At 65.1% G+C, this 56,792-nt stretch carries 53 protein-coding genes, 1 tRNA gene and 1 pseudogene (2 of these 55 running past the window's edge); 17 read left to right on the plus strand and 38 right to left on the minus strand.

Going from position 1 to position 56,792, the window contains the following annotated elements:
* The 8 genes and pseudogenes from D619_RS0113725 to dusB all read right to left on the minus strand — a co-directional run.
* On the minus strand, positions 1 to 260 hold the 5' end (the start) of the coding sequence (locus D619_RS0113725; protein WP_033373698.1) for a D-alanyl-D-alanine carboxypeptidase family protein. Its footprint begins 892 nt before the window's first position; only the first 260 of its 1,152 coding nucleotides appear in the window; the start codon lies at positions 258 to 260; the stop codon falls past the left edge of the window.
* Positions 261 to 283: 23 nt separating this feature from the next.
* Positions 284 to 1,156, minus strand: a complete 873-nt coding sequence (locus D619_RS18450) for a septal ring lytic transglycosylase RlpA family protein (protein ID WP_017669177.1) — start codon at positions 1,154 to 1,156, stop codon at positions 284 to 286.
* Complete coding sequence (locus D619_RS16770; RefSeq protein ID WP_017669178.1) at positions 1,153 to 2,247, minus strand: lytic murein transglycosylase; 1,095 nt, start codon at positions 2,245 to 2,247, stop codon at positions 1,153 to 1,155. The genes D619_RS18450 and D619_RS16770 overlap by 4 nt, the downstream gene beginning before the upstream one ends.
* Before the next feature lie 45 nt (positions 2,248 to 2,292).
* A complete protein-coding gene (gene hflX / locus D619_RS0113740; protein ID WP_243442654.1) occupies positions 2,293 to 3,555 on the minus strand; it encodes a GTPase HflX in 1,263 nt (420 codons plus the stop codon).
* Between the two features lie 109 nt (positions 3,556 to 3,664).
* Positions 3,665 to 3,889 (minus strand): annotated as a pseudogene (hfq, locus tag D619_RS0113745) (RNA chaperone Hfq); the annotation flags it as partial.
* A 98-nt stretch (positions 3,890 to 3,987) separates the two neighbouring features.
* Positions 3,988 to 5,403 carry a sigma-54 dependent transcriptional regulator gene (locus tag D619_RS0113750; protein WP_017669181.1) on the minus strand — a complete coding sequence of 472 codons (1,416 nt, stop codon included), beginning with the start codon at positions 5,401 to 5,403 and terminating at the stop codon, positions 3,988 to 3,990.
* 15 nt (positions 5,404 to 5,418) lie between these two features.
* Positions 5,419 to 7,644 (minus strand): HAMP domain-containing histidine kinase, encoded by a 2,226-nt coding sequence (locus D619_RS16775; protein ID WP_017669182.1) that lies wholly within the window; start codon positions 7,642 to 7,644, stop codon positions 5,419 to 5,421.
* Between the two features lie 189 nt (positions 7,645 to 7,833).
* Entirely contained in the window at positions 7,834 to 8,850 is a 1,017-nt protein-coding gene (dusB, locus tag D619_RS0113760) for a tRNA dihydrouridine synthase DusB (protein ID WP_017669183.1), read from the minus strand.
* Between the two features lie 65 nt (positions 8,851 to 8,915).
* Here dusB and D619_RS0113765 point away from each other — a divergent pair, with 65 nt between their 5' ends.
* Positions 8,916 to 10,070 carry a bifunctional 2-C-methyl-D-erythritol 4-phosphate cytidylyltransferase/2-C-methyl-D-erythritol 2,4-cyclodiphosphate synthase gene (locus D619_RS0113765; protein ID WP_017669184.1) on the plus strand — a complete coding sequence of 385 codons (1,155 nt, stop codon included), beginning with the start codon at positions 8,916 to 8,918 and terminating at the stop codon, positions 10,068 to 10,070.
* A complete protein-coding gene (locus D619_RS0113770; RefSeq protein WP_017669185.1) occupies positions 10,067 to 10,555 on the plus strand; it encodes a CinA family protein in 489 nt (162 codons plus the stop codon). The genes D619_RS0113765 and D619_RS0113770 overlap by 4 nt, the downstream gene beginning before the upstream one ends.
* Here D619_RS0113770 and D619_RS0113775 read toward each other — a convergent pair.
* The 3 genes from D619_RS0113775 to D619_RS0113785 are packed head-to-tail and all read right to left on the minus strand — an operon-like array spanning position 10,552 to position 12,522.
* The gene (locus tag D619_RS0113775; protein ID WP_017669186.1) at positions 10,552 to 10,989 is read right to left on the minus strand and encodes a type II toxin-antitoxin system RatA family toxin; all 438 of its coding nucleotides are present in this window, start codon (positions 10,987 to 10,989) and stop codon (positions 10,552 to 10,554) included. The two genes, D619_RS0113770 and D619_RS0113775, sit on opposite strands and share 4 nt — an antisense overlap.
* A complete protein-coding gene (gene lipA / locus D619_RS0113780) occupies positions 10,989 to 11,915 on the minus strand; it encodes a lipoyl synthase (RefSeq protein WP_017669187.1) in 927 nt (308 codons plus the stop codon). Before lipA ends, D619_RS0113775 begins: the two co-directional genes overlap by 1 nt.
* A gap of 52 nt (positions 11,916 to 11,967) precedes the next feature.
* Positions 11,968 to 12,522 carry a hypothetical protein gene (locus tag D619_RS0113785; RefSeq protein WP_017669188.1) on the minus strand — a complete coding sequence of 185 codons (555 nt, stop codon included), beginning with the start codon at positions 12,520 to 12,522 and terminating at the stop codon, positions 11,968 to 11,970.
* Between the two features lie 116 nt (positions 12,523 to 12,638).
* Between D619_RS0113785 and D619_RS0113790 the strand changes: the two genes are divergently transcribed.
* The gene (locus tag D619_RS0113790; protein WP_017669189.1) at positions 12,639 to 13,331 is read left to right on the plus strand and encodes a carbonic anhydrase; all 693 of its coding nucleotides are present in this window, start codon (positions 12,639 to 12,641) and stop codon (positions 13,329 to 13,331) included.
* Positions 13,332 to 13,516: 185 nt separating this feature from the next.
* Here D619_RS0113790 and D619_RS0113795 read toward each other — a convergent pair whose 3' ends face one another.
* From D619_RS0113795 to D619_RS0113825, 8 genes are all read right to left on the minus strand, one after another.
* Positions 13,517 to 13,888, minus strand: a complete 372-nt coding sequence (locus D619_RS0113795; protein ID WP_017669190.1) for a hypothetical protein — start codon at positions 13,886 to 13,888, stop codon at positions 13,517 to 13,519.
* Positions 13,888 to 15,282, minus strand: a complete 1,395-nt coding sequence (gene lpdA, locus D619_RS0113800) for a dihydrolipoyl dehydrogenase (protein WP_017669191.1) — start codon at positions 15,280 to 15,282, stop codon at positions 13,888 to 13,890. Before lpdA ends, D619_RS0113795 begins: the two co-directional genes overlap by 1 nt.
* Positions 15,279 to 15,740: a DUF559 domain-containing protein gene (locus D619_RS17700; RefSeq protein WP_017669192.1), complete on the minus strand. Its 462-nt coding sequence runs from the start codon at positions 15,738 to 15,740 to the stop codon at positions 15,279 to 15,281. Before D619_RS17700 ends, lpdA begins: the two co-directional genes overlap by 4 nt.
* Positions 15,737 to 17,023, minus strand: a complete 1,287-nt coding sequence (locus D619_RS0113805) for a pyruvate dehydrogenase complex dihydrolipoamide acetyltransferase (RefSeq protein ID WP_026091060.1) — start codon at positions 17,021 to 17,023, stop codon at positions 15,737 to 15,739. Before D619_RS0113805 ends, D619_RS17700 begins: the two co-directional genes overlap by 4 nt.
* 2 nt (positions 17,024 to 17,025) lie before the next feature.
* Positions 17,026 to 17,679, minus strand: a complete 654-nt coding sequence (locus tag D619_RS16780; RefSeq protein WP_017669194.1) for an NYN domain-containing protein — start codon at positions 17,677 to 17,679, stop codon at positions 17,026 to 17,028.
* A gap of 5 nt (positions 17,680 to 17,684) precedes the next feature.
* On the minus strand, positions 17,685 to 19,067 hold the full coding sequence (locus tag D619_RS0113815; RefSeq protein WP_152417469.1) for a pyruvate dehydrogenase complex E1 component subunit beta: 1,383 nt from the start codon (positions 19,065 to 19,067) through the stop codon (positions 17,685 to 17,687).
* Positions 19,064 to 20,125, minus strand: a complete 1,062-nt coding sequence (pdhA, locus tag D619_RS0113820) for a pyruvate dehydrogenase (acetyl-transferring) E1 component subunit alpha (protein WP_026091061.1) — start codon at positions 20,123 to 20,125, stop codon at positions 19,064 to 19,066. Before pdhA ends, D619_RS0113815 begins: the two co-directional genes overlap by 4 nt.
* Before the next feature lie 114 nt (positions 20,126 to 20,239).
* Positions 20,240 to 20,539 (minus strand): septum formation initiator family protein, encoded by a 300-nt coding sequence (locus D619_RS0113825; protein ID WP_193743315.1) that lies wholly within the window; start codon positions 20,537 to 20,539, stop codon positions 20,240 to 20,242.
* A 134-nt stretch (positions 20,540 to 20,673) separates the two neighbouring features.
* Between D619_RS0113825 and D619_RS16785 the strand changes: the two genes are divergently transcribed.
* The 4 genes from D619_RS16785 to msrA all read left to right on the plus strand — a co-directional run bounded on the left by D619_RS16785 (position 20,674) and on the right by msrA (position 25,097).
* A complete protein-coding gene (locus tag D619_RS16785; RefSeq protein WP_017669198.1) occupies positions 20,674 to 22,713 on the plus strand; it encodes a 3-hydroxyacyl-CoA dehydrogenase NAD-binding domain-containing protein in 2,040 nt (679 codons plus the stop codon).
* Between the two features lie 63 nt (positions 22,714 to 22,776).
* Entirely contained in the window at positions 22,777 to 23,928 is a 1,152-nt protein-coding gene (locus tag D619_RS16790) for a DUF3089 domain-containing protein (RefSeq protein WP_017669199.1), read from the plus strand.
* A 36-nt stretch (positions 23,929 to 23,964) separates the two neighbouring features.
* Positions 23,965 to 24,444 (plus strand): peptide-methionine (R)-S-oxide reductase MsrB, encoded by a 480-nt coding sequence (msrB, locus tag D619_RS0113840; RefSeq protein ID WP_017669200.1) that lies wholly within the window; start codon positions 23,965 to 23,967, stop codon positions 24,442 to 24,444.
* On the plus strand, positions 24,441 to 25,097 hold the full coding sequence (msrA, locus tag D619_RS0113845; protein ID WP_017669201.1) for a peptide-methionine (S)-S-oxide reductase MsrA: 657 nt from the start codon (positions 24,441 to 24,443) through the stop codon (positions 25,095 to 25,097). The genes msrB and msrA overlap by 4 nt, the downstream gene beginning before the upstream one ends.
* Positions 25,098 to 25,414: 317 nt before the next feature.
* Here the strand turns inward: msrA and D619_RS0113850 are convergent, their stop codons facing one another.
* The 11 genes from D619_RS0113850 to glmM all read right to left on the minus strand — a co-directional run bounded on the left by D619_RS0113850 (position 25,415) and on the right by glmM (position 36,379).
* Entirely contained in the window at positions 25,415 to 26,860 is a 1,446-nt protein-coding gene (locus D619_RS0113850; RefSeq protein WP_017669202.1) for an NAD(P)(+) transhydrogenase (Re/Si-specific) subunit beta, read from the minus strand.
* Between the two features lie 18 nt (positions 26,861 to 26,878).
* Positions 26,879 to 27,190 carry an NAD(P) transhydrogenase subunit alpha gene (locus D619_RS0113855; protein WP_017669203.1) on the minus strand — a complete coding sequence of 104 codons (312 nt, stop codon included), beginning with the start codon at positions 27,188 to 27,190 and terminating at the stop codon, positions 26,879 to 26,881.
* 11 nt (positions 27,191 to 27,201) lie between these two features.
* Positions 27,202 to 28,329 (minus strand): NAD(P) transhydrogenase subunit alpha, encoded by a 1,128-nt coding sequence (locus D619_RS0113860; RefSeq protein ID WP_017669204.1) that lies wholly within the window; start codon positions 28,327 to 28,329, stop codon positions 27,202 to 27,204.
* A gap of 26 nt (positions 28,330 to 28,355) precedes the next feature.
* Positions 28,356 to 28,481 (minus strand): aa3-type cytochrome c oxidase subunit IV, encoded by a 126-nt coding sequence (locus D619_RS17705; RefSeq protein ID WP_017669205.1) that lies wholly within the window; start codon positions 28,479 to 28,481, stop codon positions 28,356 to 28,358.
* Positions 28,482 to 28,587: 106 nt separating this feature from the next.
* A complete protein-coding gene (gene folP, locus D619_RS0113870) occupies positions 28,588 to 29,490 on the minus strand; it encodes a dihydropteroate synthase (protein WP_243442649.1) in 903 nt (300 codons plus the stop codon).
* A gap of 92 nt (positions 29,491 to 29,582) precedes the next feature.
* Entirely contained in the window at positions 29,583 to 31,613 is a 2,031-nt protein-coding gene (locus D619_RS0113875; protein WP_020480497.1) for a M13 family metallopeptidase, read from the minus strand.
* Between the two features lie 106 nt (positions 31,614 to 31,719).
* A complete protein-coding gene (locus tag D619_RS0113880; RefSeq protein WP_017669208.1) occupies positions 31,720 to 32,883 on the minus strand; it encodes a site-specific DNA-methyltransferase in 1,164 nt (387 codons plus the stop codon).
* 180 nt (positions 32,884 to 33,063) lie between these two features.
* Entirely contained in the window at positions 33,064 to 33,633 is a 570-nt protein-coding gene (locus tag D619_RS0113885) for a ribonuclease HII (RefSeq protein ID WP_017669209.1), read from the minus strand.
* 7 nt (positions 33,634 to 33,640) lie between these two features.
* Positions 33,641 to 34,810 carry a bifunctional hydroxymethylpyrimidine kinase/phosphomethylpyrimidine kinase gene (thiD, locus tag D619_RS0113890; protein ID WP_017669210.1) on the minus strand — a complete coding sequence of 390 codons (1,170 nt, stop codon included), beginning with the start codon at positions 34,808 to 34,810 and terminating at the stop codon, positions 33,641 to 33,643.
* The gene (locus D619_RS0113895) at positions 34,800 to 35,027 is read right to left on the minus strand and encodes a DUF1272 domain-containing protein (protein WP_017669211.1); all 228 of its coding nucleotides are present in this window, start codon (positions 35,025 to 35,027) and stop codon (positions 34,800 to 34,802) included. Before D619_RS0113895 ends, thiD begins: the two co-directional genes overlap by 11 nt.
* Positions 35,027 to 36,379, minus strand: coding sequence for a phosphoglucosamine mutase (glmM, locus tag D619_RS0113900; RefSeq protein ID WP_017669212.1), 1,353 nt, complete (start codon positions 36,377 to 36,379; stop codon positions 35,027 to 35,029). The genes D619_RS0113895 and glmM overlap by 1 nt, the downstream gene beginning before the upstream one ends.
* A 46-nt stretch (positions 36,380 to 36,425) precedes the next feature.
* Between glmM and D619_RS0113905 the strand changes: the two genes are divergently transcribed.
* From D619_RS0113905 to D619_RS0113915, 3 genes are all read left to right on the plus strand, one after another.
* Positions 36,426 to 37,418 carry an aldo/keto reductase gene (locus D619_RS0113905; RefSeq protein ID WP_026091063.1) on the plus strand — a complete coding sequence of 331 codons (993 nt, stop codon included), beginning with the start codon at positions 36,426 to 36,428 and terminating at the stop codon, positions 37,416 to 37,418.
* Between the two features lie 123 nt (positions 37,419 to 37,541).
* On the plus strand, positions 37,542 to 38,147 hold the full coding sequence (locus D619_RS0113910) for an Ada metal-binding domain-containing protein (protein WP_017669214.1): 606 nt from the start codon (positions 37,542 to 37,544) through the stop codon (positions 38,145 to 38,147).
* Between the two features lie 33 nt (positions 38,148 to 38,180).
* Positions 38,181 to 38,270 (plus strand) — tRNA-Ser (locus tag D619_RS0113915).
* A 109-nt stretch (positions 38,271 to 38,379) separates the two neighbouring features.
* Here the strand turns inward: D619_RS0113915 and D619_RS0113920 are convergent.
* Entirely contained in the window at positions 38,380 to 41,400 is a 3,021-nt protein-coding gene (locus tag D619_RS0113920) for a hypothetical protein (RefSeq protein ID WP_206536368.1), read from the minus strand.
* Positions 41,401 to 41,663: 263 nt separating this feature from the next.
* Between D619_RS0113920 and D619_RS0113925 the strand changes: the two genes are divergently transcribed.
* Genes D619_RS0113925 through D619_RS16795 form a run of 3 tightly spaced genes read left to right on the plus strand, consistent with a single transcriptional unit; the run spans position 41,664 to position 47,303 of the window.
* Positions 41,664 to 44,600, plus strand: a complete 2,937-nt coding sequence (locus D619_RS0113925; RefSeq protein WP_017669216.1) for a TonB-dependent receptor — start codon at positions 41,664 to 41,666, stop codon at positions 44,598 to 44,600.
* A gap of 35 nt (positions 44,601 to 44,635) precedes the next feature.
* Positions 44,636 to 46,051 carry a CapA family protein gene (locus D619_RS0113930; protein WP_017669217.1) on the plus strand — a complete coding sequence of 472 codons (1,416 nt, stop codon included), beginning with the start codon at positions 44,636 to 44,638 and terminating at the stop codon, positions 46,049 to 46,051.
* 10 nt (positions 46,052 to 46,061) lie between these two features.
* Positions 46,062 to 47,303 carry a M20/M25/M40 family metallo-hydrolase gene (locus D619_RS16795; RefSeq protein WP_017669218.1) on the plus strand — a complete coding sequence of 414 codons (1,242 nt, stop codon included), beginning with the start codon at positions 46,062 to 46,064 and terminating at the stop codon, positions 47,301 to 47,303.
* A 3-nt stretch (positions 47,304 to 47,306) separates the two neighbouring features.
* Here D619_RS16795 and D619_RS16800 read toward each other — a convergent pair whose 3' ends face one another.
* Positions 47,307 to 48,125, minus strand: a complete 819-nt coding sequence (locus D619_RS16800) for a L,D-transpeptidase family protein (protein ID WP_017669219.1) — start codon at positions 48,123 to 48,125, stop codon at positions 47,307 to 47,309.
* An 81-nt stretch (positions 48,126 to 48,206) separates the two neighbouring features.
* On the opposite strand from D619_RS16800, the gene D619_RS0113945 reads away from it, so the two are divergent.
* Positions 48,207 to 48,824 carry a murein L,D-transpeptidase catalytic domain family protein gene (locus D619_RS0113945; protein ID WP_017669220.1) on the plus strand — a complete coding sequence of 206 codons (618 nt, stop codon included), beginning with the start codon at positions 48,207 to 48,209 and terminating at the stop codon, positions 48,822 to 48,824.
* A gap of 285 nt (positions 48,825 to 49,109) precedes the next feature.
* On the opposite strand, the gene katG is transcribed toward D619_RS0113945, so the two are convergent.
* Both katG and efp read right to left on the minus strand, forming a co-directional pair.
* Complete coding sequence (gene katG, locus D619_RS0113950) at positions 49,110 to 51,323, minus strand: catalase/peroxidase HPI (RefSeq protein ID WP_017669221.1); 2,214 nt, start codon at positions 51,321 to 51,323, stop codon at positions 49,110 to 49,112.
* 187 nt (positions 51,324 to 51,510) lie between these two features.
* Positions 51,511 to 52,083, minus strand: coding sequence for an elongation factor P (gene efp, locus D619_RS0113955; protein ID WP_017669222.1), 573 nt, complete (start codon positions 52,081 to 52,083; stop codon positions 51,511 to 51,513).
* Between the two features lie 93 nt (positions 52,084 to 52,176).
* Here efp and epmA point away from each other — a divergent pair, with 93 nt between their 5' ends.
* Entirely contained in the window at positions 52,177 to 53,193 is a 1,017-nt protein-coding gene (gene epmA / locus D619_RS0113960; RefSeq protein WP_206536369.1) for an EF-P lysine aminoacylase EpmA, read from the plus strand.
* A gap of 134 nt (positions 53,194 to 53,327) precedes the next feature.
* On the opposite strand, the gene D619_RS0113965 is transcribed toward epmA, so the two are convergent.
* Positions 53,328 to 53,759: a hypothetical protein gene (locus D619_RS0113965; protein WP_152417470.1), complete on the minus strand. Its 432-nt coding sequence runs from the start codon at positions 53,757 to 53,759 to the stop codon at positions 53,328 to 53,330.
* Positions 53,760 to 53,835: 76 nt separating this feature from the next.
* Positions 53,836 to 54,789 (minus strand): alpha/beta hydrolase, encoded by a 954-nt coding sequence (locus tag D619_RS0113970; RefSeq protein ID WP_017669225.1) that lies wholly within the window; start codon positions 54,787 to 54,789, stop codon positions 53,836 to 53,838.
* Positions 54,790 to 54,963: 174 nt separating this feature from the next.
* On the opposite strand from D619_RS0113970, the gene D619_RS0113975 reads away from it, so the two are divergent.
* Positions 54,964 to 55,461, plus strand: a complete 498-nt coding sequence (locus tag D619_RS0113975; RefSeq protein WP_017669226.1) for a hypothetical protein — start codon at positions 54,964 to 54,966, stop codon at positions 55,459 to 55,461.
* Between the two features lie 30 nt (positions 55,462 to 55,491).
* On the opposite strand, the gene D619_RS18235 is transcribed toward D619_RS0113975, so the two are convergent.
* The gene (locus tag D619_RS18235) at positions 55,492 to 56,088 is read right to left on the minus strand and encodes a hypothetical protein (protein WP_243442656.1); all 597 of its coding nucleotides are present in this window, start codon (positions 56,086 to 56,088) and stop codon (positions 55,492 to 55,494) included.
* Between the two features lie 5 nt (positions 56,089 to 56,093).
* Entirely contained in the window at positions 56,094 to 56,579 is a 486-nt protein-coding gene (locus D619_RS18240) for a hypothetical protein (protein ID WP_206536371.1), read from the minus strand.
* A gap of 154 nt (positions 56,580 to 56,733) precedes the next feature.
* Between D619_RS18240 and D619_RS0113985 the strand changes: the two genes are divergently transcribed.
* Positions 56,734 to 56,792, plus strand: partial view of a helix-turn-helix transcriptional regulator gene (locus tag D619_RS0113985; RefSeq protein WP_017669227.1) — the beginning only. Its footprint extends 733 nt past the window's final position; 59 of the gene's 792 nt are visible here — the first part of the coding sequence; its start codon is at positions 56,734 to 56,736; its stop codon lies off the right edge, out of view.

Here is a 56,792-nt window from a genome sequence, read left to right on the forward strand (position 1 = left end):
TTCCAGGTTTCCTCGCGCACCAGGATCGGCTGGTCCAGATTGGCTTCACCGGCCTTGATCAGCTTGAAGGCAACATAGACGCTCATCATCTTGCCCATCGAAGCGGGCGGGATGCGCTTGTCGGCATCCTTGGCCAGCAGGATGCGGCCGGTCTGCAGGTCCTTCATGAAGGCGATGGGGGCCGCGGTGGTGTAGGCCGGGGCCTGGGCCAGGGCGGGCGTGGCGGCAAGAAACAGGGCAATCGGGGCAATCAGGCGCATCAGAATCATCGTCCTCGGGTCAATCAGCGTGAAGTGGTGGGGGGAATCAGGCGTGCGTCGGCATAGCCCGCAGCGCGCACCTGCGCCAGCGCCGCGCTGGCCATGGTTTCACTGCCATAGGGGCCAAGCCGCACGCGGGTGAGGCCGCCGGGCAGGATTTCGGTCAGCACCGGCCCGAAGCTGGAGAGGAAGCCCTTCAGCCAGGACACGCGGCCGCCGTCCCCCAGCGCCGCGACCTGCACCAGCCAGCTGGATCCCGTTGGCGCGGGATCGCGGCTGGCGGTGGGCAGGGCCACGGTGGTGACGGGGGCAACCGGCGCCGATGCGACGACAATTGGCGGCGGCGGTGGGGCCACTTCGCCGCGCCCACCCGGATAGACCCGGCGCAGGCGCACGCGCGCGGTGCCGGCGCGATCGACGCCCAGCAGCTGCGCCGCCTTGCGCGACAGATCGATGATCCGCCCGCGCGCGAACGGGCCGCGATCGTTGATCCGCACGGTCAACTTGCGGCCGTTGTCGAGATTTTCCACCTCAACCCAGCTCGGCATCGGCAGGGTGCGATGCGCGGCGGTGAGATCATCCTGATCATAACGTTCGCCGTTGGCGGTGCTGCCGGCATGGAAGCCGGGGCCATACCAGCTGGCAACGCCCTCTTCGCGGTAATCGCGTTCATCGGCCGGATAATAGGTGATGCCGGCGACCTGATAGGGCTTGCCGATCTTCACCGGCCATTTGCCCAGCTTGGCAGCGTCGCGGGCCACGGCGGCGGTATCGTCGGACACGTCAACCGAACGCTTTGGCGGCGGCGGCGGCACGTTGGCGGTGCGGGGCGGCGGCTTGCCGCCACAGGCCGCCACGGCAAGACCGGCCAGCACCGGCAGCAGCAACTGCTTCATTGCAGGCTGCCTGATGCGACCACCGGCGCGGGTGCGACGGCGGGGGACAAGCTGATGGCATCGGCCAGCAGTGTGACCGACAGCGCATAGAGATTGGAGCAATTGTAGCCCAGCACGGCGCGGTAGCTGCGGGTGACGAGATAGGCGCCCTGCCCGGCCCCGTCCGGCTCGATCAGGCTCATCATCACGTCGTCGGCCGGCCAGCTGCCATTGACCGGCGTGAAGCCCGCCGCGCGCCATTCGCGCGCCGGTTTCAGGGCCGAATGGCGCGAGAGTGGCGTGACGCAGCGCGTGGGCGTTTCGCTGGCGACAACCGTGGCGCGATCAAAGCCTTCGGGTACCAGCGTACGGAAGCCCCAGGCTTCGCCCTTCTGCCAGCCACTCCTGGCCAGATAATGGCCGATCGAGGCAAACACGTCGGCCTGGCTGCCCCACAGATCGACCTTGCCATCGCCATCGCCATCGCGGCCATAGGCAAGATAGGAGCTGGGCAGGAACTGCGTCTGGCCAAAGGCGCCGGCCCAGCTGCCCTTCATCGCCTCGCGCGCCACCCGGCCTTCGCCCACCATCTGCACGGCGGCATCGAGTTCACGGGTGAACAGGTCGCGGCGGCGGCCATCAAAAGCCAGTGTGGCAAGCGCGGACGGTAAGTCATAACGGCCGAGCACGCGGCCATAGCTGGTTTCGATGCCCCAGATGGCGGCAATCACGGCGGCCGGCACGCCGCTGGCGGCTTCAGCCTGCGCGAGCAGTTCGCGATTGGCGGCAAACTGGCGCTGACCATGCGGGATGCGGTCACCGTGAAACTTGCTGGCCAGATAGTCGGGGAATCGGATCGGCTTCGCCGCACCGCCGGGCTGGTTGCGATCGGCGCCGATCACGCGCGGCACGAGGCGAACGTCGCTCAACGCCGCATCCAGCCATTCCGGCCTCAACCCGCGCGCCGTTGCTTCGGCGCGGTACAGGTTCAGCCATTCGGCGAACGCGGCCTGCTGCTGGGTCGAGACCGGCGTTTCGTCGGCACACGCCGGTGCTGCAAGCGGCGCAACAACAGCGAGGACGAGCGCCAGAAGGGGGATGCGGGCGTTCATGACCCTTTGTGCCAAAGCCTGCCCGGTTGGGAAAGGCCCAAAACCTCAGTTCATCGCGTCAAAGCGCGCCTTGTCCTTGTCTGACAGGCGCACATCGATGCTGAAGCTGCCGTCATCGCTGGCCTGGCCCACCACTTCGCCCAAGACCTCACCGTGACTGTGCAGCCAGGCGAGCCGGCGGCCATCGCTCATTGGCAGGGTGATGCGATGCACGCGGGCACCGGCGCGCAGCGTCAGGTCCATGGCGGCCTGCAAGCGCTCCAGCCCTTCACCGGTGAGCGCGGACACCGGAATGGCATCATCGCCGGCTTGGCCCAGCACCACCGCACGCTGTTCGGCATCAAGCGCGTCGATCTTGTTGAACACCGTGATCATCGGCGTTTCGCGCTGGCCCGGCGCGAGGCCCAGGCTGGTGAGCACGTCGATCACATCCTGCGCCTGCGCGTCGCTGTCCGGGTGGCTGATGTCGCGCACGTGGATGATCAGATCGGCTTCCAGCACCTCCTCCAGCGTGGCGCGGAAGGCGGCGACCAGCTGTGTCGGCAGATCGGAGACAAAGCCCACCGTGTCCGACAGCACCACCTTGTCATGCCCCGGCAGGCGGATGGCACGCATGGTGGGGTCCAATGTGGCAAACAGCAGATCCTCGGCACGCACTTCGGCACCGGTCAGCCGGTTGAACAAGGTGGATTTTCCGGCGTTGGTATAGCCGACCAGCGCCACCACCGGCCACGGCGCCTTCTGGCGCTGCTTCCTGTGCAGGCCGCGGGTGCGGCGTACCTCCTCCAGTTCCTTGCGCAGGCGGGCGATGCGATCGCGGATCAGGCGCCTGTCCGCCTCGATCTGCGATTCACCGGGGCCGCCCAAAAAGCCGAAGCCGCCGCGCTGGCGTTCAAGGTGGGTCCAGCTGCGCACCAGGCGGCTGGCCTGATATTGCAGGTGCGCCAGTTCCACCTGCAAAGTGCCTTCCGCCGTGCTGGCGCGCTCGCCGAAGATTTCGAGGATCAGGCCGGTGCGGTCGATCACCTTGGCCTTCAGCAGCTTTTCAAGGTTGCGTTGCTGCACCGGGGTGACCGGGCCATCGATGATGACCACCTCGGCCTCCAGCGCCGCCACCAACCCGGCGAGCCGCTCGATCTGGCCGCTGCCCAACAGGCGGGAGACCTGCACGGACCGCAGCTTGATGACCTCGGCGTGGACGACCTCCAGCGCGATGGCGCGTGTCAATCCCACCGCCTCGGCCAGCTTGGCCTCCGGCGAGCGCAGCGCGTGCACGGATTTTGCCGTGATGTGCGGCAGGATGACGATGGCGCGCGAAACGGTGCGGATGCCGCGTGCCTCGTCAAAGCCGCCGATGGTCAATTCGCCGGCTTGAGGTGGACTATATCCCAAAATATCGCTCTCAGTCTTCGGTTTCGGCCTCGAACAGCTGCAGCGGAGTCGCCGGCATCACGGTCGAGATGGCGTGCTTGTACACCAATTGGCTGTGGCCGTCGCGGCGCAACAGCACCGAGAAATTGTCGAACCAGGTGATGACCCCCTGCAGCTTGACGCCGTTGACCAGGAACATGGTGACGGGCGTCCGCGTCTTGCGCACGGTGTTCAGGAACATGTCCTGCAGGGTGTTGGGCTTGTCCGCCATCTGGCCATCCTCTTGTTCTTGGGCCGGCCAAATGCCGCCGCGCCAACGAAATAGGGATGGCAGGCTGCTTTTTCAAATACGTGTTTCGCCACATGCCGTCAGGCCGGATCGTCGGCCCGATCAATGGCTGCGTCGTCGGCGCCCGGTTCATCGGCGAGGCCCAGCGCCTTCAACTTCCTGTGCAGGGCGCTGCGTTCCATGCCGATGAAGGCGGCGGTGCGGCTGATGTTGCCGGAAAAACGCCGGATCTGGGCGCGCAGATATTCGCGCTCGAACGCCTCGCGGGCTTCGCGCAGCGGCGTACCCATGATCGATCGCGCCGCCTGGCCGGGCATCAGCCGCGATGGTTCGGCGGTCACTTCCGATGGCAGCATGTCGATATCCAGGATCGCCATGCTGGTGGTGGGGGCCATGATCATCGTGCGCTCGATGACGTTTCTGAGCTGCCGCACATTGCCCGGCCAATCATAGGTTTGCAGCGCCGCCACCGCGTCTTCCGACAGGTCGGGCGTTGGCATGCCGCGCTCGGCGGCATAGCGGGCAAGGAAATAGCGGGCGAGTTCGGCCACATCCTCGCGCCGTTCCGATAGCGGCGGCAGGCGCACCGGCACGACATTGAGGCGATAATAGAGATCCTCGCGGAAGCGGCCGGCGGCGATTTCGGCGGAAAGATCGCGGCTGGTGGCCGAAATCACCCGCACGTCCACCCGCACCCAGCGCGCCCCGCCCACCCGCTGGAACACCTGTTCGGTGAGCACGCGCAATATCTTGGCCTGGGTCGTCATCGGCATGTCGGCCACGTCATCGAGGAACAGCGTGCCGCCATGCGCCTGTTCGAGCAGGCCAGCGCGAACATTCTCGCCGCCTTCCTCCACCCCGAACAGCGCCTCTTCCACCCGTTCCGGCGTCATGCGCGCCGCCGATACCACCACGAACGGCGCGTCGATGCGCGGGCTCCACTGGTGCAGCAGGCGGGCGGCGACCTCCTTGCCGGAACCGGCCGGGCCGCTGATCAGCACGCGGCTGCCAGTGGCGGCAACGCGCTTCAGCGTGGCGCGCACCTGGTTGATCTGCGGGCTGGTGCCGGTCAGCTCGATATCGATGCCGACCCGTTCCTTCAGCGCCTCATATTCACGGCGCAGCCGCTCGGTCTCGGTGGCGCGGCGCACCACCAGCAGCAATTGTTCGGCCTGGAACGGCTTTTCGATATAGTCGTACGCACCGCGCTTGATGGCGGCGACGGCGGTATCGAGATTGCCATGCCCGGAAATCACCACCACCGGCAGGGTCGGATCACGCGCCTTCATCGCATCCAGCAGCTCGATCCCGTCCATGCTGCTGCCCTGCAGCCACACATCGAGGATGACGAGGCTGGGCCGGCGTTCGGCCAGCGCGGCCAGCGCACCTTCGGCATTGGCGGCGGTGCGGGTATCAAAGCCCTCATCCCCCAGCACCCCGGCCACCAGCTCGCGGATATCGGCTTCATCGTCGACGATCAGGATATCAAGGGCCATGGGGGGCAGTCCTTCTCAGGCGGTGGTGGTGGCGGCAACTGGCAGGGGCAAGCCAGGTTGCGGTTCGGCGGCGAGCTCTCGGCTGATGCGGGCGATCACCATCGCGCCGGGGCCATCAGGATTATCCGCCAGTTCAAGCTGGCCGCCATGATCCTCGATGATCTTGGCGCAGATGGCGAGGCCCAGCCCGGTGCCGCGTGCACGGGTGGTGACATAAGGCTCGAGCAGTCGCATGCGGTCCTCCGCCGGGAAGCCCAGGCCATTATCGGCCACGCTGATGCGGACGTAATGGGCATCGGCGGCCACGCTGATGGCGATCAGGCCGGGCGCGGCAGTATCGCCATCGCGCTCCACCCGCACCATCACGCTTTCGGCGGCATTCTTGATCAGGTTGGTGAGCGCCCGGCCCAGTTGCTGGCGATCACACACCAGCGCCAGATCGGTGGTGCCGCCAAGCGTGAAGCGGATCGCCGGGAACGCGACTTCCTGCAGCACCAGCGCCTGCCGCAGCAGGCGGTCGAGCGCTTCGGAGGCAAACACCGGGCGCGGCAGCCGGGCGAATTCGGAAAATTCATCCACCATGCGCCTGAGGTCACCCACTTGCCGCACGATGGTGCTGGTCAGCGTTGCGAATGTATCGGCATCCTCGTCGATCTGGCGGCCGAACTTGCGCTGCAGGCGTTCGGCGGCAAGCTGGATGGGCGTGAGCGGGTTCTTGATCTCGTGCGCGATGCGGCGGGCAACATCGGCCCAGGCGGCGCGGCGCTGATCGGCCAATTGGGCGGTGATATCGTCAAAGGTGAGCACGAACCCTTCGGCGCGGCCTTCGGCTGCTTCGGCTGCACCGATGCGCACCGCCAGCGTCTGGGTTTCCTCGCCGCGTTCGATGCGCACTTGCCCGGCGGCGTCCCCGGTCTGCCGCGCCTGTTCCAGCAGATCGGCCAGTTCCGGCGCCACATCCTGCAACATCTGGCCGCGCAGCACCCGGTGCGGCAGGGCCAGCAGCGCCGCGGCCGACGCGTTGGCGACCCGGATCACCCCTTCCGGCGTGATCGACATGACACCGGCCGACACCCCGGCCAGCACCGCTTCGGTAAAGCGGCGGCGAGTGTCCAGCTCGTCATTGGCGCCCAGCAGCGCGGTCTGCTGCGCTTTCAATTGGCTGGTCATGCGATTGAAGGCGCGTTCCAGCACGCCGATTTCATCGGCCTGGCCGCGCACCGGCACGCGCACATCCAGATCGCCATCGCCCACCCGCTCGGCAGCGCTGGCGAGGCGCGCGATCGGCGCCACCAGGCGATTGGCCAGCCACAAGGCAAACCAGATGGCGACGATCAAGGTGAGCAGCGACACCGCCATCAGGATGAGGTTGAAACGCAACTGCATCACCCGGCTGCGTTCGGTGAGCGCATTATATTCACCCAATGCGCCGGCGGCCTGGTTGGCGCGGGCCAGCACGGCGGGATCGACCTTGCGGCTGACATAGAGGAAGGTGCCAGGGCTGCCGGGCACGCCAACAGCGGATTCCACCCGATCCTCGCCGGCCCCGATCAGGGTGACGGGCGTGGTGGCGGCGCGAGCCAGATCGATATTGCCCACATGCGCCTGCACTTCGCTGGCAGACGCGCCGCTGGCCGCCACCAGTTGCAGCCCCTCGGGCGTCATGCGGAACACGGCAGCTTCGGTAAGGGTGCGGCCCGCCACCTGGAAATCGAGACCGCGGCGATACAGCGGCGTGGCTTCGCCGAAATCGCGGGCATAGCTGGCGACGTCGGCAGCCATCACGACGATATCATCGCCGATGCGCTGGCGGTTTTCCTCGACATAGGCCTGCGCGACCTGGTTGGAACTGTCGAGAATGGTCTTCACCCGATCGGAAAACCAGAATTGCACGCCGAACTGGAACAGCAGCGAGGCAAACACCACCACCAGCAGCGTTGGCACCGCCGCAATGCCGGCAAACAGCGCCACCAGGCGCAGGTGCAACTGGGCCACGGCCAGGCCCTTGCGGCGGTTGGTGATCAGAATGGCGACGCGGCGGCCGATCAGCACCACCAGCAGCATCGCCGGCACCAGGCAGGCGACCAGCACCAGCGCCACCAGCGGCTGGGACGCACCGGTTGCCGGCACTTCGCGGCGGGTGAGCAGCGCATAGCTGGACCAGCCCAAGATGATGGTGGCCGCCGCCGCCAGCACTTCGAGGCGGGGATAGAAATTGTCGTGGCGGGTGATCCGCAGCACCCGGCGCCACAGTCGTCGCCCGCGCAGTGACAGACGGGCCGCAAGGCCACGCCGCCGGCGAACCGGAAGGGTTTCAAAACTGGGCGATTCGACCGTCACAGAACAGCAGCATACTCTGCCATTGTGTCTTTAGGAACACAGTGCAGCGCCGCAGCGTTGCCCTGATGCGACAGATGACGGTAAAGGAGGCTATGCGGCCAGTGCGGACGGGCGCGGCGGCAATGCCATCTGCGCCTCGTAAAACCGGTCGATCATCGCCAGCACCGTCTGGCTCTCGGCCACGAAGTTGACCGTGTTGCGGAAGGACGCGCTGTCGTGCAGCCCCTTGGTGTACCAGCCCAGATGCTTGCGGGCGAGGTTCACGCCGTTCAGCTCGCCATAAAGATCGAGCATCAGGGCATAATGTTCCTTCACCAGCGCATGCTGCTGCACCAGCGTCGGGTCCGCCGGCACGTCACGGCCGGTCAGCGCGGCCATCACCTGGCCGATCAGCCACGGCTTGCCATAGGCGCCGCGGCCGATCATCACGCCGTCCGCACCACTCTGGGCCAGCGCCGTTTTCGCATCCTCGATCGAACAGATATCGCCGTTGACGATCACCGGCAGCTTCACGGCGTCCTTCACCTTGCGCACGAAGGCCCAATCGGCGGTGCCGGAATAAAGCTGGCAGCGGGTACGGCCGTGGACAGTGATGAGGTGCACGCCCTCGCCTTCGGCAATGCGCGCCAGTTCCGGCGCATTTAGGCTGTTGTGATCCCAGCCCATGCGCATCTTCAGCGTGACGGGCAGATTGACCGCCTTGACGGTCGCGCGGATCAACTGCGTCGCCAGTGGCAGATCGCGCATCAGGCTGGAGCCGGCGTGGCCGTTGACCACCTTCTTCACCGGGCAGCCCATGTTGATGTCGATGATCGCCGCGCCCTTCTGCTCGTTCAACTTGGCAGCTTCGGCCATCCGCTCCGGCTCGCAACCGGCCAGCTGCATCGACACCGGCTCCTCGCTCGGATGCCAGGCCGCCTTCTGGATGCTCTGCCGCGTCTCGCGGATCATCGCTTCCGATGCGATCATCTCGGTCACGGTCAAGCCGGCACCGAACCGCTTGACCAGCGTGCGGAACGGCATGTCGGTCACGCCGGTCATCGGTGCCAGGATCACGGGCACGTCGATGCGGTTGGGGCCGATCCGGATGGGGGAGATGAGGCTCATTGCGCGCGGCCCATATCGCATTATGCCCCTTCCCGACAAGGCAAGCCCGGCTTATGCCCCGCCACATGCGGATTCACGCCATCATCGTTGCAGCCGGAGCCGGATTGCGGGCGGGCGGCGGCATGCCGAAACAATATCGCGCCGTGGCCGGGCAGCCGCTGCTGCGCCACGCGGTCGAGCGGTTGCTGGGCCATCCCGCCATCACCGGCGTCACCGTGGTGATCAACCCGGAATGCCGCCTGCTGTATGACCAAGCGGTGGCCGGGCTGGTTCTGCCCGAACCCGTCGCGGGCGGCGCGACCCGGCAGGAGAGCGTGCTGGCCGGGCTCGAAGCACTGGCTGCCGACGCGCCGGACATCGTGCTGGTGCATGATGCTGCCCGCGCCTTCGTGCCGGATGCGGTGATCGATGCGCTGGTGGCGGCGTTTGCCGATGCGGGCGTGGACGGCGCCTGCCCTGCCCTGCCCCAGGTCGACAGTTTGCGCCGGGGCGAAGCCGGCCGTTTTTCCGGCAGCGTTGACCGCGAGCACCTGTGGCGCGTGCAAACCCCGCAAGCCTTCCGCTACCACGCCTTGCTCGCGGCCCATCGCGCCGCCGTTTCCGGGGCGACCGATGACGTCGCCATCGCACTCGCCGCCGGGCTCAGCGTCGCCATCACGCCCGGCGACGAACGCGCTTTCAAGGTGACGGAGCCGGCCGATTTTGCCAAAGCCGAGGCCATGACCGTCTATTCTTCCCGCGCCGCCTCCGGCTTTGACGTGCACAAGTTCGGCCCAGGGACACATGTCTGGCTGTGCGGCGTCAAGGTTCCGCACGATCATGGCCTGATCGGCCACAGCGATGCCGATGCCGGCCTGCACGCGCTCACCGATGCGCTGCTCGGCACCATCGCGGCCGGCGATATCGGCGATCATTTCCCGCCCAGCGATGAACGCTGGCGCGGCGCGGCGTCAGACCAGTTCCTCGCCCACGCCGCCACCCTGGTGCGGACACGCGGCGGCCTCATCGATCATGTCGATGTCACCCTGATCTGCGAACGCCCCAAGGTTGGCCCGCACCGCGAGGCCATGCGCACGCGGATCGCCGAAATCCTCGGGCTCGGCATTGACCGGGTCAGCGTGAAGGCCACCACCACCGAGAAACTGGGCTTCACTGGCCGTCAGGAAGGCATCGCAGCCCAAGCCATGGCCAGCGTGCGCCTGCCGGAGTCAATCACATGACCCCCGATCTGATTGCCCTTGCCGAACAGGTGCTGGCCGAAAACCGCGCCGCCGGCCGGCGCGTCGCCACCGCCGAAAGCTGCACGGGCGGGATGGTGGCGGCGGCGCTCACCGAGATTCCCGGTTCGTCCGACGTGTTCGATCGCGGCTTCGTCACCTATTCCAACGAAGCCAAGATGGAAATGCTGGGCGTTTCCGAAGACGTGCTCGCCACTTTCGGCGCCGTCTCCGTCGCCACCGCCTGGGCCATGGCGTTGGGTGCGTTGAAGCACAGCAACGCCGATGTTGCCGTATCCATCACCGGCATCGCCGGGCCGGGCGGCGCCACTGCCAACAAGCCGGTCGGCATGGTGGTGTTTGCCCGCGCCGTGCGCGGCGAAGATCCGGAAATGGTGGTTGCCGATACACGGCAATTTGGTGATCTGGGCCGCGCCGAAGTGCGCCGCCTGGCAGCACGGGTGGCGCTTGAGCTGCTGCGGCCCTAACGCGGCCCGTACAGCGCTTCGGCGCGCGCCACGAACGCACCCACCATCTTTTCAAAGGCCTGCGTGAAGAACATGCCCGCCAGCGCCTCGAACGCGCGGTTGCGGAATTCGAAATCCACCGCGAAATCGATCTCGCAGCCACCATCAGGCGCATCGCGGAACGTCCAGTCGTTGAACAGATGCTTCATCGGCCCGTCGAGATATTCGACATGCACCGTCCGCGGCCGATCCAGCGTCACCCGGCTGGTGAATTTCTCGCGGATCATGCGGAAGCCCACGATCATGTCCGCCACCACGATACCGTCCCGCTCTGGTCCCACCCGCATGCCCTGCACCCACGGCAGGAACTCCGGGTAGCGGCCGATATCGGCGACCAGATCGAACATTTCCGTTGCCGACCACGGCAGCCGGCGCACTTCGCGATGCTTGGGCATCAGGCTTTTGCTGCAGCTTTCCGGCGCGCCTGCATCTCGGCGAAATCGCGCCCGGCGTGATAGCTCGACCGGGTGAGCGGCGAGGCTGCCACCAGCAGGAAACCCTTGGAGCGCGCGACGGCGGCGTAGGTCTGGAAGGTCGCCGGCGGCACGAATTCCATCACCTTGGCATGGCGCGGCGTCGGCTGCAGATACTGGCCCACGGTGAGGAAATCCACGCCCGCCGAGCGCATGTCGTCGAACACCTGGTGCAGTTCCAGCGGCGTTTCGCCCAGCCCCACCATCAGGCCGGATTTGGTGAAGATCGTCGGGCTGAGCTGCTTCACCTTGTCGAGCAGGCGCAGCGAATGATAATAGCGCGCGCCCGGCCGGATGGTGGGATAGAGCCGCGGCACGGTTTCCAGATTGTGGTTGTACACGTCCGGCCCGGCCTCGACGATCATCTCCACCGCCCGGTCCATCTTGTTGCGGAAATCGGGGGTGAGAATCTCGATCGTGGTGCTCGGCGTCTGCCGGCGCAGTTCCTGGATCACCTTCACGAACTGGCTGGCGCCGCCATCGGGCAGATCATCGCGGTCCACCGAGGTGATGACGATATGTTCGAGGCCCAGTTTGGCGGCGGCTTCGGCAACATGGCCGGGCTCGGTCGCGTCCACCTTGTTCGGCATCCCGGTCTTCACGTTGCAGAAGGCGCAGGCGCGGGTGCAGGTATCGCCCAGGATCATCACGGTGGCGTGCTTCTGGCTCCAGCACTCACCGATATTGGGGCAGGCGGCTTCCTCGCAGACGGTGTTGAGCTTCAGCGAACGCATCAGCGCCCGCGTCTCGTTATAGGCCTTGCTGGTCGGCGCCTTCACCCGGATCCAGTCCGGCTTGCGCGGCAGGCCGGATGGCGTGAGGGGAAGATCAAGGACAGGCTCGCTCATGCCTGCCTGATAGCCGTCAGTCCGGGTGTGAACAACCGGTCAGTTGCGCATATCAGCCATTCGGTGGTGCGGCATAGGGGCTGCCCTTTGCCCACAGCTCGGCTTCTTCGGCGGCCTCGATGGCGGCGGTGCCGATGGACATGATCTTGTCGCACAGCGCATCGGCGGTGCAGTCCAGCCCGGGCACCAGCAGCAACACGCAATTGCTGTCCACAAAGCCATAGCTGCGCAGGAACCGCGCCAGCAGCGTATGCGGCGGATTGAGCGCCGGATCGTGCAGGCGCAGTTGCACCGCCGGCAAGCCAAGGCAACGGACCGGATCGAACTCGGCAATGTTCAGCCAGCTGATCGGCTTGGCAGACCAGCGCCGATCCCTGATGCCATCCGACGAAAGCCGCACCGCCGGCCGACTGTCGCGCAGCAGGAAATAGGAAATGCTGAGCGCGATCAGCGCCAGAAAGGCGAGGATCCAGACCAGGGCGCCGGCAATGCCGGGGGCCTTTTGCTGAAGATGGTAGGTGAGGAGCACCGCCAGCATCAACAGGCCAAGACCAGCCAGTGCCACGCGCACCGGTGCTTCTTCACGATAACGGGCTGCAAAGTTCATCTGCCGACATCCCCTTTACGCGCTACTCTGGCCGGCCACGAATCGATAAGCATTGGCAGCCGGCCCGGATGCTGAGATAATCGATCCAACATGAATGCTGCATTGCGGAGGATGAGATGCCCGAATTCAAGGCCCTGCTCGAAGGCTATCGCCGGTTTCGCACCGGCGCCTATCAGGAACAGCGCCGGCGCTACGACGCGCTGGCCGACAAGGGGCAGGCCCCGGGCGTGCTGGTGATCAGCTGTTCCGACAGCCGGGTGGACCCGACCCGCATTTTCGATGCGGAACCGGGCCAGATGTTCGTGGTGCGCAATGTCGCCAATCTGGTGCCGCATTTCGATCCCGATCCGACCCACGGCCAGCACAGCACGTCGGCGGCCATCGAATATGCCGTTACCCAGTTGAAAGTGCACCATATCCTGGTGCTGGGCCATGCCCGCTGCGGCGGCATCAAGGCCAGCCTGGAAGGCACGTTCGACAATGCGGCGCCGGGTGAAGGCGGCTTCATCAACCGCTGGATGAGCCAGATCGCCCCGGCCCGGGATACCATCCGCGCCGCCGCCCAGCTTTCACCCGATATCGATGCCTGCAGCGCGCTGGAACTGGCGTCCATCCGGCTTTCGATCGAAAATCTGCGCAGTTTCCCCTTCATCGCCGCCGCTGAAGCCACGGGCGACCTGCATCTGCAAGGCGCCTTGTTCGATATCGCCGAAGGCGTGCTGCGCGTGCTCAACCACGAAACCGGCAAGTTCGAATCGCTGCCGGTGGAGTGGGAAGAGGAGAATGTGACGGCGCTGAAATCGGCCTGAAACGCGAAACGGGCGTATCCGACACAAACAGGGGGGAGTGCCGGATACGCCCGCAGCAGCTTGGCCTTCGACAAGGGCAGTTGCCTCGGGCCGCGCCGTTGCAGACGATATAGGACAATATTGGTCTTGTTTGCAAGCGCCAAGATTGCCTTTCTGTCATTTTGACCTGCGGCAGGCTGCCGCAGCTAGCGTGGTTCGCCATAGGCCCGGCCACGCGGATCACTGCTTCCGGCCGCCTGATTCACGTTGTTCTTGAACGCGTTATATTTGCATCCAAACGGCCCGGCTGGGCCCCAGCTTCCCGAGCACGTCCCGGCGGTTCCAACATCCGGTCCCAGCAACTTGTTGCGTTCGGCCGATACGCTGGCGGTGCCGCGCTCACCAATTTCCCGCAACACCGGCAGCGGCGCACGATAGGGCGATTTGGCTGGCTCTCGATCAGCACACACCACAATCTCGTCGGGCCGCCGCTTGGGCGGGCACAAGACGCTCCACCCCGGCGGCATCAGGCTGGCAGTGCCTGCAGCGGCCACCGCCAGGGCCGCCAGCAGGCTCATCAGTAATGCAGCGCCCGGCCGTAGGCGTCGAGAACGCTTTCGTGCATCATCTCGGAGAGCGTCGGATGCGGGAAGATGGTGTGCATCAGCTCCGCCTCGGTCGTCTCCAGGCCCATGGCGATGGCATAGCCCTGGATCAGTTCGGTGACTTCCGCACCCACCATGTGCGCCCCGAGCAGCTGCCCGGTGGTGGCATCGAACACCGTCTTCACAAAGCCTTCCGCCTCGCCCAGCGCGATGGCCTTGCCGTTGCCAATGAAGGGGAATTTGCCGACGCGCACCGTGTGGCCGGCCGCCTTGGCCTTGGCCTCGGTCAGGCCGATGCTGGCCACCTGCGGGCGGGCATAGGTGCAACCCGGAATGCGCGCCACGTCCATCGCATGCGGGTGGCCGCCGGCGATATGTTCGACCGCGATGATGCCTTCATGGCTGGCCTTGTGCGCCAGCCACGGCGGGCCGGTGACATCGCCGATGGCATAGAGGCCGGGCACGTTGGTGCGGCACATGCCGTCCGTCACGATATGGCCGCGGTTGGTGGCGACGCCCAGGGCTTCCAGGCCGATATTCTCGGTATTCGGCACGATGCCGATGGCTACGATGACATGGCTGTAGCTGTCGGTGGTCGCCTTGCCGTCGGCGGTGGTGATGGTGGCCTTCACCCCGTCCGGCCCCGGCGTCACGTCCGAAACCTTGGCGCCTGTGACGATGGTCATGCCCTGTTTGGTCAGCGCCTTCTGGGCGAAGGCGGAGACGTCCTCGTCTTCCACCGGCAGGATGCGATCGAGCATTTCGACCACGGTCACCTTCGCGCCCATGTCGCTGTAGAAGCTGGCGAATTCGACGCCGATCGCACCGGAACCAATCACCAGCAATTTCGACGGCATGGCCGGCGGCACCATGGCGTGGCGATAGGTCCACACCCGATTGCCGTCGGCTTCCACGCCTGGCAGGTCACGCGCGCGCGCGCCAGTGGCGACGATGACATTCTTGCCCGTCAGCACGCGCTCGCCATTGGCCGTGGTGACGGAAACACTGGTGGCCCCGGTCAACCGCCCCTGCCCTTCCACCACTTCGATCTTGTTCTTCTTCATCAAGCCCTTGACGCCGCTGTTCAGCTGCGCCGCCACCTTGCGGCTGCGGTCGGTGACTTTCTTCAGGTCAAACGACGGCTTCTCCACACTCAGCCCATAGGCATCGGCATGGGTGATATAATGATAGATTTCGCTGGTGCGCAGCAGCGCCTTGGTCGGGATGCAGCCCCAGTTGAGGCAGATGCCGCCCAGGCGCTCGCGCTCAACGATGGCGACCTTCAGGCCCAGTTGCGCCGCGCGGATGGCGGCGACATAGCCGCCGGGGCCCGAGCCGAGGATAACGAGATCATGGGTCGTGGTCATTGTTCTTCCTTCCCCTCTCCCCTTGCGGGAGAGGGTCGACTCGCCGCAGGCGAGCGGGGTGAGGGGTGCGTCAGCGCCAGAAACAGTCGCTCCGCGACCATCGCGCGCTGGGTGAGGGTTTCGTGATTCCAGAAGCGCAACACCCGAAGGCCTTGTGCTTCGAGCCAGCGCGTGCGGGCTTCATCGTGTGCATTTTCAGCATGCTGGCCGCCGTCCGCCTCGACGATCGGGCGATCCGCGAAGCACAGGAAATCAGCAATGTAAGGCCCGACCGGCACTTGCCGTCGAAACTTGTGCCCGGAAAAGCGCCGATCGCGCAGCAGGTGCCAGAGCGCTTGTTCAGCTGGGGTTGCGGCCTTACGCATGGTGCGGGCGCGTTGCTTCAGAGGCGCAGCCCCCTCACCCCGCTCGGCTGCGCCGAGTCGACCCTCTCCCGCAAGGGGAGAGGGGATTTTCATGCGACCAGCCCCAGCGGGTTTTCGATCAGCGTCTTGACCGCGCTCATCAGGGCCGCGCCGTCGGCGCCGTCGATGGCGCGGTGGTCAAAGCTGCCGGTGATGGTCATCACGGTGGCGATGGCCAGTGCATCGCCCTTCACCACGGCGCGCTTTTCGCCGGTGCCGACGGCCAGGATCATCGCCTGCGGCGGGTTGATCACCGCTTCGAACTGCTTGATGCCGAACATGCCCAGGTTGGACAGGCTGGCGGTGCCGCCCTGATATTCATGCGGCTGCAGCTTGCCGGCGCGGGCCTTTTCGGCGAGCGATTTCATCTCTGCCGCGATCTGGCTGACGGCCTTGCCATCGGCGCCGGCGATGATCGGCGTGATCAGGCCCGAAGGGGCAGCGACCGCGACGCTGATATCGGCGCGGTCATAAACCAGCAGATTGTCACCCGCGAACGACACGTTGCACTTCGGCACCTGCTTGAGGCCCAGCGCCAGCGCCTTGATGACGAGGTCATTCACGCTGACCTTGATGCCGCGCGGTTCCAGCGCCTTGTTCAGTTCGCCGCGCAGCTTCAGCAGCGCATCCAGCTCCACATCAAGCGTCAGGTAGATGTGCGGGATCGACTGCTTGGCCTCGGTCAGGCGGCGGGCGATGACCTTGCGCACATTGCCGAGCTTTTCGACCGTGTGGGGGATATCGCTGGTGACGGGCGCGGCTGGGGCCGGAGCGGGTGCCGGGGTTGGCACAGGCGGCGACCCCTCTCCCGCCGCCTTCGGCGAGTCGACCTCTCCCCGACGGGGAGAGGTGGCGGCTGCTTCCACATCCGCCCGCACGATCCGCCCCCTTGGCCCGCTGCCAGCGATATTGGCCAGGTCCACGCCCTTCAGCTCCGCGATGCGGCGGGCGAGCGGGCTGGCGATCACGCGTTCGCCGGCCGGCGCAGGCGCAGCCGGGGCCGCAACCGGAGCCGATGCAGGCGGCGCAACCGGTGCAGGTGCCGCCACCGGAGCTGGCGCAGATGCAGCCTTGGGTGCCGGCGTTGCCGCCTCCCCATCCCCGGCAAGCCGCAGGATCACCGTGCCCACCGGCACATTCTCGAGGCCCTCCGGCACGGCCAGTTCGATCACCGTGCCCTCGTCCACGGCCTCCACTTCCATTGTGGCCTTGTCGGTCTCGATCTCGGCGATGATGTCACCGGATTTCACCGTATCGCCGGGTTTCACATGCCATTTGGCCAGCGTGCCTACCTCCATGGTGGGCGACAGGGCGGGCATGGTAACGTCGATTGCCATGATCAATTGTCCACAAAAAGCTGATCAACCAGGGCGCGCTGTTCCTCGTCGTCCGGGTTGTCGATCAGGTCGGCCATGTCGAGAAAATAGGCGGCGGCACCGGCCAGCGGCCCGGAATAGCGCACCTGCGTGCCGGCGTCGGATTTCATGCTCCACGCCACGACGAGCGCGCGCTTGCCGATGGCGTTGATCTTCTTCACCAGCGGCACGAAATCGCCATCGCCGGCCACCAGCGCCACCACGTCGCAGCGGTCGGACACGGCAAGATCGAACGCTTCCAGCGCCAGCCACACATCGATGCCCTGTTCCTTGGGCGGCTCGCTGTTGGTGTCGATGCGGGTGAAGTGCGGGGTGATGTTGCTGGCGGCGAGGATCTGATCGAACACCCGGTCGTTGCGCAGCGATTCCTCGACGAAACTGGCGTTGCGCGCCCGGTCTTCCAGATCGCGCAGCGTGTAGCGGCCACGGAAATAATGCGCCTCCACCACGCGGGTGCGGGCGCGCGGCACTTCTTCCATGTCGGCGGCGGCGACGCGGATGAAGTCCATCAGTCCCGACAACGACAGGCGGCGGCCTGCTTCGTGTTCGAACTTGTAGAAGGTCGATACGCGGTTGAAATAACTGCCATCGATCATCACGGCGACGCGGGTTTGCATGATGCTTACCGGTAACAGACAGCGCGGGCGGCGGTGACAACATCTTCCGCCTTCACCAGCGCCGCCTTTTCCAGATTGGCAGCATAGGGCAGCGGCACATCGACGTTGGTGACGCGCAGCACCGGGGCATCGAGATCATCGAAGCCCTTTTCCATCACCACCGCCATGATTTCAGAGGCGATGCCACAGGCCGGCCAGCCTTCTTCCACCACCACCATGCGGTTGGTTTTCTTCAGCGATGCCAGCACCGTGGCGGTATCCATCGGGCGCAGGGTGCGCAGATCGATCACCTCGGCATTGATGCCCATCCCGGCCAGCGTTTCGGCCGCCTGCAGGGCGACGCCGACGCCGATGGAGTAGCTCACCAACGTCACATCGCTGCCCGCGCGCACGATGCGCGCCTTGCCGATGGGGACGACATGATCGCCTTCCGGCACGTCAAAGCTCTGGCCATAGAGCAGTTCGTTTTCGAGAAACACCACCGGATCGGGGCTGCGAATCGCGGCCTTCAGCAGGCCCTTGGCATCATCGGCACTGTAGGGCGCAATCACGATCAGGCCGGGCACGCTGGCATACCAGGGGCCGTAATTCTGGCTGTGCTGCGCGGCCACGCGGCTCGCGGCGCCATTGGGGCCGCGAAACACGATCGGGCAGCGCATCTGGCCGCCCGACATGTAGAGCGTCTTGGCGGCCGAATTGATGATGTGATCGATGGCCTGCATGGCGAAATTGAAGGTCATGAACTCCACGATGGGCTTCAGGCCGCCCATCGCCGCGCCAGTGCCCAGGCCGGCAAAGCCATATTCGGTGATCGGTGTATCAATCACCCGCTTGCCGCCAAATTCTTCCAGCAGGCCCTGCGTCACCTTGTAGGCGCCCTGATATTCGGCAACTTCCTCGCCCATCACGAACACGGCCGCGTCGGTGCGCATTTCCTCGGCCATGGCATCACGAAGGGCTTCGCGCACCGTCTGGCGGCGGGTGGGGCCGGTGGGGGCTTCGGGGGCAGTGGCCGGGCTCGCTGCGCTCGCACCCTCCCCCGACCCCTCCCTTCCAGGGAGGGGAGCAGGAAGCGAATCTCCCCTCCCTTCTTCAAGGGAGGGGCCGGGGGAGGGTTTCTTCACTGGCTCCGGCGCAGCCGCCTCATCCTCACCGGCAATGATGATGATCGGCGTTCCCACCTTCACGCCCTCGGAACCCGCCGCCACCAGCAGCGCCGTCACCGTGCCGCCATCATCGGCTTCCAGTTCCATCGTTGCCTTGTCGGTCTCGATTTCGGCTATCACGTCGCCGGGTTTCACCGTGTCGCCCACGGCCACCAGCCACTTGGCCAATGTGCCCTCTTCCATGGTGGGCGACATGGCGGGGAGAAGAATCTGCGGCATCAATAGGTTCCCAACAGCACGTCGGTGTGGAGTTCGCTCAGCGCCGGCTCCGGCGCTTCCAGGGCGAAGTCAGCCGCTTCGGCCACTTCATCGCGCACGTCGCGGTCGATCGCCTTCAACGCGGCTTCATCGGCGTGGCCTTCATCAAAGATCAGCTTCTTCAGGCCCTCGATCGGGTCGCTCTTCTCGCGCATCGCCTGCACTTCGTCGCGGCTGCGATATTTGGCCGGGTCGCTCATCGAATGGCCGCGATAGCGATAGGTCTTCATTTCCAGCAGCAACGGCCCGTTGCCGCCGCGCACCCATTCCACCGCCAGTTTCGCCGCGCCGCGCACGGCCAGCACGTCCATGCCGTCCACCTGCAGGCCCGGCACGCGGAAGCTTTCGCCGCGGCGATAGAGCTGGTCTTCCGAACTGGCGCGGTTCACCGATGTGCCCATGGCATATTGATTGTTTTCAATCACGAAGATCACCGGCAGCTTCCACAGCTCGGCCATGTTGAAGCTTTCATACACCTGGCCCTGGTTGGCGGCACCGTCGCCAAAATAGGTCACGGCGATATGGCCATCATTCTTGTACTTGTGGGCGAATCCCAGGCCAGCACCCAGCGGCACCTGCGCCGCGACGATGCCGTGGCCGCCAAAGAAGCCATGTTCGACGCTGAACATGTGCATCGAACCGCCCTTGCCGCCGCTGATCCCGGCCGCGCGGCCGGTCAATTCCGCCATCACCGCCTTGGAACTGATCCCGCAGGCCAGCATGTGGCCGTGATCACGATAGCCGGTGATGATACTGTCACCCTTGATCAGTTCGGCCTGCAGACCGACCACCACGGCTTCCTGGCCGATGTAGAGGTGGCAGAAACCGCCGATCTGGCCCATGCCATAGAGTTGCCCGGCGCGTTCCTCGAAGCGGCGGATCAGCACCATCTGGCGATACATTTCCAGCAGTTGATCGCGTGAGGCGACGAACCGTTCCGGTTCATCAGGCCGCGGCCAGTTGGGGAGAGGCGGGGCGGATGCGGCCTTGCGGGCACTGTTACGGGCGGGGCTGCGTGCCAAGATGTTCACCTTTCACTGGCGGTACCATGGAGGTATAAAATGTCGCACCACGCGCGAAAAGCCCCTATCCCGCGCGAGGTGCCGGATTGGTTAATCGCATCACTTTTCAGGAAATCAGTTGGCGGGCGCAGCCTGCGGCAGCGGCACGATCACCTCGTCCGGTTTCACCAGATCGAGATTGCGGCGCACCAGTTCATCGGCCAGATCGGGATCGACATGGCGCGGATCGAGCAGCACGAGCCGACGCTGCAACGCTGCCTGCTGTTCCTCGCTGCTCTGCACGGCTTGTTGCAGTTTCGTACGCTGCACCTTGTATTCATGCCAGGCGACATAACCGGTGGGGCCCGAAACGGCATGAAACGCGAAATAGCTGGCAACAGCAACGCACAGCGCCGGCAGCGCGGCACGCGTCATCAGTTGTTGCAAGGTCAGCTTCATCCCCATCGCATGCGAAACTACGCAAACACTGGCCTATCCACAAGGCTGCAATCGCACAGAAGTGGTGCTAGCAGTGTCCATAAAGCAACGCTCTGGGGAGGAAATGCACTATGGCCGCCATCAACAACGTCGTCGACCTTTCGAAAGACGGTGAAATTGCCGTCGTTACGGTCAATTCGCCGCCAGTCAACGCGCTCTCGGCCGATGTGCGCGATGGCCTGGCAGGGGCGTTTGCCGCCATCGCCGCCGATTCTGCGGTGAAAGCGGCCGTGCTGGTCTGCGCCGGCCGCACCTTCATCGCCGGGGCCGACATTTCCGAATTCGGCAAACCGCCGCGCGGCGCCGCCCTGCCCGCCGTGCAGGATGCGATGGAGAGCTCACCCGTCCCCGTCATCGCTGCCATCCACGGCACCGCGCTGGGCGGCGGCCTGGAAGTGGCGCTGTGCGCACATTACCGGGTGAGCGATGCCAAGGCCAAGTTTGGCCTGCCGGAAGTGAAGCTGGGGCTGCTGCCCGGTGCCGGCGGCACGCAGCGACTGCCGCGCATCGTTGGCGCCAGGAAGGCCACCGAAATGGTGACCAGCGGCGCGCAGATGGGCGCCAAGGATGCGCTGGCCACCGGGCTGGTCGACGAAGTGGTGGACGGTGACTTGACCGCCGGTGCCATCGCCTTCGCCCGCAAGATATTGGCGGAAAAACGCCCGCTCAAGAAAGTCCGCGACGACAGCAGCAAGCTGGGCGGCGACGCGGCCAGCTTGGCACCGTTCTTCGCGGAATTCCGCAAGGCCAATGCCAAGGCGTTCAAGGGCTTTGACGCGCCGGAAGCCAATATCAAGTGCATCGAAGCCGCTGTTGCCCTGCCGTTCGAAGAGGGGCTGAAGGTCGAACGCAGCGAATTCATGAAGCTGATGACCGGCCTGCAATCGGCGGCCCAGCGCCACGTGTTCTTCGCCGAACGCGCGGCCGCCAAGATTGACGGCCTGCCGGCGGACATGCAGCCACTGCCGGTGAAGAAGGTGGGCGTGATCGGCGCCGGCACCATGGGCGGCGGCATTTCGATGAACTTCCTCAGCGTCGGCATCCCCGTCACCATCGTCGAGATGAAGCAGGAGGCGCTGGATCGCGGCGTTGCCATCATCCGCAAGAATTATCAGAACAGCGCCGACAAGGGCCGCTTCCCGCAGAGCGAGGTCGAAGCCCGCATGGGCCGGCTGACGCCGACGCTCGACATGAACGACCTCTCGACATGCGACCTGATCATCGAAGCCGTGTTCGAGAATATGGCGATCAAGAAGGATATCTTCGGCAAACTGGACAAGATTGCCAAGCCCGGCGCCATCCTGGCCAGCAACACGTCCTATCTCGACGTCGACGAGATCGCCTCGGCCACGTCGCGCCCCGAATATGTGCTGGGCATGCATTATTTCTCGCCGGCCAACGTGATGCGCCTGCTCGAGGTGGTGCGCGGCGCCAAGACCGATCCGCAGGTGCTGGCGACCGCCATGGCCATCGGCAAGGCCACCGGAAAGATCGCCGTGGTCGCTGGCGTGTGCCACGGCTTCATCGGCAACCGCATGCTCAGCCGCCGCCAGCAGCAGGCCAATCTGTTGATGCTGGAAGGCGCCGCGCCGGCCGATATCGACCGCGTGCTGACCGATTTCGGTTTCCCGATGGGCCCGTTCCAGATGAGCGATCTGGCTGGCCTCGACATCGGCTGGAACGCCGAGACCAGCAAGGGCGAAACCGTGCGCGACCGCCTGTGCGAAGCCGGCTTGCGCGGCCAGAAGAACGGCAAGGGCTTCTATGTCTATGACGAGAACCGCAACCGCACGCCCAACCCGGAAGCGCTGGCCATCATCGACGCCTACGCAGTCGAAAAGGGCATCAACCGCCGCACCATCGACGATCAGGAGATCCTGGAACGCTGCCTGTTCCCGATGGTGAACGAAGGCGCGCGCATCCTCGCCGAAGGCAAGGCCCAGCGCGCCAGCGATATCGATATCGTCTGGATCAATGGCTATGGCTGGCCGGTCTATCGCGGCGGCCCGATGTTCTGGGCGCAGAATGATGTGGGCCGCGAGCGCATCATCGAAGTGCTGGAAAAGATGGGCGAAGAGGTTTCGCCCGTGTTGAAGGACGGCTGGAAATAAGCCGCACCAACCGCTGCCACCCCGGCTTGCGCCGGGGTGGCGAACTGGTTCAGGATGCAGCCCATGAAGCTGCACCTCCTCCCCCTGCTCGTCCTCCTCGCCGCGCCAGCCATCGCCCAGCCCGCGCCTGCGCCGGATTATCGCAAACCGGAAAGCTGGCTCTGCCGGCCTGGCGCCAAGGACCCGTGCAGTGGTGATGCCAGCGCGTCGCGGGTAGCGGCCAATGCGGTCGTCACGCTCGACATGCTGCCGCCCGCGAAAAAGCCGAAGATCGACTGTTTCTACGTCTATCCCACGGTTTCGACGGACCCGACGCCCAACAGCGACATGACCGCCGATCCGGCCGAGATCGGCGTGGCCCAGGCGCAGGCCGCCCCGTTCCGCCAGGCTTGCCGGGTGTTCGCGCCACTCTATCGCCAGGTCACGCTGGCGACGCTGCGTGATCGCATGCTGGGCAAGCCGGTCACCGCCGATCTCGCCATGGGCCTGCGCGATGTTTCTGCCGCGTTTGCCGATTACATGAAGCACGACAACAAGGGGCGCGGCGTCATCCTGATCGGCCACAGCCAGGGCAGCGGCGTGCTGAAGGCGCTGATCCAGACCGAGATCGAAGGCAAGCCGGTGGCCAAGCAGATCATCGCCGCCTATCTGGCCGGCCATAATGTGCTGGTGCCGCAGGGACAGGATGTGGGCGGTGATTTCAAGTCCACGCCCTTGTGCCGTTCCGCCACGCAAACCGGCTGCGTCGTTTCCTGGGTGTCTTTCCGTGACACCATGCCGGTGCCGCCCGCCAGCCTGTATGGCCGCCCGCCCGCCACGGCCCCGGCTGGGATGGCAGTGGCCTGCACCAATCCGGCGGCGCTTTCAGGAGGCCGCACCGCGCTGCGCCCGTTGATGGTCAATCGCACCGGCATTGTCGACAGCGGCACCCCGGTGCCGAAATGGGCCAAGGGCCGCAACATCTACACGCCGTTCGTTGCCCTGCCCGGCCTGCTGACGGGTGAGTGCATGAACCGCGAGAACGCCAATGTGCTGTCCATCGGCATCAATGCCGATCCGTCCGATCCGCGCACCGATACGATCAATGGCGACGTGATGGTGGGCGGTCAGATCGTGCCCGGCTGGGGCCTGCACCTGATCGACATGCAGGTGGCAATGGAGGATCTGGTCGATCTGGCGAAATCGCAGGGCAATCGCTGGCTGCGGCAACGCTGAACGTAACTTTTCCGACGCTGCTGCGTATATTGGGGCATGACCACAAGACGCACCCTCCTCGGCCTGCTGGCCGCCCTGCCCTTCACTGCCACCCCGGCCATCGCCGCCGGCAAGGCCTTTGCCGTCAGCTTCACGCCCGATGAGTGGCGGCGCAAGCTGGGCAAGGATGCCTATGCCGTGCTGCGCGAAGAGGCCACCGAACGGCCCTTCACATCGCCGCTCAACAATGAGAAACGCGCCGGCACCTTCGTCTGCCGCGGCTGCGCGCTGCCGCTGTTCAGTTCAGCGCACAAGTTTGACAGCGGCACCGGCTGGCCGAGTTTCTGGCAGCCGATTTCCAAGGCCGCCATCGGTTCCACGCGCGACACCAGCTATTTCATGGTCCGCACCGAAGTGCATTGCAGCCGCTGCGGCGGCCACCAGGGCCATGTGTTTGACGATGGCCCCAAGCCAACGGGCCTGCGTTACTGCATCAACGGCCTGTCCCTCCAGTTCATCCCCGGGAAAACCGCATGAAGCGCCTTGTCCTGGCTCTCGCCATTCTCGCCACCCCCGCCTGCGCTGCCGAACGCATGGTGCTGGCCCCTGCCCCGGCCGTTGATGCGCCACTCACCAAGGGCCCGCTGCAGAAAGCCGTTTTTGCCGGCGGCTGTTTCTGGGGTGTGGAAGGCGTATTCGAACGGGTGAAGGGCGTGCGCTCCGCCGTGTCGGGCTATGCCGGCGGCGCCAAGGCCACCGCCATTTATGAAGTGACCGGCAGCGGCCTGACCGGCCATGCCGAGGCGGTTGAGGTGACGTACGACCCAGCGGTGGTGAGCTACGGCACACTGCTGCGCGTCTTCTTCTCGGTCGCGCATGATCCGACCCAACTGAACCGCCAGGGCCCCGATACCGGCAGCCAATATCGCAGCGCGCTGTTCACCCGCGGCGCGGAGCAGGAACGGATTGCGAAGGCCTATGTGGCACAGCTGGAAAAGGCCGGCACCTGGAAGCCGAAGATCGTCACGACCTTCGAAGGCGCCAAGCCTTTCTATGCCGGTGAGGGTTACCACCAGAATTACCTGCGCGCCCACCCGACGCAGCCCTATATCGTGTGGAATGACATTCCCAAGGTGGAGGGGTTCAAGCGGCTGTTTCCGCAGTTGTGGAGTGAGAAGCCGGCGGCGTAGTTGTTCCCCTCCCGTTGGCTGCACCGGCCTTCGGCTCAGGGGAGCGGTCGGGGGTGGGGACGTGCCGCAAAACTCCTCCCGCTCATGCCGAGCCTGTCGAGGCACCCCAAGATCTCTGAGGCACCCCCTGCGAGCGCGGCCGGCGGCGAAGCCGCCGAGTCCGCTTGGGGTGTTTAAGGAAGAAGGAAGAAAGAGCGTGGCAAAGCCACGCCGTCGGACGAGTCAAAAAAGGCGGCCTGAGGGGCCGCCTTTTTCGCTCGCCGTCCGATCTTGCCGGAGTCGGCAAATAGCTCCGCTATTTGCGCGCCCGGCGGCGATTAATGCCCGCCCCCATTCAGCGCCTTCACGATATTTTCCACCATCTTCTTCGCATCCGCCAGCAGCATCATGGTGTTGTCGGCATAGAACACCGGGTTGTCCACGCCGGCATAACCCACACCGCCCATCGAGCGCTTCACGAACAGCACGGTCTTGGCCTTTTCGACGTCCAGGATCGGCATGCCGTAAATCGGGCTGGTCTTGTCGGTCTTGGCCAGCGGGTTGGTCACGTCGTTGGCGCCGATGACGAAGGCGACATCGCACTGGCCGAACTCGCTGTTGATGTCTTCCAGTTCGAACACTTCATCATAGGGCACATTGGCTTCCGCCAGCAGCACGTTCATGTGGCCGGGCATGCGGCCCGCCACCGGGTGGATGGCGTATTTGACGCTCACGCCTTCCTTCTTCAGCAGATCGCCCATTTCGCGCAGCGCGTGCTGGGCCTGGGAAACCGCCATGCCATAGCCCGGCACGATGATCACGGTTTCGGCGTTCTGCATGATGAAGGCGGCATCGTCGGCCGAACCGGCCTTGTAGGCCTTCTGGATGACTTCGCCCTTGGCGCCGCCGCTGCCCGAATCCGCGCCAAAGCCGCCGGCGATGACGCTGATGAAGCTGCGGTTCATCGCCTTGCACATGATGTACGAGAGGATCGCGCCCGACGAACCGACCAGCGCGCCGGTGATGATCATCGCGGTGTTCTGCAGGGTGAAGCCCATCGCCGCGGCGGCCCAGCCCGAATAGCTGTTCAGCATCGAGATGACGACCGGCATGTCAGCCCCGCCGATCGGGATGATCAGCGTCACACCGATGACGAAGCTGAGGCCCAGGATGACCCACAACAGCGGGCCCTGGCCCATGCCGGCAGCCGCATCAAAGGCAAACACGCCGGTGAGCACGATGATGCCGGCCAGCACGCCCAGGTTGATGACGTGGCGCGCTGGCAGCAGGATCGGCGAGCCCGACATGCGGCCCGAAAGCTTGAGGAAGGCGATGATCGAGCCGGAGAAGGTGATGGCCCCGATGGCAACGCCCAGGCCCATTTCGACGCGGCTGACAGCCAGGATCGCGCCCGTGGCGGCATCGGTGATGCCGAAGGCACCCGGATTGAGATAGGCCGCGCAGCCGACCAGCACGGCGGCCATGCCAACCAGGCTGTGGAAGCCCGCGACCAGTTCCGGCATCGCCGTCATCTGGATGCGCTGGGCGATCACCCAGCCAATGCCGCCGCCAATGGCGATGGCGCCAATGATCAGCTCCAGGCCGGTCGGGCGCAGGGCAAGCGTGGTGCCCACCGCGATCAGCATGCCGATCATGCCGTTGCGGTTGCCCGCCTGACTGGATTCCGGCGACGACAGCCCGCGCAGGGCGAGAATGAAGAGCACACCGGCGGCGAGATAGGCCAGAACGGCCCAGGCCGGGGTAGCGGCGACTGCGTGTTCCATGGTCGTTTGCCCCTGCCCTTACTTCGAAGCCGCCGGCTTCTTGTCTTTTTTCTTGTACATGGCGAGCATGCGGCGCGTGACGGCAAAGCCGCCAAAGATGTTGACGCTGGCCAGCACGACGCCCAGCAGGCCCAGCCACTGCGACAGGCCACCACCATCGGTGATGGCACCCGCCGCGGCCGCGATCAGCGCGCCGACGATGATCACCGATGAAATGGCGTTGGTGACGGCCATCAGCGGCGTGTGCAGCGCCGGGGTGACTGACCACACGACATAATAGCCGACGAACACCGCCAGCACGAAGATCGACAGGATCGACAGGAAATCCATGTGCGTGCCCCTTAACCCAGCAGCCGTTCGTGGACGACGGCGCCGCCCTCGGTCAGCTTGATGCCCTTCACGATGTCGTCATCGGCCGGCCACACGGCGGCCTTGGCCTCCTTGTCCCAGAAGGCGCTGATCATGTTGAACAGGTTGCGGCTGTAGAGCGCGCTGGCATCCGGCGACATGCGGCTGGCCGGATTGCTGTGGCCGATGATCTTGACGCCGTGACGCTCCACCACCTGGCCAGCGACGGCGCCTTCGACGTTGCCGCCGCTGTCCACCGCCAAGTCGACGATCACGCTGCCTGGCCGCATCGAGGCAACCTGCGCATCGGTGATCAGGCGTGGTGCCGGCCGGCCCGGGATCAGTGCGGTGGTGATGACGATATCCTGCTTGGCGATGTGCGAGGATACCAGTTCGGCCTGCGCCGCCTTGTATTCATCGCTCATTTCGGTGGCATAGCCGCCGGCGCCTTCGCCGCTGATGCCCGCCACCTTCTCGACAAAGATCGCCTTGGCACCAAGCGATTCAATCTGTTCCTTGGTGGCCGACCGCACGTCGGTGGCCGAAACCAGCCCGCCCAGACGGCGCGCCGTGGCGATGGCCTGCAGGCCGGCAACGCCAACGCCCATGATGAACACGCGCGCGGCGGAAATGGTGCCGGCGGCCGTCATCATCATCGGGAAGGCGCGGCCATAGGCTTCGCCGGCATCGATCACCGCCTTGTACCCGGCGAGGTTCGACTGGCTGGACAGCACGTCCATCGATTGCGCGCGCGTGGTGCGCGGCATGAATTCCATCGCATAGGCGATCAGGCCGGCCCCGGCATAAGCGTCAATCTTGGCGCGATCGGTGAAGGGCGACTGGATGGCAGCCACGATCGTGCCCGCCTTGATGCCCGGCAGATCGGACAGCGCCGGCCCCTGCACGCCCAACACCATATCGGCGCCGGCAATCACATCGGCGCGAGCAGCCACGGTGGCCCCGGCAGCGGCATAATCGGCATCGTTGATCCGGGCACCAAAGCCGGCACCGGTTTCCACCGCCACACTGGCGCCCAGGCCGATCAGCTTCTTCACCGTTTCCGGGGTGGCAGCGACGCGCGTTTCAACGCCGCCGGCTTCCTTCAGCACCGCGATCTTCATGGTTCCGCCCCCAAGCTGCGCTGCAATCAGACCAGGAACACGTAGAGCGCGACCACCACCACGATCACGAAGATCGTGCCCCACTTGGTGAAGCCAGTGAAGCTTTCATAGGTGGAACGGTGGCTGTCGTTCTGCTGTTCGTTGCTGGCCATGGCTGGCGAAACCCTCGTTGAATTGCAGTGGCGGGTTGCAAAACCGCAACCCGTGCAGGTTGCCTGTTAGCAGACACGGCGCGGCTGTGAAGGGGCAAATGCCCGCTCAGGCCAGCGCAGGATGGCAGGCCCGCCAAAGCGTGAGGGCCTGCACGGTTTCCGGAACATCATGTACGCGAATGATCTGCACCCCGGCATTGGCCCCGGCCAGCGCCAGCGCCAGGCTGCCGGGCAGGCGCTGCTCCACCGGCACTTCACCCGTGAGCTTTGAAATCAAGGACTTGCGGCTTGCTCCGAGCAGGATCGGCACACCCAGGCCGTGCAGCAGGGTCAGACCCTTCAGCAGCGCAAGATTATGGGCAAGCCCCTTGCCGAAACCGATGCCGGGATCGGCGATGATGGCATCGGGTGCGATCCCGCCGGCAATGGCTGCGGCAATCCGTCCCTCCAGCCAGTCGAACACGTCGAGCAGGGCGTTGTCATAGTGCGGTGCGATCTGCATCGTTTCGGGTGTGCCCTGGTGATGCATCAGGATCACCGGGCAGCCGCGCTGCGCCACCAGCGCCATGGCCGCCGGATCATGGCCCAGCGCGCTGACATCATTGACGATCATCGCGCCTTCATCGAGCGCGACCGCCATCACGGGCGATTTGCGGGTATCGATCGAGATCGGCAGGCCCTTGAGGCCGCTCCACAACGGCGCCAACCGCGCCAGTTCATCGGCCACAGGCAATGAAGGCGCGCCCGGACGGGTCGATTCCGCCCCCACGTCGATCATCGCAGCACCGGCCGCGTGCATGGAACGAGCAGCGGCAATGGCGGCATCCGGCGCGTCATGGCGGCCACCATCGGAAAAACTGTCGGGCGTGATGTTCAGGATGCCCATCACCAGCGGCAGCGGCTGCTCAAACCGGGCCAGCAGTGGGCGGGGCCGCGTCAATCGTTCCAACCAGTCCGTCGGCACATCGGCGGCGTCGATGATCCCTTTGCTGCCTTCCCGTGTCAGCACCTCGGCCCGCGCAAAGGAAAAGGGGCCGCCGGCCAGCGCCAGAGACCCCCTGCTTCCCTCGCCTGCGCTCACGATCGGGCGGTAATAGCGCCTCACCATGGCCGGGCACGCTGCTCCGGCGGCAGATACAGACGGTCGCCCGGCTTCACGTCAAACGCCTGATACCAGCCATCCAGATTGCGCACCGCTTGCGCCCGTTCGGCAGCCGGCGCATGCGGATCGGATACGATCACCTGCTGCAGCAGCTGCGGCCGCATCTTGGCGCGCCAGGCCTGACCATAGCCCAGGAAGAAGCGCTGTTCCGGCGTGAAGCCATCGATCACCGCATTGGCGGCAGGATTGCCCTGCCGCGCCAGCTGCCAGGCATCCCATGCCACCAGCAGGCCGGCGATATCGGCGATATTCTCGCCCAGCGTCAGTTCGCCGTTGAGCTTGCTGCCCGGTATCGGTTCATAGGCGGCATATTGCTGCACAACCACCGCCGCGCGCGCTTCGAACCGCTTCACATCCTGCGGCGTCCACCAGTCGGCAAGCCGGCCGGTCTTGTCATATTTGCGGCCCTGATCGTCGAAATGATGGGTGATTTCGTGGCCGATCACCGCGCCTATGGCACCATAATTCACCGCATCATCGGCGCCATCATCGAAGAACGGCGCCTGCAATATGGCGGCAGGAAACACGATCTCGTTCCAGGTCGGGTTGGCATAGGCGTTGACCACCATCGGCGCCAGATACCATTCATCCCGATCCGCCGGCTTGCCCAGCTTGGCGATTTCCCGCGCATGATCCAGCTCGGCCGCGCGCATCCGGTTGCCCAGCGCATCGGCCTTGTCCACCACCAGCGCATCATAGTTGCGCCACTTATCGGGGAAGCCGATCTTGGGCCGGAATGCGGCCAGCTTTTCGCGCGCCACGGCGCGGGTGGCCGGGTCCATCCAATCGAGATTGGCCAGCCGCCGGTCCATCGCGGCGATGATGTTCTTCACCATCGCATCAATCTTGGCCTTGGAATCGGGCGGGAAATGTTTCTGCACATAGATCTGGCCAACGGCATCGCCCAGCGCGGCGCTGGTTGCCGCCCCGCCGCGCTGCCAGCGCGGGCGCAACTGCTGCGCGCCCGTGAGCGCCCTGGTCAGTTCGAACTGTGTATCAAGCACCGCCTTGGGCAATGTTCCCGATGCCCATCCCATCGTGCGCAACGCCAGATAATCCTTCCATACCGCAATCGGCGCTTCGCCGATCAGCCTTGCGGTGCCGGCGATGGCGCTGGGCTGGGCCACGATCACCCGGCGTTCACTGGCCACGCCGATGGGCGCAAGAAACGCCTGCCAGTCCATGCCCGGAAATTTTCCGGCCAGTTCCGCGGTGGCAACCGGGTTGTAGAGTTTTTCGGCCTGGCGGCTTTCCACCTGGGTCCAGTGCACCGTGGCCAGCCGGGTTTCCAGCGCCATGATGGCCTCGGCACGCGCCGCCGCATTGTCCATGCCGGCATGGCGCAGCATGGCAGCCATATAGGCCAGATAGGCAGCGCGGGCCTTGGCGAATTCGGGTTTGGCCGTATCGAGATAATAATCACGATCCGGCAGTCCTAGGCCGCTCTGCGCCAGGGTAACGGTGAACGCATCCGGATTCTTGTCATCAATGCCGATGCCCAGGCCGATGGGCAGGCCGATGCCAAGCCGATTGGCCCGGCCCATGGCGGCAATCAGCTCGGTGCGGGTGGTCACGGCGGCGATACTGGCCAGCAACGGCTGCACGGGCGCCAGGCCGCGCGCTTCGATGGCGGCTTCATCCATGAAGGCGGCATAATAGTCGCCCACCTTGCGGGTCACGCTGCCGGGCGCGGCGCTCTGGTCGGCGGCGGCGGCCTCGATGATGCTGCGCACCTGGGCGCGGGCCTTTTCGTCAACATCGATGGCGACGCCGATATAGGCCTTGTCAGCTGGAAATTCGGTGCGCGCCAGCCAGCTGCCGTTGGCAAAACGGTTGAAATCGTCGCCCGGCTTGACGCTGCGATCCATGGCGGTGGTGTCGAACCCGAACCCGCCGATGGCTGGCCGTTCGGCGGCCAGTGCCGGGTGGGCCAGCACAATCAGGCTGGCGGCAAACAACATCACGCGCATCACATCACTCCCCATCAATTCATGGCGAGCGTGTTAGCGGCTCAATACGCGACTGCCAACCGGGAACCCCGGAAGGAAAGTGCCAGGGGGAAATGGATGCCAGGCTTCAGCCGTCCACAGCAGTGGCGTGGCGGAACGCCTGCCGCCTGGCATCCAACGGTACCAACCGGCCATCGTCGTCCTCGATGTGCCAGAAGGTCCAACCATTGCAGCTTGGCAGGCCTTGCGCGGCCGCACCCATCTTGTGGATGGATCCGGTCGTGCCGGCCATGTCCAGGCTGCCATCAGCACGTACGCTGGCCCCCACACGCCGCCCCGGACCCCACAGGCGTGTGCCGGGGCGGACGTAGCCGCTCTCGACGAGACTGCCAAAGGGGATGCGGGCGAGGCTGCGATTGCCTTCGCTGATCTTGATGTCGCCGCCCTCCAGGGGCAGCAGATTGTTGATACGCTCACTCGCCACTCGCACATATCTCGGCTCGCGCTCGATGCCGATCCAGCGGCGGCCGAGCAGCTTGGCGACAGCGCCGGTGGTGCCGGTGCCGAAGAAGGGATCAAGCACCACATCACCCGGCTGGGTGCAGGCAACCAGGATGCGATAGAGCAGGGCTTCGGGCTTCTGCGTCGGGTGGGCCTTGGACGCACCGTCCTTCAGCCGCTCGCCGCCGGTGCAGATCGGGATCGTCCAGTCCGACCGCATCTGCAGATCATCGTTCATCGCCTTCATGGCGTGATAGTTGAAGCAGTAGCGGCTGTGCTCGCCCTTGGCCGCCCAGATCATGGTTTCATGGGCGTTGGTGAAACGCGTGCCCTTGAAATTGGGCATCGGGTTGGCCTTGCGCCAGATGATATCGTTGAGGATCCAGAAGCCTTCATCCTGCAACGCGGCGCCAACGCGGAAGATGTTGTGATAGGAACCGATGGTCCAGATCGCGCCATCGGGTTTCAGCAGGCGATGCGCGGCCTTCAGCCAGGCGCGGGTGAAGCGATCATAGGCTTCGAAGCTGGAAAACTTGTCCCAATCATCGGTGACGGCATCGACATGGCTGCCATCCGGGCGGGCCAGATCGCCACCCAGCTGCAGATTGTAGGGCGGATCGGCAAAGATCAGATCGACACTGCCGGCCGGCAGGCTGTTCATCATCTCGATGCAATCGCCCACCAGGATGCGATCGGTTTCCAGCTTGGGCGCGCGGGCCTTGCCGGCCAGGCCGGTATCCACCAGCAGCCGTTCGGCATCACGATGATCGGACGTTCTGAATGATTTCATCACACGCGCTCCAACACAGGATCGTGGTGATGAGTCAGAGTGGATTCACGGTCAAGAATCTTTTGGAATCAACAGGATTCATGCATTTGTCACAACAAGGAATCAAAACGGGAACAAATCCACATCTGGAGTCCAGGCGATTCCCCGGGACTCAATCCCTAGTGGTGTGACTCAAAAGACTCACCCCTGAAGTTTCTGCAAAACCGCCCTCACCGGCTTGAAACTGGCGCGATGATGCGGGGTTGCGCCAAGCCGGATCAGTGCTTCGGCATGGGCGGCGACGCCATAGCCCTGGTTGCTGGCCCAGCCATAGCCGGGGTGGGCAGCATCAAGTTCCGCCATGATCCGGTCGCGTGTCACCTTGGCGATGATCGAGGCGGCGGAAATCGCCGGCTCGCTGCCATCGCCGCCAACGATCGCCGTCGCCGGCCAGCGCCATTTCGGCAGGCGATTGCCATCAACCAGCACATGGCCGGGCGTTTCGCCCAGGGCTTCAACGGCGCGGGTCATCGCGAGATAGGTTGCTTGCAGGATATTGATCCGATCGATTTCGGCCACGCTGGCCTGGCCAACGCCGATCAGGCAGTCACTGGACTGCAAGGCTTCAAACAGCGCGTCCCGCCGTTTCGCACTCAGCTTCTTGCTGTCGTCCAGCCCCGCCGGCACCGCCCCGCGCAGGATGACGGCGGCGGCGACCACCGGCCCTGCCCATGGTCCGCGTCCGGCCTCGTCAACGCCGGCAACGATCATGGGGCCATCAGACGCGCCACGGCGGAAAGCGCCGCGCCTCGCCGGCGGCATAGAGGCAGATGCGGTTGCCGGCGGGATCGGTCAGCCGGGCTTCACGCCACAGCCAATCCTCGTCCTGTGGCAGTTGATCGATCAGCAACCCGGCCGCCGCCAGTTCCGTCACCCAGGCGTCGAGCCGCAGCGATTCCAGATAGACGGTGGCACCGCCCGCCAGCCCATCACCAACATGGATCGAGAGCGTGACGCCATTGCCGGCCTCGAACCGGGCATAACCATTGTCCGGGCTATCGACAATCATGCGCAGGCCCAGTTGCCGGTAGAAGGCCAGCGAAGCGGCATAGTCGGTGGCCGGCACCGTGATCTGGTTCAGCACCGGCGCCAGTGCGCTGCTGTCGTTGATGACCTGGCCGTGGCCCATCGGCCCATGACCATGCCCCAAGCCAGGCGCCGAACGCAGCGCCAGCCGCACATAGATCCGCGCGCGTTTCACGGCTTCGGGCAACGAAAGCCCCTGCCCCAACCCGCACGCCAGCGCGCTCGACAGGGTGCAGCCGGTGCCATGGCTGCTCGTCGTGTCGATCTTCGTATCGGTGAAGGCCTGATGCCCGTGCCGGCTCACCAGCCAGTCGGTGAGCAGGTCGCCCTCGAGATGGCCGCCCTTGGCCAAGACAGCGCGCGGCCCGGCATTGAGCAATTCCTGCGCCGCCAGCAGCATGTCGGCGGCGTCCTCCACCTCGGTCTCGGTCAGCGCCACCAGTTCCGGCAGGTTCGGCGTGATCACCGTCGCCATCGGCAACAGGCGCTGCATCAGCGCCCAGACAGCCTCTTCCTCGATCAGTGCCGCGCCGCCCTTGGCGATCATCACCGGATCGAGCACGATGGGAACGCGCACATCCTCCAGCGCATCAGCCACGGCATTGATGCTTGCTTCATTGCCCAGCATGCCGATCTTGATGGCATCCACGCCGATATCATCGATGCAGGCGCGGATTTGGCCAGCGACAATTTCGGGCGGCACCGCATGCATGGCGCTCACCCCTTGCGTGTTCTGCACGGTGATCGCCGTCACCGCTGTCATGGCATGGCCGCCAAGCATGGTGATCGTCTTGATATCGGCCTGGATGCCGGCACCGCCGCCGGAATCCGATCCGGCAATGGCGAGTATCCTAGCGACCATGTTTGCGCTCCGCCGAAGCCGGATATTTCGCCAGCGCCGCACCCACCCGCAGCGGGCGCGGCTGCAGGTCGCCGCCGCAATTGGGGCAAACGCCAGCCAGTGGGCCTGCCGTGCAGGCCGCGCAGAAGCTGCATTCGAACGAACAGATATGCGCGCCCGCCACATCCGCCGGCAGATCGAGGCCGCAGCGTTCGCAATCGGGCCGCAGTTCCAGCATCAGGCGGCCGCTGCCGCAACGGCGGCACAGATATCATCCACCACGCGGCCAACCAGCACCTTGTCCTCACCTTCGGCCATCACGCGGATCAACGGCTCGGTGCCGCTCTTGCGGATCAAAAGGCGCCCCTGCCCGGCCAGCCTGGCCTCCCCGGCGGCAATCGCTGCCTTCACGCTGTCAGCTTCCAAAGGCGCGCCGCCCTTGAAGCGCACGTTCTTCAGCAGCTGCGGCAGCGGATCAAACAGGTGGAGCAATTCGCTCGCCGGCTTGCCCGAACCCACCAGCGCCGCCAGCACCTGCAGCGCCGCCACCAGACCGTCGCCGGTGGTGGCGTGATCGGACAGGATGATGTGCCCCGATTGCTCGCCACCCACATTGCAGCCGCGGTCCCGCATCAGTTCCAGCACATGGCGATCGCCCACGGCGGCCCGGTGCAGCGCAATGCCCTTGCCGGCCAGAAACCGCTCCAGCCCCAGGTTGCTCATCACCGTCGCCACCAGCGCGCCGCCTTTCAACGTGCCGGCTTCGGCGGCGCGAGAGGCGATCAGCGCCATCAGCTGATCGCCATCCACCACCTGGCCGCGTTCATCCACCACGATCAGCCGATCCGCATCGCCATCCAGCGCGATGCCAATATCGGCGCCCGATTCCAGCACCTTCAGCTGCAGTGCCTTGGGATGGGTCGATCCCACCTTGTCGTTCACGTTGAACCCGTCGGGCGCGACGCCAATGGCGATCACTTCGGCACCCAGTTCCCACAGTGCCGCCGGCGCCACCTTGTAGGCCGCCCCATGCGCGCAATCGATGACGATCTTCAGCCCATCGAGGCGCAGATGTTCCGGAAAGGTCGCCTTGGCAAAATGGATGTAACGCCCCTGCGCGTCGTCGATACGGCGCGCCCGGCCGATGGCGCGCGGCTCGGCCAGCGGAATCTCCTCATCCAGCATCGCCTCGATCGCGGCTTCATCGGCATCCGAAAGCTTGTAGCCATCGGGGCCGAACAGCTTGATGCCATTATCGTGGAACGGGTTGTGGCTGGCCGAAATCATCACGCCCAGATCAGCCCGCATCGATCGGGTGATCATCGCCACCGCTGGCGTCGGCATCGGGCCCAGCAACGTCACGTCCATGCCGACACTGGTAAAGCCGGCGACCAGGGCCGATTCCATCATGTAGCCGGAAAGCCGCGTGTCCTTGCCGATCACGACGCGATGCTTGTGGCTCCCCCGCAGGAAATGCCGCCCGGCGGCCTGGCCCACCTTCATGGCGATGGCGGCCGTCATCGGTTCGCTGTTGGTCAGGCCACGAATGCCATCGGTGCCGAAATAACGGCGGGTATGCTTGCTGCTCATGGCCGCAATCTCTAGCCTGTGATGCGAACCAAAGAAAGGATGCGGCATGGAACGACGCAACATCGGCCCATTGAGTGTTTCCGCCCTCGGGCTGGGCTGCATGGGCATGGCCGGCACCGCGGGCCAGGCCGCCATGTATGGCCCGGTAGACCGCGCCGAAGCCATCGCCACCATCCACCACGCGCTCGATCTCGGCATCAATTTCTTCGACACCGCCGAAATCTACGGCCCGTTCGCCAATGAGGAGCTGGTCGCCGAAGCCCTTGCCGGCCGCCGCCACCAGGCCGTGATCGCCACCAAGTTCGGTTTTGCAATCGACAACGGCCGCGTGGCCGGGGTCAACAGCCAGCCCAGCCATATCCGCGATGTGTGTGAGGCGTCGTTGAAACGCCTGAACACCGATGTGATCGACCTGTTTTACCAACACCGCGTCGATCCCGCCGTGCCGATCGAAGATGTCGTCGGCACGCTGGCGGAGCTGGTGAAGGAGGGCAAGATCCGCGCCATCGGCCTGTCCGAATGCTCCGCCGCCACCTTGCGCCGCGCCTGCGCCATTGCCCCCATTGCTGCCGTGCAAAGCGAATGGAGCCTGTGGGAACGCGATGTGGAGGCCGATATCGCCCCGACCGCCCGCGAACTCGGCGTCACCTTCGTGCCTTACTCCCCATTGGGCCGCGGCTTCCTCACCGGCAGCGTGCCCCGCGCCGAGGATCTGCCCGATGGCGATTATCGCAAGTCCGATCCGCGTTACCAGGGCACGAATTACGACGCCAACATGGCTGCCGTCGCCACGGTGAAGGCCATCGCCGCTGCCCACGCTGCCAGCCCGGCGCAGGTCGCCATCGCCTGGCTGCTGGCGAAAGGCCCCGATGTTGTGCCCATCCCCGGCTGCAAACGCCGCGCCACCTTGATCGACACCGCTGGCGCCGCCACGCTCACCCTGTCCGGCGCCGACATCACTGCGCTGGACACTGCCTTGCCCCACACAGCCGGTCTGCGATACGGCAACAAAGCGGCGCTGGCGATGACCCGGCTGTAACGAGGACAATATCCCAGACCCGCTCATGCCGTTGCGGCCGAGACCATCGTTGCTGGCGGAAATCGGCCATCGTCTTCACGTGGCCACTGGCAGCGCAAGCGGCGTGGGCATATCGTCAAGCCCATGCACGCCCCGGTCGCCCCCGCCGTCCACGGCCTCGACTTCGACACGATGAACGCGGCGCGGTTCGCCCGCGACCCGGCCTATGACGGAATCTTCTTCATCGCGGTGAAAACCACCGGCATCTATTGCCGCCCGGTCTGCCGCGTGCGCCAACCGCTCACCCGCAACATCAGTTTCTTCCCCAGCGCTGCTGCCGCCGAGCGCGCCGGTTATCGCCCCTGCCTGAAATGCCGCCCCGAAAGCGCCCCTTTCTGCCCGGCCTGGAACGGCACCAAGACAACGGTGGAGCGCGCCCTGAAACTGATCGACAGCGGCGCCCTTGATGGAGACGGCACGGTCGAACAATTGGCGGAACGTTGCGGCATCGGCGCCCGCCACCTCACCCGCCTGTTCCGCCAGCATCTCGGCGCCTCCCCCGTCGAGGTCGCGCAAACCCGCCGTGTCCAGCGCGCCATGCAGATGATCGCGCAGACGCAATTGCCGATGACCGAAATCGCCCACGCTGCCGGCTTTGCATCTCTGCGCCGCTTCAACGAGGTGATCAGCGCCCGCTATGGCCGCCCGCCATCCGAATTGCGCAAGGTGCGCCCGCACAACGTGACTTGACCGGCAGGCCCCCAAACCACTAGGCCGGACCCCGGACAGATGGCCGAGTGGTTTAAGGCAGCGGTCTTGAAAACCGCCGTGGGGGAAACCTCACCGTGGGTTCGAATCCCACTCTGTCCGCCATCAGCCGCGCTGACCGATAACAGCTTATCTTCTGCACACTGCGGCAAGAAACGGTGGCGCAGGATCAGATGCCCTGCGCCGCCAATCCGCCTGCGCTTGCAAGCTCGCGCTAATCGAGCAGCTTCGCCAGCTGGGCGATGATGTCATCGATCTGCGTGCGCAGCTCGACATAGCGTTCGCGCGGATGGTTGCCGATCTTGCCGTCATATCCATCCGTCTGGCTGCGCAAATAGCTCACATGCGTGTCGAGGCCGGGTGGGCTGTAGCGCACCGCAGGCGTGAGCAGCCTGTCGGCAATCGCCTTCAGCGCCGCCGCACGGGCCGCATCGGGCTTGTCCTTCAGCGCGGCTTGCGCCTGCTTCAGGCGAGCCACCGCCACATTGGTGTCGTTCACCAGCGCCAGCACGCGCATGTTGTGCGCATACTGGTCCACCAGGTCGGCATTGGTTACGCCCGAGGCAAGCACGCGCGGATCGGCGACGATCTTCAGCGGCTGCTGCGCCGTCACGCTGCCATGGGTCATCACCACGCGATAATCACCCGGCGGCACCACAGGCCCGGCCGGTGTCAGCACGCCCGTTGGCATGGCGCTCATGGTCTGGCCGGAGCGGCGCAGATCCCAGATCAGGCGGTGCATGCCGGCCGTGGCGTCCAGCCTGGTCCGGTAGGTCGGCCGGTTGCGGCCGCGACCGCCGGCCCGGGCGTCGTCGCCTTCGCTGGTGAAGCTGCGCAGGGTTTCGCCATTGGCATCAAGGATGCTGATGCTGACCTTGGTGCCAGCGGCCTGGGCTGGGACATAATAATCGATCTGCGCGCCGGGCAGCGTATATTCGGGGCCCGGTCCGCCCGGCTCACCCAATTCGGCCGAGGCATTGATCCGCGTTGCCACCGCCGGCTTGAACAGGCGCGGGCTCGCCGTGGCCTCGGCGGGCGCCGGCAGCTGGCGCAGCGCGCTCAGATTGTCGAGCACGTAGAAGCCGCGGCCCTGGGTGGACAGCACCAGATCGCCATGAGCGAGGCGGATATCGGTCACCGGCGTTGCCGGCAGATCGTTCTGGAAGCTCTGCCACTGGGCACCCCGGTCGAACGAGACATGGATGCCGAATTCGGTGCCGGCATAGAGCAGGCCGGGCCGTTCCGGATCTTCGCGCACGACACGGGTCGGTTCATCCGCAGCAATGCCGTTCTTGCCGTCGGTCAGCTTGGTCCACGTCTGCCCATAATCATCGGTGCGGTAGAGATAGGGGGCAAAATCGCCGAGCAGATAGCGATAGATGGCGACATAGGCGGTGCCGGGATCGCGCACGCCGGGCTCGATATTCTGCACGCGGCCGCCAGGGGGCAGGCCCTTGGGCGTGATGTTCTTCCAGCTCTTGCCGCCATCCTGCGTCACATGGATCAGGCCATCGTTGGAGCCGGCCCAGATGACGCCCGGCTTCACCTTGCTTTCGCGGATGGCATAGACGGTCGAATAGACCTCTTCACCGGTGGCATCGATGGTGATCGGATCGCCCGATGCCAGCTGCCGTTCGGGCGGATTGGCAGTGAGATCCGGGCTGATCACCTCCCAGTTGATGCCGCCGTCGCGGGAGCGGTGCACATGTTGCGAGCCATAATAGATGGTGTTGGGCTCGGTGGGATGCACTTCCATCGGCGCCACGCGCTGGAAGCGGAAGCGCAGATTCTTGGGGTGGCTGCCATAGAGGGATTCGCTACCGATCCAATATTGGCCCTCGTTCTGGTTGGTCCGCAGATCGAGCCGGCTGAACTGGCCCTTGCAGCCGCCCCAGACGATCATCGGATCATCGATCTTGGGAATGCTCGGCCCGGTCTCGCAGCCGGGGCCGACACGGAAGCCCTGCCCGTCACCCAGCGGCTGCGACGGGATGATCACCGTGGTGTTGTCCTGCTGCGCGCCGTAGATGCGATAGGGGAACTGGTTGTCGACCGCGACCTGATACATTTCGGCCGTCGGCTGATTGGCCTGGCCCGACCAGGTCTTGCCGCCGTCCAGCGACACGTTGGCGCCGCCATCATTGGACTGGACCATGATCATGCTGTTGTTGGGATTGATCCACACATCGTGGTTGTCGCCATGCGGCGTGTTCTGGACCGTGAAGCTCTTGCCGCCATCGGCCGACTTGAACCAGCCTTCGTTGCCCACAAACACGACATCGGCATTTTTGGGATCGACACCCAGCGTGGTGTAATAGAAGGGCCGGGTCGACAAGCGCCCCTCGCTGTTCACCAGCTTCCACGACGTGCCGAAATCGTCGGAATGATAGAGGCCCATGCCGGGCTTGGCCTCGATCAGCGCATAGAGCCGGTTTGGCGCTGCCGCGCTCACGCCGACATTGGCGCGCCCGAACAGGCCGGTGGGCAGACCGCCGCCCAGCTTGCTCCAGGTCTCGCCGCCATCGGTCGACTTGTAGAGCCCGCCATCCGCGCTGCCCGAGGTGATCGTCCACGGGCGGCGGATGCCGTGCCACATCGCGGCATAGAGCACGCGGGGATCATCGGCCTGGAATTCCAGATCGGCCGCACCCAGCGTCTCATTGATGAACAGCACCTTTTTCCAGGTCTTGCCACCGTCACGGCTACGATAGACGCCGCGATCGGACGAATATTTGAACGGGTTGCCGGTGGCCGCCACGAACACTTCGTCGGGGTTCTTCGGGTTGATGCGGATGGTGGAGATCTGGCCGACATCGCGCAGGCCGATGAACTGCCAACGCTTGCCGCCATCCACCGACTTCCAGACGCCGCGGCCAATGGAGACATTGCTGCGGATCTTGGACGAGCCGGTACCGGCGTAGATGATGTCCGGATTGCTTTCCACCACGGCGACAGCGCCCATCGAGCCCAGCGGCAATTGCCCATCGGTGAGATTGGTCCAGCTGTGCCCGGCATCGCTGGTTTTCCACACACCACCGCCGGTGGTGCCCATGAAGAAGGTGCGCGGCTGCGACGGGATGCCGGTAACGGTGGTTACCCGGCCGCCCCGCCAAGGGCCGAGCTGGCGATAATGCAGACCCGACCACAGCGAGGGATCATAGGCCTGCGCCTGGATCGCGCCCGAGGCCGTGGCCAGAAACACGCCGATCAAGGCTTTGAAAACGCCAGTCCGCATCATGACCCCCTGTAAAATTCTTGTGTAAATCCAGTTCATTACGCAAGAAATGCGCAATCGCTCCGGTCCAAGTCAAGCCGATTCCCCGGGAAATGGCAAGCGCGGCGATAGGGCCCGTTGCCCCGACGACACAGAAGTTTCACATAATTGTGAGGGTGGGGTATATTGCCACTATGTTTATGGGGGGCGCAGGCCTTTGACGAAGGTTCGTCATCGGGCAGTGATGCGCATGACGGTGAAGTCGAAAACTGGGGGTCAAGCTCATGATGTCGTTGTCCGAATCGCTGCATTCAGCCCAAGCTGCACCCGGCGGCCGGCGCTATTCCCGATCGCTGGTCATCGCCGGCCTGTTGCTTGGATCGGCTACGGGTGCGCTGGCCCAGCAGGCCGATCAGCCGGCGGCAACTGCCGCCGCGGCTGAAGCCGCCGAGGAGCAGATTACCGTTACCGGTTCGCGCATCACGCGCAGCGGGTTTGACCAGCCCACCCCGGTGACCGTCATTGGCGAGCAGGACATCAAGGCCGCCGCCCAGCCCAACCTCGCCGATTTCGTCAACCAGATCCCTTCGGTGGTCGGCAGCCAGACGCCGTCAAACAGCCAGCGTCTGCTGAGCGCCGGCACGGCCGGCATCAACACGCTGAACCTGCGCAGCCTTGGCACCAACCGCACCCTGATCCTGCTCGATGGCCGGCGCTCGGTCGGCTCGACCAGCATCGGCACGGTGGACATCAACACCATCCCGCAGGGCCTGGTGAAGGGCGTGGAAATCGTCACCGGCGGTGCATCGTCGGTCTATGGCTCCGACGCTGTTGCCGGTGTTGTCAACTTCATTCTCGACAAGACGTTCACCGGTCTCAAGGGCGATGTCAGCTATGGCGAGACCACCTATGGCGACGACAAGACGTACCGCATCAGCCTGACCGGCGGCATGAAGTTCGCCGGCGGCCGTGGTCACCTGCTGTTGAGCGGCGACTATCTGCGCCGTGACGGCATCATCGGCGCGCCGCGCCCCTGGGCCCGCGACGGCTGGCACCTGGTGCAGAACCCGCGCTTTGTCGCAGGCAATGGCGAGCCGGAGTTCCTTGCCTCTGCCCAATCCGGCCTCAACAGCCTGACCGCGGGCGGCATCGTCACCGCCGGGCCAGCGCGCGGCACCTATTTCGGCCCCGGCGGAGCCATCCGCCAGTATAATTACGGCCCCAACCGCCTGAACAACCGTGAATGGACCATCGGCGGCGATTGGGAACAGGGCCTGCATTTCGATCGGACCTCGCTGCAGCCGGAAGAGAATTTTGCCAGCGGCTTTGCCCGCGCCAGCTTCGACGTGCTGGAGAATTTCACCGTGTTCGGTGAAGCCACCTACAACTGGAGCCGCGCCTTCAACGATGGCGGCTATTTCACCAGCAAGGGCAATATCACCATCCGCAACGACAACGCCTTCATTCCGGCATCGGTCAAGTCGCTGATCGGCACGTCCAACCTCACGCTCGGCTCCTGGGACGCCGACCTGCCGTCCCGGCAGAGCAACAATACGCGCCGCCTGCAGCGTTATGTCGTTGGCTTCAACACCAATTTCGATGCCATCGGGCTCGACTGGAATATTGACGGCTATTATCAGCACGGCGTCACCAAGGCGCGCGAGCAGCTGCTGCAGACCATCAACCGCACCAGGCTCGGCTTTGCCCGCGACGCGGTGCGCAACAGTGCCGGCCAGATCGTCTGCCGTGTCACCCGCGATGGCAGCACCGACCCGCTGGCGGCGGGCTGCCTGCCCTACAACAGCTTTGGCACCGGCGTTAACAGCCAGGCGGTGGTGGATTACATCATCGGCGATCCGTTCCGCATCCAGACGTTCAAGCAGGACGTGGCTGCGTTGAACTTCAGCACCAAGATCGACAATGGCCTGATTGATCCGATCGGCCTCGCCTTTGGCGTTGAACGCCGGCGCGAGGCGATTTCGGGCGTGATCTCGCCCGGTGCCGACAGCGGCTGGGTGGTCGGCAACTATCTGCCCACCTTCGGCTCCTACACTGTCACCGAAGCCTATCTCGAAACGCTGTTCAAGCTGCCGCTCGACCTCGAAGTGTCGGGTGCCGCGCGCTATACCAGCTACAGCCAGACCGGCGATGTCGTCACCTGGAAGGTGGGCGGTGCCTGGCAGCCGATCCCCGATCTGCGCCTGCGCATCACCCGCTCACGCGACATCCGCGCGCCCAATCTGCAGGAATTGTTCGCGGCCGGCACGCGCAACACCAACTCGGTGTTCGATCCCTGGCAGAACGCCAGCTCGGTGCGCTACACGCAAACCGTGACCGGCAACCTCAATCTGGAACCGGAGGAAGCCGATACGCTGGGCATCGGTGCCATTTTCCGGCCGACCTTCCTGCCAGGCTTTGGCCTTTCGGTCGATTATTATGACATCAAGATCAACGGTGCGATCGGCAACCTTGGCCCGCAGAACATCGTCGACCGGTGCTTCGATGGCAATCTCGCGCTGTGCCAGCGTCTCACGGCCATCATCGGCGGCACCAATGTGGCGTTCGGTTCGCCGGGCTTCACACAGGCCGGCGGCGCGCCGGGCGTCTCGGAATTTCTGATCGCCAACAGCCCGTTCAACTTCCTCACCCAGCGCGTCCGCGGCGTCGACATCGAGGCCAGCTATCGCTTCAGCCTGGATTCGATCGCGTCGGCCCTGCCCGGCAATATCGCCATCCGTGCCGTCGCGACGCACTATATCGAGGATTCGGAATCGAACGGCGTCGATCCGCCCACCGATACCGCTGGCGAGAACACGCTGAGCGGCCCGCCGAGCTGGATCTATCGCGCCACGTTCGATTATAATCTCGATAATTTCACCATGCAGTTCGCGCTGCGCGGCCTGTCGGGCGGGGTCTACAACAACCAGTGGGTGGAATGCACCAGCGGCTGCCCGGCCAGCAACGCCGTCAATCGTACCATCGCCAATAACCGGATTCCCGGTGCGGCCTATGTCGATGCCTCGTTCGCCTACACGCTGCCCAACGAGAAGTTCAAACCACAAATCTATCTGCGGGTGCGCAACCTGTTCAACAAGGATATGGTTCCGGTCGGCAAGGGCCCGTCGGACACGTCCAACGTGGAAGTGTTCGGCAACCAGACTCTCTATGACTATCTGGGTCGCACCTTCCTGGTGGGGATCAGGTTCAACTTCGCCGGCTGATCCCAGCTGGCGGCAATCTCGGGGAGGAGCTTGCCATGATCGGGATGTCGAACGGGGATCGCGGCGGCCGGGTGTTCCGACTGTTGCTGGCTGGAGCGATGCTGGCAAGCGCTGGCATCGCCCACGCCCAGCAGGCCGGGATGGACATCAAGCCGGTGCCATCGACGCCGATCGCCGATGGCTTCACCTTTGCGGCGGTGGGGGATCTGATCTACCTGCGGCCGATGCTGGCCACAGTCGAGCGGCAGGCACCGGGGCTCGTCAAGCTGCTGCGCGATGCGGATGTGGCCTTCGGCAATTTCGAGACCAGCGTGCTCGACCTGAAGACGACGAAGGCAAGCCCGGGGGCCGAATCCGGTGGCACCTGGATGCTGGGTGCGCCGGCCATCGTGCCTGATCTGGCCAAGATGGGCTTCGACATCGTTGGTCATGCCAACAATCACACGGTCGACTGGGGTGAACAGGGCCTGCTCGAAACGCTCGACCATCTTGAAAAGGGCGGGCTGGTCGCGGCCGGCACCGGCCGCACCATGGCGGCCGCGCGGGCGCCACGTTATCTCGACGTGGCTGCCGGCCGCGTGGCGCTGGTTTCGGGCACCTCCAGCTTCTCGCCGGGCTCGCGCGCTTCCGATCCGCTCGGCGAAGTGCCGGGCCGGCCGGGCGCCAATACGGTGCGCACCGAACGGGTGGGCAAGGTCAGTGCGGCCGATCTCGCTGTCCTGGCGCGCGTGGCGGGCGCTCGCAGCGGTGCGCCGGTGCGCATCGGCGGCGTGCGCTATGAAGCGACCGACACGCCGAAGACGCCGGTGGAGATCAGCTACGTCATCAACAGCCGGGACGAGGCGGCCAATCTGCGCGCCGTGCGCCAGGCCCGCCAGGTCGGCAATTTCGTCGTCTACACGCTGCACAACCACGAACCCGGCAACGGCAGCCAGGTGCCGGCGCAGTTCGCGGTCGATTTCGCCCACAAGCTGATCGATGCCGGCGCCGATGCCTATGTTGGCCACGGCCCGCACCAGCTGCGCGGCATCGAGATCTACAAGGGCAAGCCGATCTTCTACTCGCTCGGCAACTTCGCCATGATGAACAACAGCCTCGATGACGTGCCGCTCGACATGTACGAGCAGTTCGGCGTCAACCCGGCCGATGCGACGCCGCCCGAATTGCTTGCCGCGCGCAACAGCCGCAGCTTTGCCGATCCGGTGCTGTATGAATCGGTGGTCGCGGTCAGCCGTTATGTGAAGGGCCAGGTCGCCGAGATCAGACTGCACCCGATCGATCTTGGCACGAATGTCGAAGGCGCGGCCAAGGGCGTTCCCGGCACCGCCAGTCCGGCCGTCGCGCAGCGCATCCTCGAACGGCTGCAGCGGCTTTCGGCGCCGTTCGGCACCACCATCACCATCGAAAAGGGCGTGGGCGTGATCCGCCTGGCGCCATCGTCCACCAATTGAGGCTGATCTGATGCGCACGCTGTTCCTTGCCGTCCTGCTGACCACTGCTGCCCCGGCCTTCGCCCAATCGGCGAGCCTGGCGGCCGCCCATGCCCGGATCGCCGCCGATTACGACAAGACGGTCGCCGAGGTGATCGAACTCACCGAGATCCCCGCGCCGCCCTTCAAGGAAACCGCCCGCGCCCAGCGTGTGCTGGAGAAGTTCAAGGCGCTGGGGCTGGAGAATGTCCATGTCGATGCCGTCGGCAATGTGATCGGCACCAGGCCGGGCAAGGATCGTGCGGCCAAGGCGCTGATGGTTGCCGCCCACCTCGATACGGTGTTCCCGCCCGATGTGCCGATCAAGGTGCGCCGCGAAGGCGATACGCTGCATGCGCCGGGCATCGGAGACACCACGGTGACGGTGGCCGCGCTGATCACCTTCGTGCGCGCCATGGATGCAGGCAAGCTGCAGACCCCGCGTGACATCATCTTCGTTGCCAATGTGGGCGAGGAAGGCCAGGGCGACCTGCGCGGCATCCGCCACATCTTCTCGGCCAGCCCGTTGAAACCCCGGATCGGCGATTTCATCAGCTTTGATGGCAGCACTGTGGGCCGCATCACCAACAGCGCCGTCGGCTCGCGTCGTTATCGCGTCGCCTTCAAGGGACCGGGCGGCCACAGCTATGGCGCGTTCGGGCTGGTCAATCCGATGGTGGCCATGGCCGGCACCGTTAGCGGCATGTACAGCATCCCGATCCCGCAGGATGTGAAGACCACCTATGCCGCCTCCACCATCGCCGGCGGCACATCGGTCAACTCCATTCCCAACCTGATCCTGGCCGAATTCGACATGCGCTCGGCTTCACCGGCCAATTTGAAGGCCGTGGAAACCCGCTTCCTGCAGATCATCGAAGAAAGCGTGGCCGCCGAGAACGCCGCCCGCGACACGCGTTTTGGCAAGATCAGCGCCGTACCCGAACTGATCGGCGACCGGCCGGCCGGCACCACGCCGGCCAGCGATCCGCTGGTGCAGGCGGCGGCCAAGGTGCTCACCGCCAATGGCTACGACGCCACGCTCACCGCATCGTCGACCGACAGCAATATCCCGATCAGCCTCGGCATCCCGGCGGTCACCCTGTCGGCCGGCGGCGGCGGCTTTCGGGCACATGCGCTGGATGAATATATCAACGTGGAGCGCGGTGCGTTCGTGAAGGGTTTGACGACGGCCTTTGATATCGTGGTGGAAGCCGCTGCAATCAAACGGAAATAATCGTCACCGCGCGCAGTCATCGCCGGCAGGCGCAGTACCGCTTGCGCCGCGGTCCAGCTTGTAGACATCGTCGAACAGGCGCAGCGCGCCGTCGTCGGCCACTTCGGCAGTGAAGTAACCGACGATCACCGGCAGCGGCTCGGCCAGTGGCAGGCGCTGGGTATCGGGGTTGGTTTCGCGCACGGTGTTCAGGCTGTCGCGGCTGGTGGGCTCGCCAAGCAGGGCGGCGGCGAAGGCGAAGGGATCATCCACCCGGATGCAGCCGTGGCTGAAGGCGCGTTTTTCCTTTTCGAACAACTGGCGCGACGGGGTGTCGTGGATGCCAACGCTGTAGGCATTGCGGAAATCCAGTTTCATCAGGCCTAACTGGTTGTGTGGCCCCGGCCGCTGACGATAGCGATCACCGTCGCGCACATAGCCTTGCGCCGCCGCCTTCTTCGGGTTGCGCGCCACCAGCCGGCCCACGCTTTCCGCCACGATGCTTTTCGGCACCTCCCACCACGGATTGAGGATCACGCCGGTCACATTGCCGGCAAAACGCGGGGTGGGCGTTTTCGGCTTGCCCACGATCGCGCGCCACGTGCCGGTGCGTAGCAGCCCGTCATACAGGCTGATCTCATAGGCCGGAATGTTGACCAGCAACCAGCGGCCGGCCGGCGGCGACGGCAGCGCCTGCCAGCGCGCCAGGCTGGCCGCCACTTTCAGCCGGGCATCGGCGTCCAGCGGCGCGGTATCAACAGCGGCCAGACGCTCCGCTGGCGATGCAGCAGGCTGGGCAGAAGCGGACAGCGCGAACGCAAGACTGCCCGCAAGGGCCGCCAAGGCGACAATTGGCCGACGATTCGGGGCAGTTGGACGATGCATCACTGTAATACGCTACATGCTGCCCTATATTCCCGGGCGATGGCTATCCGTGAAAACCCCCTCTCCCGCCGCGCCGTCCTTGGTCGTGCAGCGCTGGGCAGTGCGGCCCTTGCTGCCCCCGCCCTCGCCTCGCTGCCTCACGCTGCCGCGCCGCACCCGCGCCTGCTCGAACGCGCCCGCGATGCCTTTGCCCGCCACAGCAGCCGCATCAGCGCCCGCGATGTCGTCGCCATCGCCGATTACAGCCTGCACAGCGCCTTCCCGCGCTTTTTCCTGTTTGCCCCGGAAAGCGGCCAGGTGACGGCCTTGCGCGTTTCGCACGGGCGCGGTTCCGATCCGGCGCATAGTGGCTTTCTGCAGCGTTTTTCCGCCCAGCCTGGTTCGGCGGCCAGCAGCGCCGGCGCCTATCTCACCGGGGCGGCTTATGTGGGTCAGCACGGCCGTTCGCGCCGGTTGATCGGACTGGAGCCGGAAAACAGCACGGCAGAAGCCCGCGCCATCGTCATCCACGGCGCCTGGTATTGCGAGCCACAAGTGCTGAAACAGACCGGCAAGCTGGGCCGCAGCGAAGGCTGCTTCGCCTTTTCGCAGAGCGATGTCGAACTGGTGCTCGAACGCCTCGGCCCCGGCCACCTGCTCTATTCAGGCCGTGCCTGAACACATAGGGGCCTGAACAAACGAAAGCGGCGCTTCCCGGGGGAGGAGAAGCGCCGCCCGATCCAGCGCCTGGCTGGACCTCGCCGTTTGTATTGACCGCACATGTCACGGTCTTGCGTCTGGCCGGCCCAATCGGGGGAAGACCGGGCAGACACTCACCATACGCACCAGCACAGCCCGCCGTTACACCCCGGCGCAAAAAAACAGCCCAGGAAGGAAAAAGCGGCGCTTCCCGGGGGGAGAAGCGCCGCTCCGATCCGGCTCCTTGCGGTGCCGGGTCTATCCCTATTTGCCGACGCGATCGCGGTTCATCACCTTCGTCCACGCCTTGGCAAAATCGCTCACCATTTGGCTATGGCCATCGGCAGCGCCATAGACTTCAGCCACAGCACGCAGTTCCGAATGGCTGCCGAACAGCAGGTCCACCGGGCTGGCCGTCCACTTCTTCGCGCCCGTGCTGCGGTCCACACCCTCATACAGGCCTTCGGTCGCAGACTTCTGCCACTTGGTTTCCATGCCGAGCAGGTTGATGAACCAGTCGTTGGTCAGCACGCCCGGCCTGGCGGTGAACACGCCGACCTTGCTGGCACCGGCATTGGCATCCAGCACGCGCAGGCCGCCGACCAGCACGGTCATTTCCGGCACGGTCACGCCCAGCAGGTTGGCGCGGTCGATCAGGCCCTGCGTGGGGTTGTAGAAACTGTCCGCCGTCCAGTAATTGCGGAAGCCATCGGCCTTGGGCTCCAGCGCGGCAAAACTGGCCACATCCGTTTGCGCCTGTGACGCATCGGTGCGGCCCGGGGTGAAGGCCAGCGTGACCGCCACGCCGGCATCAGCCGCGGCCTTTTCCACCGCGGCATTGCCGGCCAGCACGATCAGATCGGCTATGCTGATCTTGCGGGGGCCCATCTTGTTGAAATCGGCCTGCACCTTGCTCAGCACGGGAAGCACCTTGGCCAGTTCCACGGGCGAGTTGACCGCCCAATCCTTCTGCGGGGCAAGCCGCAGCCGGCCACCATTGGCCCCACCACGGCCATCGGTGCCGCGATAGGAAGCCGCCGCCGCCCAGGCGGTGCGGACCAGTTCCGGCACCGTCAGGCCGCTGTTCAGCACGCTCGCCTTCAGCGTGGCCACATCGGCATCGTTCACCAGCGGGTGATCAACCGCCGGCACCGGATCCTGCCAGCTCAGCACTTCCTTGGGCGCATCCGGGCCGATGTAACGGGCGCGCGGGCCCATGTCGCGGTGGGTCAGCTTGAACCAGGCGCGGGCAAAGGCATCTTCGAACGCCTTGGGGTTCTTCAGCCAGTTCTGCGTGATCTTCTTGTAGGAAGGATCGGTGCGCAGCGCGAGATCGGTCGTGAACATGATCGGCGCGTGGAACACGCCGTCACGGTGGGCATCGGGCACGAACTTCTGGTCCTTGGCGTCCTTGGGCTCCCACTGGATCGCGCCGGCCGGGCTCTTGGTCTGCACCCATTCGAACCGATACAGATTTTCCAGATACTGCATGGTCCACTGGGTGGGGGCCGAGGTCCAGGCGCCTTCCAGGCCCGACGTGATGGTATCGGCGCCCTTGCCGGTGCCATGCTTGTTTTCCCAGCCCATGCCCTGCTTTTCCAGGGCCTCGGCCGCCGGCTCCTTGCCGACATTGCTGGCCGATGCGGCGCCGTGCGCCTTGCCGAAGGTGTGGCCACCGGCGATCAGCGCGGCGGTTTCCTCGTCGTTCATCGCCATGCGGCCAAAGGTTTCGCGGATGTCCTTGGCGGCGAGCAGCGGATCAGGCACGCCATTGGGGCCTTCCGGGTTCACATAGATCAGGCCCATCTGCACGGCGGCCAGCGGGTTGGCCAGCTTGCGGCCTTCCGAATAGCGCTTGTCGTCGAGGAACTTGTTTTCCGGGCCCCAATAGACCTTGTCGGCCTCCCAATCATCCTGGCGGCCACCGGCGAAACCGAAGGTCTTGAAGCCCATGGTTTCCAGCGAGACGTTGCCGGCCAGCACCATCAGATCGGCCCAGCTCAGCGCGCGGCCATATTTGGCCTTCACCGGCCACAGCAGTCGGCGGGCCTTGTCGAGATTGGCGTTGTCCGGCCACGAATTCAGTGGCTCGAAACGCTGCTGGCCACCGCCGGCGCCGCCGCGGCCATCGGCGATGCGATAGGTGCCGGCCGAGTGCCAGGCCATGCGGATGAAAAAGGGGCCATAATTGCCATAATCGGCCGGCCACCAGGGCTGGCTGGTGGTCAGCACCTTGGCGATATCGGCCTTCACCGCCTTCAGATCGAGCTTCGAGAATTCGGCGGCATAATCGAAATCGGCGCCATAGGGGTTGGATTGCGGTGCCTGCGCGCGCAGCGGCGACAGGTCGACAAGTTCCGGCCACCAGAATTGTGGGCTAGCGTTCTGCGTCATGTTTGCCTCCGCGGCTGTGGCGCTGCTGGCGCCAGACAGGCTGGCAATCGCCAGCGCAACAATGGATACGAACGAGCGCTTCATCTGCTGTTTCTCCCTGAAATTCTATCCGGGCTTGCCCCGATGCTGGTTACGGTAGGCCCGAGCCATCGCATCAAGAAATTGATTGTCGTGCCTGCTTCAATCGAAAAAATCGTTAAGTCGGATGCGCCCAACGAAAAAGGGCCGGCCTTGCGGCCAGCCCCTTCACGTGCCCGCAGGAAACGCCGGATCAATCCTTGGCGCGCTCCACATAGCTGCTGTCTTCGGTGTTGATCACGATACGGGTGCCGGCCTCGATGTGCGGCGGCACCATCACGCGGGCGCCGGACTCGACGATGGCGGGCTTGTAGCTGGACGAGGCCGTCTGCCCCTTCACCACCGGCTCGGTCGAAACGATTGCCATCGTCACGCGGGTCGGCAGGGTGATGGTGATGGCCTTGCCGTCGAACATCAGGATCTTGCACTCGGCATTTTCCTGCAAAAATCCGATGCCGTCGCCGATCATCGCCTCGGTCAGGCTGATCTGGTCATAGGTCTCGTTGTTGATGAAGATATATTCGTCGCCATCCTTGTAGAGATAATTGTGCGACACTTCCTCGACGAAGGCCTTCTCCAGGCTGTCGGTGGTCTTCACCGTGATCACCGTCTTCACGCCATCGGCGATGCGGCGCATGTCGATGGTGGTGGTGGGCGTGCCCTTGCCAGGGCGGAAGGTTTCGGCCTTCAGCACGACATAGAGCTGGCCATCCTCATGCTCGATGACCTGACCCTTGCGAAAATTGCTGGCGATTTCCTTGACCATATAATCCCCTGTGCGCGATGGCGCTGAAATGACGCCCGGCGTTAGGGCATCGCACCCGCACTGTTCAAGCAAATTATGATTGGGAAAAGCATCGTGTCCCGCCCCTTCTGGCACGCCGATATCCACGCCGATCGCCGGCCGTTTCTTATCGGCCGCAACCGCATCAAGGCTGCCTTGAGCGCCTGGTTCGCCGATCAGGGCTTCCTGGCCGTCGAATGCGGCGCGGTGCAGATCAGCCCCGGCAATGAAACCCACCTGCATGGCTTCCCCGTCACCTGGCGGCCCGAAGGCGGCGCGGAGCAGACGCTCTATCTCCACACCAGCCCGGAATTCGCCGCCAAGAAACTGCTTGCCGCCGGCGAAACGCAGATCGTGGATTTCGCCCGTGTCTGGCGCAATGGCGAACAGGGCCCGCTGCACGCGCCCGAGTTCACCATGGTGGAATGGTATCGCGCCCATGCAGACTGGACGGCGGTGATCGCCGATACGCTGGCGCTGGCCCGCACCGCGCAAGCCGCCGGCACGGGCCCGCTGCGCTGGAAGGGGCGTAGCTGCGACTCGATGGCCGAACCGGAAATGCTGAGCTGCGAACAGGCGTTCCGCATCCACGCCGGCATCGATCTCGCCGCCTGCCTGAACGACCGCGACGCGCTGGCCGCCGAAGTGGCGCGCATCGGGCTCAATGTGCGCGCCGACGACACATGGAGCGACCTGTTCAGCCGCGTCATCGTCACGATCGAACCCAAATTGGGCGACGGCCGCCTCACCTTCCTCACCCATTATCCGGTGTGCGAGGCGGCGCTGGCCCGCCCCTGCCCCACCGATCCGCGCTGGGCCGAGCGCTTCGAGGCCTATGCCTGCGGGGTGGAACTCGCCAACGGCTTCGGTGAACTCACTGACCCGGACGAACAGCAGCGCCGTTTCGAGGCCGACATGGACGAGAAGCTGCGCCTCTATGGCCGCCGCTATCCCATCGATGCGGATTTCATCGCGGCCCTTGGCGCAATGCCGCCCGCCAGCGGAGTCGCACTGGGCTTTGACCGCCTCGCCCTGCTGGCGCTTGGCGGCACTGATATCAGGCAGGTGATCTGGACGCCGTTTCCGGCCTGAGCCGCCCCTCTCCCGGGCAGCCCTGCGGGCGTCTCTCGACCTCTCCCCGGCGGGGAGAGGTGAAGAAACGAGTCACCTCTCCCCGCCGGGGAGAGGTCGACTCGCGCGCAGCGCGGCGCGAGAGGGGCCCAGCCTCACGCCCGCACCATCTGCCCAAAAAAACCCAGCTTCACCGCCGGCACCAGGAACAACGCCAGGAACAGCGTGTTGCTCACCGCATTCAGCGCAAAGCCCGTCATCACCGACAGCGCCGAATCCACCGCCCACCAGATGATCACCGCCCGGCTCAGCCCGCGCCACACGGCCGGATCGGCCCCACAGGCGCGAAACACGGCCAACATCGCGCAGCCCCAGCCCAGCATCACTGCACCGACCAGGCTCACCGAAATCCGCATTCCCGGCGCATCGAAGGCGCTGGCATCCACCATGCCGCCGCTGACCAGCCAGTAGAACAGCCCTGCCCCGCCATCCAATCCCGGCACCCCGGCGCCCGAGAACAGCAGGCCGAAACCGATCGTCAGCCACACCCAGGCGTGCAGGCAATGTTCCCAGAATCCGCGTGTCATGACCATGTCTCCCGTTGTTGATGCGCCAAGGCTGCGCCCAACGGGGAAGCGTCGCAATTACGTGTGGCGTAGGCTTCTAGTCCAGCGTGGCCACCCAGTCGCTCACCACCTGGGCATAAAGCACCGGGTCCTGCATGTGCATCATGTGCCCCATGGCGGGAAAGGATTGGCATTCGTAACGCTGGCCGGTGCCGCGGATCAGTTCGCCAACGCGGTCTGCCTGTTCATCCGAGAGCGCGCCCACGAACAGGCCACTTTCCGTGTCGATGCCGCGATAATGATGGGTCATCAGCACCGGCACCTTCACCTGCGCCAGCATCCGCGCGTGATCGCAACCGGCGAACAGCGTGCCATCAAGCGTGCGGCGCGCCCATTCGGGATCATATTCCTTCAGCATCTGCGTTGGTGTCGCCGGATCATAGGGTCGCGCGGCCAGCACGGCCGGCATGGTGGTCTTCACCTCGCGCACGAAGCCCGGCCAGTCGCCGATCGACCATTGATCGCCCAGATATTTGGCAAAGGCGCCGAAGATCAGCGACACCGCGCTGCCATGCAGATTGTGGCCACGGCTGGGGCGAACTTCCGCGCCAAACAGCGGCGGGTCTTCATACAGCGCCGCCCTGATCAGCCCAGGTGGCGCAAAAGCCGACAGCCAGGCCGACTGCACCCCGCCCGATGACAGCCCACAGACGATCACGGGCCGCCCGATCACGATCTGCACGAAGCGCACCAGATCATTGCCCATATTGTCGATCGTGTAGCGCCCCGGCGTGCGTGATGACCGCCCCTGCCCGCGCAGATCCACGGCATACAGGCGGAAGCGATCCTCCAGCAGCCGCATCGCCGGCTCATAGCCCCACCAGCTTTCCGTCTGCCCCGGCACCAGCAGCAGTGCGGGCGCGTCCTCCGGCCCGGCCATGGCGTAATTCATCCTGGTCTCGCCCAGATCGACGAGATGTTCGGGATAGAAGTGCGGCACGAACACGTCGTTCGGAAACTGCGGGTCGCCATAGTGGATCATGATCTGCATCGCCCCCTGGTCATCGCGCGCTCCCCCAGCGGCGCAAGCGCAGCTTAGCATGGCGCGCAGCGCAGGTCGCGCGATCTTGGATACCGTGGCTGAATGGCAGCCGAGGCGGATTGATGATTGACAATGAAGGCGTTGGCCATAGGCTTTCGGCCAGCACATGGGAGGGGGGAAGCCATGGTCTCGAAACTGTTCCGCGAATGCCTGATGGATGTCTACATCGCCGAACATGGGGGTGAGGCGGCCTTTGAAGTGATGCTCTCCCACGCCGAAGATGACGAGCAGCGCTATATCTTCGGCACGCTTCTGCAGGCAGAAACCGAAGGCAAGGCGCTGATGCGGCCGCTGATTTCCCGCCTGGGTCTGCCGCTGCTCGATCCTGGCAACACCCGCGCCGAAACCGCAGCGGCAGTGGCAGCATTCAAGGAGCTGCCGTGGCGGGAACGCTTTGTGCTGCTGGGCGAGTCCGTCCGCACCACCTATCTGCCGCGCTATGAGGAACTGGCCACACTGGTTTCAGCCGATGAAGATGCGCAAGCCGCCAAGATCGCGCAATTCATGGGCGATCACGAGCGCGCCCTGCTGGCGCTGGCGCACAATGTCGTCGCCGGCGTTGCCGATCCGGCAGCGCCCGTGGCCGCCATCCTGCACTTCCCGCTGATGCACCCGATGTGAACGCCGGGCTACGCAAAGCCCGGCGCGCAATCAAGGCCGCAAGGTCAGCTTCTGCAAACGCCAGTTGAGCAGCTCGGCGACATAGAGGCTGTTTTCCGTCGGGCAGGCCATGGCGTGGATCCAGCCAAACTGCTTCAACTGCTTGCCCGAACCGCCCAGCCAGCCCTGCACCTTCCCGTCCAGCGTCAGCTTGTAGATTCGCCCCGGCCAGGCATCGGCGACAAACAGGGTCTGGTCGCCGCCCTTGCCCGGCGGGGTGATGCACAGCGCCCAGGGCGAACCCGGCATCATCGTCTTGACCGGCGCCGCATCCGGGCCAGCGGCCGGCACCACCGGGCGGTTGCCGATCGCCACCGGCGCATCGGCCGGCGACGGCACGTTGATCTGCATGATCCGCAGCAGCTTGCCGTTGGTGTCAAATACCTGGATGCGCCGATTGCCGCGATCGGCAACATAGACCTGATCGCGCGCATCAACCGCAATCGAATGCAGCGTGTTGAATTCGCCCGGTGCGCTGCCGGGGCTGCCCCATGAGCCCAGCCAGCGGCCATCCGGCGCCACCTTGGCGACGCGCGAATTGATGTAGCCATCGCTGATATAGGTGTTGCCCTGGCTGTCCCACGCCATGTCGGTCACTTCCCGGAACGTCCGTCCACCGCCGGCAGCGGCGGTTTCGGATGCTCCAAAGGCCGCGCATTCTCGTCGCTGGCTTCCGGCTTGCGGCCAAACACCATCGCCACGCGGCCGGCGGGCGTGAACTTCACCACCATGTTGGAGCCCTTGTCGGCCACCCAGATATTGCCGGCTGGATCGACGCGCACGCCATGCGCATAGGACCAGGCATAGAGATGCCGGCCAATCTCGCGAACAAAGCTGCCCTTGGCATCGAATTCCAGCAACTGGGCCGCCGCCGCGGCATAGGCCGGGCCGGTGGTGTCGCCGCGCTGATACACATAGATCTGGCCAACCTTGCCCAACGCCACGCCGGCGATTTCGCCCAGATGCATGTCGGCCGGCGGGTTCAACGCGTCGACGGCGTCGAAGCGGATTTCCGGCACCTCCTGCGCCGCACTCGCCGACGCCAGCAGCCCTGCCCACAGACCAATTGCGCGCCGCATCGCGAGTCTCCCCCTTGTTGTTTGGCGAAGCCTATCGGCTTTGGGCCCGACAAGGTAGCTGATTGGGTCGAGAGGCCGATGCGCGTGTCCACATCATCGCGGCCCTTACCTCCTACATCATTGCGCGCCCGCGCTGCTCTGGCATCATGCCGGCATGGCGACCCGTCCCGACAGCTGTGATCCTGGCCCCTTCGGCACTGCGTTGAAAGCCGC

This window comes from Sandarakinorhabdus sp. AAP62, assembly GCF_000331225.1.
Lineage (GTDB): Bacteria > Pseudomonadota > Alphaproteobacteria > Sphingomonadales > Sphingomonadaceae > Sandarakinorhabdus.

Bases quoted from the DNA above. Each gene is read 5' to 3' on its own strand.
- D619_RS0113770 (WP_017669185.1), top strand. From the start codon at position 10,067: ATGACCCCCGATCTGATTGCCCTTGCCGAACAGGTGCTGGCCGAAAAC.
- D619_RS16770 (WP_017669178.1), bottom strand. From the start codon at position 2,247: ATGAACGCCCGCATCCCCCTTCTGGCGCTCGTCCTCGCTGTTGTTGCG.
- lipA (WP_017669187.1), bottom strand. From the start codon at position 11,915: ATGAGCGAGCCTGTCCTTGATCTTCCCCTCACGCCATCCGGCCTGCCG.
- msrB (WP_017669200.1), top strand. From the start codon at position 23,965: ATGACCACAAGACGCACCCTCCTCGGCCTGCTGGCCGCCCTGCCCTTC.
- lpdA (WP_017669191.1), bottom strand. From the start codon at position 15,282: ATGACCACGACCCATGATCTCGTTATCCTCGGCTCGGGCCCCGGCGGC.
- dusB (WP_017669183.1), bottom strand. From the start codon at position 8,850: ATGAGCCTCATCTCCCCCATCCGGATCGGCCCCAACCGCATCGACGTG.
- D619_RS0113825 (WP_193743315.1), bottom strand. From the start codon at position 20,539: ATGACGCGTGCCGCGCTGCCGGCGCTGTGCGTTGCTGTTGCCAGCTAT.
- D619_RS0113945 (WP_017669220.1), top strand. From the start codon at position 48,207: ATGGCTATCCGTGAAAACCCCCTCTCCCGCCGCGCCGTCCTTGGTCGT.
- D619_RS0113910 (WP_017669214.1), top strand. From the start codon at position 37,542: ATGCACGCCCCGGTCGCCCCCGCCGTCCACGGCCTCGACTTCGACACG.
- D619_RS0113875 (WP_020480497.1), bottom strand. From the start codon at position 31,613: ATGCGCGTGATGTTGTTTGCCGCCAGCCTGATTGTGCTGGCCCACCCG.
- D619_RS0113920 (WP_206536368.1), bottom strand. From the start codon at position 41,400: ATGCGGACTGGCGTTTTCAAAGCCTTGATCGGCGTGTTTCTGGCCACG.
- D619_RS16795 (WP_017669218.1), top strand. From the start codon at position 46,062: ATGCGCACGCTGTTCCTTGCCGTCCTGCTGACCACTGCTGCCCCGGCC.
- D619_RS0113970 (WP_017669225.1), bottom strand. From the start codon at position 54,789: ATGCAGATCATGATCCACTATGGCGACCCGCAGTTTCCGAACGACGTG.
- msrA (WP_017669201.1), top strand. From the start codon at position 24,441: ATGAAGCGCCTTGTCCTGGCTCTCGCCATTCTCGCCACCCCCGCCTGC.
- glmM (WP_017669212.1), bottom strand. From the start codon at position 36,379: ATGAGCAGCAAGCATACCCGCCGTTATTTCGGCACCGATGGCATTCGT.
- D619_RS18235 (WP_243442656.1), bottom strand. From the start codon at position 56,088: ATGGCGTGGGACAGCCAGGGCAACACCTATATCAGCGATGGCTACATC.
- D619_RS0113790 (WP_017669189.1), top strand. From the start codon at position 12,639: ATGCCCGAATTCAAGGCCCTGCTCGAAGGCTATCGCCGGTTTCGCACC.
- D619_RS0113975 (WP_017669226.1), top strand. From the start codon at position 54,964: ATGGTCTCGAAACTGTTCCGCGAATGCCTGATGGATGTCTACATCGCC.
- katG (WP_017669221.1), bottom strand. From the start codon at position 51,323: ATGAAGCGCTCGTTCGTATCCATTGTTGCGCTGGCGATTGCCAGCCTG.
- D619_RS0113805 (WP_026091060.1), bottom strand. From the start codon at position 17,023: ATGGCAATCGACGTTACCATGCCCGCCCTGTCGCCCACCATGGAGGTA.
- D619_RS0113885 (WP_017669209.1), bottom strand. From the start codon at position 33,633: ATGATCGTTGCCGGCGTTGACGAGGCCGGACGCGGACCATGGGCAGGG.
- D619_RS0113785 (WP_017669188.1), bottom strand. From the start codon at position 12,522: ATGAACTTTGCAGCCCGTTATCGTGAAGAAGCACCGGTGCGCGTGGCA.
- D619_RS0113965 (WP_152417470.1), bottom strand. From the start codon at position 53,759: ATGACACGCGGATTCTGGGAACATTGCCTGCACGCCTGGGTGTGGCTG.
- D619_RS0113880 (WP_017669208.1), bottom strand. From the start codon at position 32,883: ATGAAATCATTCAGAACGTCCGATCATCGTGATGCCGAACGGCTGCTG.
- thiD (WP_017669210.1), bottom strand. From the start codon at position 34,810: ATGGTCGCTAGGATACTCGCCATTGCCGGATCGGATTCCGGCGGCGGT.
- D619_RS0113905 (WP_026091063.1), top strand. From the start codon at position 36,426: ATGGAACGACGCAACATCGGCCCATTGAGTGTTTCCGCCCTCGGGCTG.
- D619_RS0113930 (WP_017669217.1), top strand. From the start codon at position 44,636: ATGATCGGGATGTCGAACGGGGATCGCGGCGGCCGGGTGTTCCGACTG.
- D619_RS0113860 (WP_017669204.1), bottom strand. From the start codon at position 28,329: ATGAAGATCGCGGTGCTGAAGGAAGCCGGCGGCGTTGAAACGCGCGTC.
- D619_RS0113750 (WP_017669181.1), bottom strand. From the start codon at position 5,403: ATGGCCCTTGATATCCTGATCGTCGACGATGAAGCCGATATCCGCGAG.
- D619_RS0113855 (WP_017669203.1), bottom strand. From the start codon at position 27,190: ATGGATTTCCTGTCGATCCTGTCGATCTTCGTGCTGGCGGTGTTCGTC.
- D619_RS16790 (WP_017669199.1), top strand. From the start codon at position 22,777: ATGAAGCTGCACCTCCTCCCCCTGCTCGTCCTCCTCGCCGCGCCAGCC.
- efp (WP_017669222.1), bottom strand. From the start codon at position 52,083: ATGGTCAAGGAAATCGCCAGCAATTTTCGCAAGGGTCAGGTCATCGAG.
- D619_RS0113795 (WP_017669190.1), bottom strand. From the start codon at position 13,888: ATGAGCCTGCTGGCGGCCCTGGCGGTGGCCGCTGCAGGCACTGCCAGC.
- D619_RS18450 (WP_017669177.1), bottom strand. From the start codon at position 1,156: ATGAAGCAGTTGCTGCTGCCGGTGCTGGCCGGTCTTGCCGTGGCGGCC.
- D619_RS18240 (WP_206536371.1), bottom strand. From the start codon at position 56,579: ATGCGGCGCGCAATTGGTCTGTGGGCAGGGCTGCTGGCGTCGGCGAGT.
- D619_RS0113765 (WP_017669184.1), top strand. From the start codon at position 8,916: ATGCGGATTCACGCCATCATCGTTGCAGCCGGAGCCGGATTGCGGGCG.
- D619_RS0113775 (WP_017669186.1), bottom strand. From the start codon at position 10,989: ATGCCCAAGCATCGCGAAGTGCGCCGGCTGCCGTGGTCGGCAACGGAA.
- D619_RS0113895 (WP_017669211.1), bottom strand. From the start codon at position 35,027: ATGCTGGAACTGCGGCCCGATTGCGAACGCTGCGGCCTCGATCTGCCG.
- D619_RS0113850 (WP_017669202.1), bottom strand. From the start codon at position 26,860: ATGGAACACGCAGTCGCCGCTACCCCGGCCTGGGCCGTTCTGGCCTAT.
- D619_RS17705 (WP_017669205.1), bottom strand. From the start codon at position 28,481: ATGGCCAGCAACGAACAGCAGAACGACAGCCACCGTTCCACCTATGAA.
- D619_RS16785 (WP_017669198.1), top strand. From the start codon at position 20,674: ATGGCCGCCATCAACAACGTCGTCGACCTTTCGAAAGACGGTGAAATT.
- D619_RS0113925 (WP_017669216.1), top strand. From the start codon at position 41,664: ATGATGTCGTTGTCCGAATCGCTGCATTCAGCCCAAGCTGCACCCGGC.
- D619_RS17700 (WP_017669192.1), bottom strand. From the start codon at position 15,740: ATGAAAATCCCCTCTCCCCTTGCGGGAGAGGGTCGACTCGGCGCAGCC.
- D619_RS16780 (WP_017669194.1), bottom strand. From the start codon at position 17,679: ATGCAAACCCGCGTCGCCGTGATGATCGATGGCAGTTATTTCAACCGC.